The sequence below is a fragment of the Halomonas sp. C10-5 genome, assembly GCF_057169305.1.
Genome location: NZ_CP175665.1, coordinates 1,351,399 through 1,406,676, shown reverse-complemented (window position 1 = coordinate 1,406,676; position 55,278 = coordinate 1,351,399). Strand labels below are relative to the sequence as shown.

The following is a 55,278-nucleotide window of genomic DNA, read 5'->3' as shown; positions in this document are numbered from 1 at the left end:
GTCGGCGACACCGTCATCTTCAAGGATGGCTTCGGCGTCGAGAAGCAGAAGATCGACGGCGAAGAAGTCCTGATCATGAGCGAGTCCGACATCCTGGCCGTAGTCGAAGGTTGAGCTGAAGGCTGAGCGAAACCGCTCACGCCTCGCACGCAGCGAATTCTGACGTTCACGAATTGAAAGGAAGATAGCGAACATGGCAGCGAAACAAGTCAAGTTTTCCGATGATGCCCGTAACCGCATGGCGCGCGGCGTTGACCTCCTGGCCAACGCGGTCAAGGTTACCCTGGGTCCGAAGGGCCGCAACGTGGTGATCGAGAAGTCCTTCGGTGCCCCCACCGTCACCAAGGACGGCGTCTCCGTGGCCAAGGAGATCGAACTGAAGGACAAGTTCGAGAACATGGGCGCCCAGATGGTCAAGGAAGTCGCTTCCAAGACCTCCGACGTCGCCGGTGACGGCACCACCACCGCCACCGTGCTGGCCCAGTCCATCGTGACCGAAGGCCTCAAGGGCGTCATCGCCGGCATGAACCCGATGGACCTCAAGCGCGGCATCGACCAGGCCGTGGTCGCTGCGGTCAAGGAGATCGAGGCCCTGTCCGTGCCCTGCACCGACTCCAAGTCCATCGCCCAGGTCGGCACCATCTCCGCCAACGGCGACAAGCGCATCGGTGAGATCATCGCCGAGGCCATGGAGAAGGTCGGCAAGGAAGGCGTCATTACCGTCGACGAGGGTCGTGGCTTCGAGGACGAGCTCGATGTCGTCGAGGGCATGCAGTTCGATCGCGGCTACCTGTCGCCCTACTTCGTCACCAACCAGGACACCATGGCGGTCGAGCTGGAAGACCCCTACATCCTGATGGTCGACAAGAAGATCTCCAACATTCGCGAGCTGCTGCCGACCCTCGAGGCCGTGGCCAAGGCCGGCAAGCCGCTGGTGATCATCGCCGAAGACATCGAGGGCGAGGCGCTGGCCACCCTGGTGGTCAACACCATGCGCGGCATCGTCAAGGTCGCCGCCGCCAAGGCGCCGGGCTTCGGTGACCGCCGCAAGGCAATGCTCCAGGATATCGCCATCCTGACCAATGGCACCGTGATCTCCGAGGAAGTGGGTCTGGACCTCGAGCAGGCCACCCTGGACCACCTGGGTACCGCCAAGCGCGTGACCATGTCCAAGGAGAACACCACCATCATCGATGGCGCCGGCAACGACGCCGACATCGAGGCCCGCGTCAACCAGATCCGCGCCCAGATCGAGGAGACCTCCTCCGACTACGATCGTGAGAAGCTCCAGGAGCGCGTCGCCAAGCTGGCCGGCGGTGTCGCCGTGATCCGCGTCGGTGCCGCCACCGAGGTGGAGATGAAGGAGAAGAAGGCGCGCGTCGAGGACGCCCTGCACTCCACCCGTGCCGCGGTCGAGGAAGGCGTGGTGCCTGGCGGTGGTACCGCCCTGGTGCGCGTGCTGACCAAGGTTGCCGGCCTCAAGGGTGACAACGAGGACCAGACCCACGGCATCGCCATCGCCGTGCGCGCCATGGAAGCCCCGCTGCGCCAGATCGTCACCAACGCCGGTCAGGAAGCCTCCGTCATCCTGAACCAGGTCAAGGCTGGCGAAGGCAACTACGGCTACAACGCCCAGACCGGCGATTACGGCGACCTGTTCGAGATGGGCGTGCTGGACCCGGCCAAGGTGACCCGCTCTGCGCTGCAGTCCGCCGGCTCCGTGGCAGGCCTGATGATCACCACCGAGGCCATGATCGCCGACGATCCGGACGAGAAGGACGCCGCCCCGGACATGGGTGGCATGGGCGGCATGGGTGGCATGGGCGGCATGATGTAAGCCCCCACCCTGCCCCAGGCACTGCCCTTCCAGGCAAACCCTGAGACAGACCCCGCCGGTGAAAGCCGGCGGGGTTTTTTCTTGCCAGCGCCAAGCGCCGAGCTACAAGCGCCAAGCAACCCTGACCTGGCCGCTTGGCCGCTTGGCCGCTTGGCCGCTTGGCCGCTTGGCGATGTAAGATACCCACCCTCCGCTCATCACCTGACGCCAGCCGCCTGCCCATGCTCTCGAATATCCGCATCGTCCTCGTCCAGACTTTCCATCCCGGCAATATCGGCGCCGCCGCGCGGGCCATGAAGACCATGGGCCTGACCGACCTGGTGCTGGTCAATCCCCGGCAGTTTCCCGACCCCGAAGCCGCGCGGCTCGCCGCAGGAGCCGAGGATCTGGTGGAAGGCGCCCGGGTGGTCGGCTCGCTGGCGGAGGCCGTGAGCGACTGTGTGCAGGTGGTAGGCGCCAGCGCACGGCTGCGGAGCATGCCGCTGCCGCACTTCGACGAGCCCGACGAGATGGCCCGTGACCTGGTGGAGCATGCCGCCCACGATCCGGTGGCGCTGGTATTCGGTCGTGAACGCTTCGGCCTTACCAATGACGAGATCGGCCTGTGCAGTCACCAGGTGAGCATTCCCGCCAACCCCGACTACGGCATCCTCAACCTCTCGCAGGCGGTGCAGGTGCTCGCCTACGAGACGTTCAAGGCCTGGCGCCGGCGACCCGAGAGCGGCTACCGGCCGGCGCTGCCCGCCGAGGAGCGCCAGCCCAGCCGCGAACAGGTCGGCCATTTCCACGACCACCTGGGCCGGGTGATGCAGCGCAGCGGCTTCATCACCCAGCCCCATGCGCGTACCGAGGCACACCTGCATGCGCTGTTCGCCCGCGCCCAGCCCTCCCGCCGCGAACTCTCGCTGCTGCGCGGGCTGCTCGCCTCACTGGAGGCCCACCTGCCCGAGGAGTAGATCCCCATACAACGACGGCGGCCCGCAGGCCGCCGTCGAAGGTCCCTGGGTAGCTGCTGCCTACAGGGTCATGGCGGCCAGCCAGCCGAAGGCGATCAGCGGGATGTTGTAGTGGACGAAGGTCGGCACCACGCTGTCCCAGATATGATCATGCTGGCGGTCGACGTTGAGGCCGGAGGTCGGCCCCAGGGTGGAGTCGGAGGCCGGCGAACCGGCATCGCCCAGCGCCGCGGCCGTACCGACCAGGGCCACGGTGGCCAGCGGCGAGAAGCCGAACTGCACCGCCAGCGGCACGAAGATGGCGGCGATGATCGGGATGGTGGAGAACGACGAGCCGATGCCCAGGGTGATGAACAGGCCCACCAGCAGCATCAGCAGCGCGGCCAGGCCGCGGTTGTCACCGATCACCTCGACGCTGGACTCCACCAGGGTCTCGATCTGGCCGGTGGCGGTCATCACCGCGGCAAACCCCGATGCCGAGATCATGATGAAGCCGATCAGCGCCATCATGCGCATGCCGCTGGTGAAGAGGTCGTCGGCCTCGCGCCACTTGAAGATGCCCCCCACCGACAGCAGAGCGAAACCCACCAGCCCGCCGAGGATCATGGACCCGGTCCACAGCTGGATGCCCAGGGCAGCCACGATGGCGACCACCGACATCACCAGGCCAAGGGCATGCGGCTCATGGGTTTCCGGGTGGTGGTGCGGCACGTTGCTGGTGGCCACGTCCAGCGCCTCGTAGTCACGCGGCTTGCGATAGCTGATGAACACCGCCACCAGCAGGCCCAGCGCCATGCCGCCCACCGGTACGCCCATGGCCAGGGGCACCATGCCGCGAGTGATCTCGAGGCCCAGCGCCTCGCCGGCCTGGTTGATGTTGGCGAGCAGGATATCGTTGAGGAAGATCGCCCCGAAGCCCACCGGCAACAGCATGTACGGAGCGGTAAGGCCGAAGGTCAGCGCACACGCCACCGCGCGACGATCGAGGCGCAGCTGGTTCATCACCTTGAGCAGCGGCGGAATCAGGATCGGAATGAAGGCGATGTGCACCGGAATCAGGTTCTGGGAGGAGATGGCCACCAGCAGCACCGCGCCGAGCAGCAGATACTTGACCACCGCCTGGCGGTTTGCCGTGGCCTCCTGGCCCAGCAGGCCGATCAGCCGCCGGGCCAGCAGGTCCGGCAACCCGGAGCGCGAGATCGCTACCGCAAAGGCGCCCAGGGTGGCATAGGCCAGGGCCACCTTGGCCCCGCCACCCACGCCGTCGTTGAAGGCGCCGAGGGTCTCCTCGACGGAGAGTCCCCCGACCAGGCCGCCCACCAGTGCCCCGACCACCAGGGCGAAGACGACAGAGACCCGTGCCAGTGACAGTCCGACCATCACCAGCACCGCAATGATTACCGCATTCATGGTAGGTTTCCCCGAACAAGGAATTGGATTGAGACGAAACGGCGCAGGATTCTACCAGAAGCGCCTTCTTCGCGCCCGGGGCGCCGGAGCGGGATGTCATGGAATCGACACGCGACGGTCACCGCGCTGTTACCTGCATCGGCGATAAAGGGAGGCGTCCAGCAGGACGCGGCAAGGGACACTGCCACTTCTCCGCCACGGATGCGCCAGGGCTGGACGCCCTGCAGGGAGCTTGGCAGCAGGATGCTGCCCATGGAGGCCCTATCGCCACGGCACCCGCCGTGGCGTTCTTCGTCATGGCGACTCGCTGACCTCTTCAGGCTGGAGCACGCTCGACGCCCACCCGGGCACGCCCTCGCGAATCCTTCGGGAGAAGTCGGGATCATCGTGAGCCGCGACGGCGCGTCGGGTGATATCACCGCAGCGCTTGAGCTGGTCCAGGGAGACGCCTGGCACCAGGCCGCCGTGATCATGGACATAGCCGGGCAGGAGCCCGCTGAGCAGCAGCCGATGGTCCAGCGGCAGCCCCTCGATGATGCGGCGCATCAGGGCGTAGATCAGGGTGGTGCAGTTGGCGGTAATGGTGTGGTAGAAGCGCGGCGCACGCTCCAGCCGGTTGGCCTGCTCCACCAGTGCCAGCAGCAGCTCGCGACGCTCGTGCTGGCCGAGCAACACCCGATAGAGGGTCACCGATTCGCCGCGCACGTTGCTGCGCAGGCGTACCGCGTCACGCTCATCGGCGGCGATGATCGCCAGCTCGAAGCGCTTGAAGAACCCGCCGATCTCCGAGAAGGGCTCATGGCCCTCGCGCCGTACCTCCACCGAGAAGGCCACGAAGTCATCGATGCGGCCCTGCTCATCGGCGAAGCCGAAGGAGAGCAGCACGTGGGCAATACCCGGGCGCCCCCAGCCGGAGACGAACAGATCCAGGGAGGCCAGTCGCCGGAGGTCATACTCGCGCCGCTCCCAGGCCACCTCCGCCTCGTCACGGGTGAGCCAGTCGAAGCAGCGCACATGGTCGAGCACCAGCCACTCGCCCTGGCGGCGACCGGTCGCCAGGTGGGCCACATCGTCGGCCCACGCCAGATCGCTTGCCGGCGTCAGCCGCCGCCACCAGCCCAGCAGCAGCAGCATGCTCACCGCCATCACCAGGGCCGGCCCCAGCCTGGCCCCCTGCCAGTGCCACACCAGGCAGAGGCCACCCAGCAGCAGCCAGGCGAGGGCGGAGAGACGGCGCCGGGAAACGCCGGCGGGAAAGCGATGCAGCAGCGCCAGGCCGCCCCATAGCGAACACACCAGCAGCACCAGGCGCAGGGCGAGATCGAGCAACAGCGACATGGGCGAACTCCCTTCGGCCTGTCGCCAGGCTACCACGCCCCACCACCACTGACCTCAACGCATCACGCCGGTGTCAGCCAATCGCCGAAGGCCTCCGTGGCCGGCCCCGACTGGCCGCGGGTGACATCATGGTAGAGACGCTGCAGGCGCGCGGTCAGCGAGCCCTTGGCGATGGGCTCACCCGCCGCCGGCACCCCGGCACGCCCGCCGATATGGCGGCCATCCAGTTCGCGCAACGGCAGGATCTCCGCGGCGGTGCCGGTGACGAAGGCCTCGTCGGCGATATAGAGCTCGTCGCGGGTGATTCGCCGCTCCTGAACTTCTATGCCCAGCACCTCGCGGGCCAGGTGGATCACGCTGTCGCGGGTGATGCCCTGCAGGCAGGAGGTCACCTCAGGGGTATGCAGTACGCCGTCGCGCAGCAGGAAGACGTTGGCCGCCGAGGCCTCGGCGACATAACCCTCCAGGTCGAGCATGATCGTCTCGTCGAAGCCCGCCTTCACCGCGGTGTTGAGCGCCAGCATCGAGTTGACGTAGTGGCCGTTGGTCTTGGCCCGGCACAGGCTGATGTTGACGTGGTGGCGCGCCCAGGAGGAGGTCAGCGCACGCAGCCCGATGGCAGCGGCCTCGGGCGAGATGTAGTCGCCCAGGTCCCAGGCAGGAATCATCACATGGGTGGTGAGCCCCTTCGCCCTGAGCCCCAGCCCCTCGGCGCCGAGATACACCGTCGGCTTGAGGTAGGCATTGGTCAGGCCGTTCCGCGCCAGGCACTGGCGCTGGGCCTGGATCAACGTCTCGTCATCGAAAGATAACGGTATATCAAGGGCGTGGGCGCTATCCAGCAGCCGGCGGGTGTGCTCCGCCACCCGGAACAGGTGCGTGCCCCGCGGGCCATCATAGGCGCGCACGCCCTCGAAGCAACCCATGCCGTAGTGCAGGCTATGGGTCAGCATATGGGTGCGGGCATCGCGCCACGCCAGCCACTCGCCGTCATGCCAGATCCAGCCGTCGCGATCGAAGAGCGGTGTCATGGGTCCGGGTTCCTGTATTGAGAGAATCGGTGATCTAAGGCGAGGGTCAGAGCCGACCGGCTGCTGCCCAGTCCGTGCGCCAGCCGTCGATCAGCTCGCGCTGGTAGGGCTGCAGGGCCTGGTAGGCCCAGGCAGCGATCTCGTCGTTCTGAGGATCGGGCACGGAGATGTCGCTGTCGGCCAGGGTCTGGATCACCGCGTGGCCGCACAGTGGCACGTAGCCCTCGGAGTAGCCGCCCTCGTGGACCATCACCAGGCGCCCATCGCAGACGCGTTCGGCCAGGTCCCTGACCTGGGCGGTCATGCGCGCGAAGGCGGCGCTGTTGAGCAGCATCTTGCCCAGCGGATCCTTGGCGCAGGCATCATAGCCGCAGGCCACCACGATCAGCTCGGGGCCGAAGGCCTCGATCGCCGGCAGCACCAGCTCGGTCATGGCGTGATCAAAGGCGCCGAGGCCGCAGCCGGGCGGCAGCGGCAGGTTGAGACAGGCACCCTCGCCGCCCCCCTCTCCCTGCTCCTCGAAGGTGCCGGTATCCAGCGGATAGTTGCCCGCCTGATGGATCGACACCGTGAACACCTCGGGCTCGGCGTAGAACGCCGCCTGCTGGCCGTTGCCGTGGTGCACATCCCAGTCGAGGATCGCCACGCGTCCTGCCTGGCCCAGGGCACGCGCCCGCATCACGGCCACCGGGATATTGCCCAGCAGGCAGAAGCCGCGACCGCGGTCGGCCTCGGCGTGGTGGCCGGGAGGACGGCAGAGCGCATAGGCGCGCCGCTGCTCCCCGCTGGCCACGGCCTCCACAGCGGCGATGGCCAGCCCCGCCGACTGGCAGGCGGCGGCCAGGCTGCCCGGCGTATAGGGGGCGCAGTCGCCACCATCGCCACCGCGTCCCCTGTCTCCCGCCGCCAGCGCTTCAAGGTAGCGGGGGGTATGGAACCGCTCGAGATCCTCGCGGCGCGCCGGCGGCGGCTTGCGAACCGCCAGTTGGTCGATCAGGCCCGAGACTTCCAGCAGATTCTTCAGCCGCCGCTTGCTCTCCGGGCTCTCCGAGGCGGGCTGCGGCTGCAGGAACTCGCCGGGGGCCGAGAAGACCCCGATGGCCCCCGGGTCGTGCCAGAAGCAGCGCTCATGCCAGAAGAAGCCGGTGGTAGCGCGCCTCATCATGCGCTCGGCAATGCCGCGGTGACCATGATCTCCACCTTGAACTCGGGAAGCGCCAGCCTGGCCTCGGTGGCGGCCCGCGCCGGCGGGCGCCCCGGCACCACCCAGGCATCCCAGGCGGCGTTCATCTCGGCGAACTCGCCCATGTCGGTCACCCACACCAGGGCGCTGAGCAGATGCTCCTTGCTGGTCCCGGCAGCGGCCAGCTGGCGGTCGATCTTGGCCAGCACCTGCTCGGTCTGGCCGCGCATGTCGGCGCTGGTGTCATCGGGCACCTGGCCGGCCAGGTAGACGGTGCCGTTGTGCACCGTGGCCTGGCTCATGCGGGAATTGCTGTCGTGATAGGTAATGCGCATGGGAGTCTCCTTGCAGGAAGCCGGTCGGGAACATCGCATTCCTGGCCGGGGTGGTAGAGGGATTTCATTCGCTGCCTGCCTAACCCAGCAGCGAGGGAATCCAGGTGGAGAGCGACGGGAAGGTGACCAGCAGCAGGATCACCACGATGAAGGCCACGTAGAACGGCAGCGAGGCGATGATCGCCCGTTCGAAGGGCACGTTGGCGATCCGCGCCGCCGTCATCAGCGTCATCCCCACCGGCGGCGTGACGTTGGAGATATTGAGCACCACGATCATCAGGATGGCGAAATGCAGCGGGTCGACGCCGAGCTGGATCATCGCCGGCACCAGCACCGGGGCCACCACCACCAGCGCCGGCAGCACGTCCATGACCGTGCCGATCAGGATCAGCAGGCCGCAGACCAGCAGCAGCTGCAGGAAAGTCGAGTCGCTGAAGGTGGTGATCAGGCCCGCCGCGTCCCGGGCGATGCCGGAACGGGTGACGAACCAGCCGAGCACCGCCGAGGTCGCCAGCAGGAAGAACACCACCCCCGAGAAGCGCACGGTCACCACCAGGGCATGCCAGATCTTCTGCCAGGAGAGGTTGCGGTAGAAGACCACGCCGATGGCGATGGCATAGACGGCGGCGAAGCCCGAGGCCTCGGTGATGGTGGTCAGCCCCGAGAGGATGCCGCCGAGGATGATCAACGGCACGATCATCGCCGGCAGCGCCACCAGGAAGGACACGGCCGCCACCTTGAGCGGCGTGGGGGCCTGCTTGGGGTAGCCCCGTTTCCAGGCCAGGAAGAAGCTTACCGCGAGCAGCGCCAGGGCCATCAGCAGGCCGGGGATGATCCCTCCCGCGAAGAGGTCGATCACCGAGATATCCCGCAGCAGGGTCGCGTAGACCACCATCACCACGCTGGGCGGGATGATCGGCCCGATGATCGACGAGCAGGCGGTGATCGCCGCGGCGTACTCGGCGTCATAGCCCTGCCGCTTCATCTCCGGGATCATGATCTTGCCGATGGCCACGGTGTCGGTGATCGCCGCCCCGGTCAGGCCGGCGAAGAACACCGACACCGAGATATTGACGTGGGACAGCGCCCCACGCACCCGCCCGAACAGGGCGTTGTTGAAGGCGATCAGCTTCTGGGTCAGGCCGCCCTGGTTCATCAGCTCGGCGGTGAAGATGAAATAGGGCACGGCGATCAGCAGGAAACCCGAGACACCGGCGAACATGCGGTCGGCGACGATGCCGAGCATGCGTTCGCCGCCCATGGCGAAGCCGCCGGCCAGCCCCGACATGGCCATCACCACGGCGACCGGGGCCCCGATCAGCAGCAGCACGACGAAGGCAATGATCGCGGGCATCATGGGCGGCGCTCCCCGTCGGCGGTCTCGATCAGCTCATCGATCGCGGTCTCGTCATCGATGAAGTGTTCCAGCAGGTCGAAGCCCTGCACCAGGTGCAGCAGGATGATGACCCCGCTGATGGGAATCACGATGGCGGTGAACTTGGCGGATATCTGGATCTGGTCGGAGACCATGTAAACCTGGGAGGCCCCCTGGAAATAGTCCCAGCCGTACCAGACCAGCATCAGCGCGAACAGCGCGATAACGCCGAGGCAGAGCCCCGCCGCCACCTGGAGCAGCACGCGCGGCAGGCTGCGCACCAGCAGGGTCATGGCCACGTGCTCGCCGTAGCGCAGCGAGATGGTCATGGAGAGAAAGCCGATCCAGGGCAGGAAGAGCCGGGCCAGGGAGTAGGTCCAGCTCAGGGTGCTGCCGGTGGCCAGCTTGTAGAGGAAGGCCGTGAAGGAGATGCCCAGCATGATCAGCACGCAGGCCACACACGTCACGATCGCCGCCTGGTTCACCGCATCACTCAGGCGGCGCAAGGGCTGGAGGAGGGGCATCGGAGTACCTCGGAGACATCGACGACCGACCCGCAGGTCGGCCGCATCAAGAGGCAGGCGCACGCACGCCTGCCGGCTCACTGACCCCGGCGATCAGCGGGGCCGATCACTCGGCGTCGAGGCTCACTGGCCATAGTTGGCCATGTCGTTCTCGACCACCGCCTCGCCGACCCGGGCGACCTCGGCGAGGAAGGCGTCGACCTTCTCCTCCTCGATGCCGAAGTCGTTGACGATCCACTCCTTCCAGGCCGGGGTGGCAATCTCCGCCATGCGCGCCCGCTCCTCGGGGGGCATGATGTAGCACTCCTCGAAGCGTTCGCAGGACTCCACCCAGCTGGCGGTGGCCAGCGCCCCGGACATGCCGTGGCCGATGGCGATGGCCTCGCGGGCCGAGGTGACGATGGCCTGCTGCTGATCCTCGGTCAGGCTCTGGAACCACTCCTCGCTGACCAGCCAGGCGGCGCTGTTGTAGACGTGTCCGGTCAGGGTGGTGTAGTCCGTCACCTCGTCGAAGTTGAAGGTGGTGTTGAGCACCGGCGCGTTGAACTGGCCGTCGGCGAGGCCGGTCTCCAGGGCGGTGATCACCTCACCCCAGGGCAGCGGCGTGGCCGAGGCGCCCAGCGATTTCATGATCGCCACGTGTCCCGGGTTCTCCTCGGTGCGGATATTGAGTCCCTCGAGGTCCTCCACGGTCTTGATCGGTCGCTCGTTGTTGGTGAAGGCCACGAAGCCACCGCCGTCATCGAAGGTGCCCAGGTAGCGCATGTTGGTCTCCTCGATGGTCCCCGACATGAAATCGGCGAACCACTCCCCATCGAAGAAGGCCCAGGCCTGACGCCAGTTGTCGAAGATGAAGGGCGCGGTCATCAGCTGATAGTCGTCATAGAAGGACGACATGGCACCGGTGGTGATGATGGTGGACTGTAGGGTCCGGCCGCCCTGGACCTCCGATGCGGTCTCCACCTCGGAGCCCAGCTGGCTGTTGCCGAAGATCGACACGGTGATCTCGCCATCGGTGCGGGTCTCCACCAGGTTCTTGAACTGGATCAGGGCCGGGTAGACCTCGTTGTTGCTCATGTCCTCGGGAAGGATGGTGGCGATGGCCATCTCCTCGGCCTGGGCCTGCACGGCCGCCATGGCCAGCGGCAGGGCCGCCAGGGCGGTCAGGCGGGGGAACATCGTGGTACGCATGGGCTTGCCTCTCGGTGTTGTCGTTATCGGATGCGGCAATGGCAGCGCCTGTGACGCTGGCCTGCTACCCAGCCTAGAACGTCGCTGCCGATAGCGCCTGCCCGCGGGGTCGCAACCCTTCAACGCCCGCGACAGATGACGCGGCCCTGATGCCACGCCAGCGTTGAAGCCACAGCCTGCCCACGCCGCAGTGGCCTCTATAGTGTGGTGAGGAACCCATGCCGGACAGGGAGGCGAGTCCCACATGCCGCTTGTACTGATCGTCCTGTTGCCGCTGACCGGCGCCTGTCTGCCCGCCCTGCTGCAGGGACGATCATCGCGACTGCTGGCCGCGGTCTCCGCCCTCCCCGCCCTCTTCTGTCTGCTGCTTCTGCTCAGCTGGCTGCCGCATGTCATGGGCGGCGGCGAGGCCGTGGTCCAGCGGCTCTCCTGGCTGCCGGCACTGGGCCTCGACGTCGCCTTCCGCCTCGACGGCCTGGGCCTGCTGTTCGCCCTGCTGATCACCGGTATCGGCTGCCTGATCCTGCTCTATGCGCGCTACTACTTCGTGGGCAGCGACAGCTCGGCGCGCTTCTTCACCCTGATCCTGCTGTTCATGGCGGCGATGCTGGGCATCGTGCTCTCCGAGAACCTGCTGTTCCTGCTGGTGTTCTGGGAGCTGACCAGCCTGGTCTCCTTCCTGCTGATCGGCTACCACAGCCACGACCATGCGGCCCGCCTCGGCGCCCGCATGTCGCTGGTGATCACCGCTGGCGGCGGGTTGGCGCTGCTCGGCGGCGTGGTGCTGCTGGGCCAGGCCGCCGGCAGCCATGAGCTCTCGGTGGTACTCGAGGCCGGCGATCGCATCCGCGCCCACGAGCACTATGGCCTGATGCTCAACCTGATCCTGCTCGGCGCCTTCACCAAGTCGGCCCAGTTCCCCTTCCACCTGTGGCTGCCCCACGCCATGACGGCGCCCACCCCGGTCTCCGCCTACCTGCACAGCGCCACCATGGTCAAGGCGGGGCTGTTCCTGCTCGCACGTCTGCATCCGGCGCTGGCCGACACCTCGCTGTGGTTCCACCTGGTGACCCTGACCGGGATGCTGACGCTGATGGTGGGCGCCTTCGTGGCCATGTTCATGCACGACATGAAGGGACTGCTCGCCTACTCCACGGTCTCCCACCTGGGGCTGATCATGCTGCTGCTGGGGCTGGGCACGCCCATGGCTCTGGCCGCGGCACTCTTTCATCTGGTATGCCATGCGCTGTTCAAGGCGCCGCTGTTCATGATGGCGGGCTACGTGGAGCACGCCACCGGCACCCGTGACATGCGACGGATCAACGGCATGTGGCGCTTCATGCCCGCGCTGATGGTGCTCTCGGGCATCTCCGCTGCCGCCATGGCCGGCCTGCCACTGATGAGCGGCTACCTGAGCAAGAAGATGCTGTTCAACGAGAGCCTGCTGCTCTCCACCCCGGACTGGGCGGCCGTGGTGATTCCCGCCTGGGTGGCCCTGGCCGCCCTCTTCTCGGTGGCCTACGCGATACGCATCTTCCACAACGTCTTCTTCAACGGCCGGCCGGTCGACCTGCCTGTCTGGCCACCGGTCTCACCGCGGGCGGCGGCGCTGTCGCCCATCGTGCTGCTGGCCTTCGCCACGCTGCTGGTGGGGCTGGCACCGGAGCCCCTCTACTCGGTGCTGGTCCACCCCGCCTTCGCCGCCGCCCGTCAGGCGGTCGTCGCACCCTACGACTTCACCACGCTGGGCGGCAGTGTGCCCATGCTCATGAGCCTGTTCGCCCTGGCCGGCGGCGCGCTCTTCTACCACCTGCGCGACCCGCTGTTCCGGCTGCACGCGCGGCTGCCCCAGGTCGACGCCAAGGAGATCTTCGACTGGATCATGCGCCGCACCATCGCCCTCTCCCAGCAGCGGGTCTTCCAGCTGGAGAACGGCTCCCTGCAGCGCTACCTGACCTTCATCATGGCCACCCTGGTAGTGCTGGTGGGCCTTGAACTGCTCGCCGTGACCCACTGGGACGGCGGCGTGGCACTCGCCCCGCTCGACCCGCTGACCCTGCTGGCGGCGATCCTGCTCTGCCTGGCGGCGATCGGCGTGGTGGTCTATCACCATCACCGCCTCCCCGCGCTGCTACTGCTCGGCGTCACCGGGTTGTTCGTCACCGTCACCTTCGCCCGCTTCTCGGCACCGGACCTCGCCCTGACCCAGCTGATGGTGGAGGTCATGGCAGTGGTGATCATGATGCTGGCGCTCTCCTTCCTGCCCCAAACCTCCCCCCGCGGCTCGACGCGCTTGCGCATGGGGCGCGACCTGGCCATCGCCGGCCTGATGGGCGTCGGCGTGGCGGCCTTCAGCTTCGCCATCCTGACCCGCCCCCAGCAGACGATCTCCGACTTCTTCCTCGCCAACAGCGTGCCCGGCGGCGGCGGCACCAACGTGGTCAACGTCATCCTGGTCGACTTCCGCGGCTTCGACACCCTGGGCGAGATCACCGTGCTGGGCATCGCCGCCGTGGCGGTGTTCGCCTTCACCCGCGACCTGCACCTCAAGGAGCGCGTGGTCGAGACCAACCCCGCCCACTGGGTCGCCGAGCCGCACCCGATCATGCTCAGCACGGTGGCTCGGCTGGTGCTGCCCATCGCCCTGCTGGTCTCGGCCTACATCTTCCTGCGCGGCCACAACCTGCCCGGCGGCGGCTTCATCGCCGGGCTGATCACCGCGGTGGCGCTGACCCTTCAGTACATGGCAGGCGGGCTGGTCTGGGCCCAGGCGCGCATGCTGACCGCCTTCCGGCCGCTGATCGGCGCCGGCCTGCTGATCGCCACCGCCACCGGCCTTGGCAGCTGGCTGTTCGGCTTCCCCTTCCTCACCTCGGCCCACGGCCACCTCTCCCTGCCGCTGATCGGCGAATTCGAACTGGCCACCGCCATGCTCTTCGACCTCGGCGTCTATGCCACCGTGGTCGGGGCCACGCTGCTGATACTCGCCAACCTCGGCAAGCTGATGACCGTGGCCGGCCCCGGCAAGGAGCTCGGCTGATGGAACTGCTCTACGCGATTACCCTGGGCGTGCTCACCACCTGCGGCGTCTACCTGCTGCTGCGGGCGCGCACCTTCACGGTCATCCTCGGGCTGACGCTGCTCTCGCATGCCGTCAACCTCTACCTGTTCGCCTCGGGACGCCTGGTGGCCGGCGCCCCGGCCATCATCGGCCTGGCGGAACGCTCCGCCGACCCGCTGCCCCAGGCCCTGGTGCTCACCGCCATCGTCATCGGCTTCGCCATGACCGCCTTCGTGGTAGTGCTGGCGCTCAAGGCCGCGGTGGAGCTGCGCAACGACCACGTCGACGGCGAGAATCCGGACGAGGACCGCGCATGAACCACGCCCTGATCCTCCCCATCCTGCTGCCGCTGCTCACCGGTGCCGGCCAGCTGCTCTGCTACCGGGCGCCCTTCGCCGTGCAGCGCCTGCTGGGCTTCGCGAGTACCGGCTGGCTGGTGCTGCTGGGCATCTGGGCACTGGCCACGGCCGGCTCGGGCGACTACCTGCTCTACCAGGCGGGAAACTGGCCGGCACCGTTCGGCATCGTGCTGGTGCTCGACCGCCTCGCCGCCATCATGCTGGCCCTGACCGCAGTGCTGGGACTGTGTTGCCTGGTCTATGCCAGCGGCGGCACCGACCAGCGTGGCGCCCACTTCCACGCCCTCTTCCAGTTTCAGCTGGCCGGCCTCAACGGCGCCTTCCTGACCGGCGACCTGTTCAACCTCTTCGTGTTCTTCGAGATCCTGCTGATCGCCTCCTACGCCCTGCTGCTTCACGGCGGCGGTCGCGCCCGCAGCCGCGCCGGGCTGCACTACGTGATCATCAACCTGGCGGGCTCGGCGCTGTTCCTGATCGCGCTGGGCACCCTCTACGGCCTCACCGGCACGCTCAACATGGCCGACCTGGCGCTGCGCGTGGCCGAGGCGCCAGCGGAGGACGGGCCGCTGCTCGCCGCCGCCAGCCTGATCCTGCTGGTGGTGTTCGGCATCAAGGCGGCGATCCTGCCGCTGCTGTTCTGGCTGCCGCGGGCCTACTCGGCGGCCAGCGCGCCGGTGGCCGCACTCTTCGCCATCATGACCAAGGTGGGCATCTACGCCATCCTGCGAGTCTTCCTGCTGGTCTTCGCGCTGGGCGAGGCACCGATCAACGCCACCGCCTGGGCCTGGCTGTGGCCGCTGGCGCTGCTGACCCTGGCGCTAGGCGGTGTCGGCGTGCTGGGTTCGGACAGCCTGCGCACCCTGACCGCCTACCTGGTGATCCTCTCGGTAGGCACCCTGCTCGCGACCATCAGCCTGGTGACCCCGGCCGCCCTGGGCGCCGCCCTGTTCTACCTGATCCACAGCACCGGCATGGCCGCGGTGTTCTTCCTGCTCGCCGACCTGCTGGGCCAGCAGCGCGCGGAGGGCTACGACCGCTTCTCGGCGACCGGCCCCATCGGGCATCGCCGGGTGCTGGGCACGCTGTTCTTCATCGCCGGCATCGCCATGGCGGGGCTGCCGCCATTCGGGGGCTTCGTCAGCAAGGCCTGGATCCTCCAGGCCAGCGCCAGCGAACCCCGGGGCCTGTGGCTGTGGGGCGTGCTGCTGGCCTCGGCCCTGCTGGTGATCATCGCCATCAGCCGTACCGGCAGCAGCTGGTTCTGGCGCCCGGGGGAGATGGCCAGCCCCTATCCGCTCAGGCGCGGCCTGCTGACACTGGTGTGCGGCATGGTCGGCCTCAATGCGCTGCTGGCGGCCTTCGGCCACCCGGTGATGGGCTATCTCGAGCTGACCGCCGAGCAGCTGCTCACACCGCGCGGCTATATCGCCGCCGTGCTACCCGAGGCCCTCGCCGCCGCCACGGAGATCACCCTATGACGCCATCGATGCGCAAGTGGCAGTTCTGGCTGCCGCACCCGCTGTTCTCGCTGTTCCTGGCGCTGCTCTGGCTGCTGATGGTCAACGATTTCAGCATGGCCCACGCCCTGCTGGGGCTGGTGCTGGGCGTAGCGATCCCCCTGGTGACCCACGCCTTCTGGCCCGAGGAGGCGAGGATCCGCCGCCCCCTGCCGTTGCTGCGCTACCTGCTGGTGCTGCTGGTGGATATCCTGCGCTCCAACCTGGTGGTGGCCCTGCGCATCCTGCGCCCCGCCCGGCACCTGCGGCCCGGCTTCTTCACCTATCCATTGACGCTGAACGATGACTTCGCGATCACCATCCTGGCCAGCACCATCTCGCTGACCCCCGGCACCGTCTCAATCCACTACGACGCCGAGGCCAACACCCTGCTGGTGCACGCCCTGCACCTAGAGGATGAGGCCGAGGCCATCGCCGGCATTCATGAACGTTACGAGCAGCCGCTCGAGGAGATCTTCCGATGATCGCTGTGGTGATACCCATCGCGATGACGCTCTTTGCCATCGCCGCCCTGCTCAACCTCTACCGCCTGGCCATCGGCCCGGACATCGTCGACCGGATCCTGGCGCTGGACACCCTGATGATCAACAGCATCGCGCTGATCGTGCTGGCCGATATCTGGATGGGCCTGGGCATACTGTTCGAGCTGGCCCTGCTGATCGCCCTGATGGGCTTCGTCAGCACCGTGGCCATGAGCAAGTACCTGCTGCGGGGGGATGTCATCGAATGATCGCTATCGACATGGCCTGGCCCCTGCAGCTGGTGATCGCGGCCTTCCTGCTGGTCGGTGCGGTCGTGGCACTGATCGGTTCCTGGGGGCTGGCCAAGCTGCCCGACTTCTATACGCGCCTGCACGGCCCCACCAAGGCCAGCACCCTGGGCGTCGGCTGCACCCTGATCGGCTCGCTACTCTACTTCAGCCTCCAGCAGGACGGCGTCTCGGTCCAGGAGGCGCTGGTGACCATCTTCCTGTTTGCCACCGCCCCGGTCAGCGCCCACATGCTGGGCAAGGCCGCCCTGCGCCGGCGCCTGCCGGGTGTGGCGGGCACGCGCAACATGCCCGAGAGGTAACCCACCCGCTGCTTGCCCCGAGGAGACCGCCGAGGTCCATCTCCTCGTCAAAGCCTGATAGGGTAAACAGCCAGCTGGCATAAACGACTGGAGGCCGACATGCCCCGCTTCCCCGACCATCTGACCGGCGACGGTCCCCACAATCCCTTCCCCGGCGTGCGCGTGCTGGAGCGACGCCTGGGGCGTGAGATCCCCCATCAGCTGGGCTCCAACGAGGGCCTCGACATGCCCCACCGCGCCCTGCGCGAGCGCTTCGGGGATGCCTTGGCCGAGCATGTCTACAGCTACGGCGATGCCGAGGCAGTGGGGATCCGTCAGCGCCTGGCAGATCAGAAGGGCATCCCGCTGGAGGCGATGCTGGTGGACGCCGGCGCCGACAGCCTGATCGCCCTGACGCTGCGGGCCGTCACCTCCGGCGGAGAAACGGTGATCGCCACCCGGGGCACCTACCCCACCTTCGGCTACTTCGCCCGTGGCCACGGCTGCCGGGTGATCGAGGTCCCCTACGCCGAGGCGCCCGGTCGGCTGGCACCGGACCTCGAGGCTCTGGCCCGCTTCGCCAGGGAGGAGAACGCGCGGCTGGTCTACCTGGCCAATCCCGACAATCCCGGCGGTCACCTGCACCGCGACGAGGACGTGCTGGCGCTGCGGCGAGCACTCCCGGCTGACTGCTGGCTGCTGCTCGACGAGGCCTACCACGACTTCCGCGAGGACGCCGACGCCGAATTCGGCCACCGGGTACTCCCCGGCGTGGTGCGCCTGCGCACTCTCTCCAAGGCCCACGGCCTCGCCGGGCTGCGCATCGGCTACGCCATCGCCGAGCCGGAGACCCTGGCGGTGATGATGAAGGTACGCATTCACTATGCGGTGTCGACGCTGAGCCAGGCCGCCGCGGAGACGGTGCTGGACCACCCGGCCGAGGTCGCTGCCCATGTGGCCGCGGTGCGCGAGCGTCGCGAGCGGCTGGCGGCCCACCTGCGCGGGCTGGGCGCCGACGTGCTGCCCAGCGCCACCAATTTCGTCGGCATCCGCCTGCCCAGCGCCGAGCTGGCCGGCAGGGTACACCAGTCGCTTCTCGACGAGGGCAAGCTGATCGCCCGCCCCGCCGACCCGGCGCTGGGCCATGTGCTGCGCATCACCGCGGTGGAGGATGCCCTGGCACCCGGCCGGCTGGTCACCCTGGAGAAGGCGCTGGCAGCCCCCTGATAACCTGGCAACTGCTTCCCGCTAGCTCAGCAGCGGCCCTTCTTGGCCTGCCCCGGCGGGCAGAAGTAGCCGCCACGCGAGCGGGAGTGGTAGCCACCGCGATCATCGTCGATGACAATCAGCGGCTCGGGGTTGATCCGCGCGGGGGTATAGCTGCAGCCGGCCAGCATGGCCGTCGAGAGCATCAGGGCAACAGGGAACAGCAGGCGCCGGAACATGAATCCTCCTTGAGTGTGATCAGCGTACGCAGCGCATTCTAGCCAAGCCGGCGCAGGCAACACATGTGGAGCAGCGGCGACACGGATGTCGCCGCATGGAGACAGTAGCCAGCCCATCGGCATCGAGCGATAGTGGCGGCTATTAGCCTGCAAACCGCACCCACGCCTGCCCACCAAATCCACAATAACGGAACGACCATGGATGCCCTGCGCCGCCACTCCCTATTGATCATCCTCCTCGGCAGCCTGGTGGTGACCCTGGCCATGGGCCTGCGTCACGGCTTCGGACTGTTTCTGGAGCCCATGAGCAGCGAACTGGGCTGGGGTCGCGGCGTCTTCGCCTTCGCCCTGGCCATCCAGAACCTGCTGTGGGGACTCGCCCAGCCCTTCTCCGGCGCCCTGGCCGACCGCTTCGGCGCCGCACGCGTGGTGGTGGTGGGTGGTGCCCTCTATACGCTGGGCCTCGTGTGCATGGGACTCTCCGACTCGGCGCTGGGCATGACGCTCTCCGCCGGGGTATTGATCGGACTGGGCCTCTCCGGCACCACCTTCTCGGTGGTACTGGGCGCGGTGGGGCGTGCCGTGGCGCCAGAGAAGCGCAGCATGGCCATGGGCATCGTCAGCGCCGCAGGCTCCTTCGGCCAGTTCGCCATGCTCCCCGGCACCCTGGGGCTGCTGGGCTGGCTGGGCTGGTCCGCGGCACTGCTGGCCATGGGCGCCATCGCCGCACTGATGCTGCCGCTGGGCGCCCTGCTACGCGACCGCCCGGCCGCTGCCGCCGCCGGTGACCTGCCGCTGCGCGAGGCGCTCGACGAGGCCGCGGGCCAGCGTGGCTTCTGGCTGCTCTGCCTGGGCTTCTTCGTGTGTGGCTTCCAGGTGGTGTTCATCGGCGTGCACCTGCCCGGCTACCTCTACGACAACGGCATCGCGGTCCAGGTCGGCAGTACCACCCTGGCGCTGATCGGGCTGTTCAATATCTTCGGCACCTACGTCGCCGGCTGGCTGGGGGGGCGGTTCTCGAAACCGCGCCTGCTGAGCGGGATCTACCTGACCCGGGCGGTGATCATCACCCTCTTCCTGATGGCCCCCCTGAGCCCCACGACCACCTACCTGTTCGGCATCGCCATGGGCCTGCTGTGGCTCTCCACGGTGCCGCTTACCAACGGCATCGTCGCCTCGGTATTTGGCGTCCAGCACCTCTCCATGCTCGGCGGGATCGTCTTCCTGTTCCACCAGCTCGGCTCCTTCATGGGTGTCTGGCTGGGCGGCTTCCTCTATGACCTGCAGGGTGACTACGACGTGGTCTGGAAGCTGGCCATCCTGCTCGGCGTGGCGGCGGCCATGCTGCACTGGTGGATCAGCGAAGCACCGGTGCAGCGCGACGCCCGCCAGGAGGTCGAGGCATGAGTCGCCGCCTGGTCTGGCGAGTGGCGGCAGCGGCCCTCACCGCCGCCGCCCTGGCGCTGGTATGGTGGGGCTGGCATCAGCTGGACGCCGCCCTGCTGCTGCTTGGCAGCCGACTCTGCTGAGGCCGTTGCCGGAGCGAGTAACAGGGCGAAGGGGCTGACAGCGACGCCCGTGCGACAGGCCGGCCGTGGAGGGGAATCATGCGCTTGCCCGAGGACGACACACCGCACCGCCGCCGGCGCCCGCCATGGGTGCTGCCAGGCCTGCTGCTCGGCCTGCTGCTCTCGGGCTGCACTACCCTGGAGCGCCAGCATGAGGCCCTGCTGGTGCTCGGTGACCTGGCTGCCGGCCAGGCGCCGAGCCGGCTGAAGCAGCGCACCCCACCTCCCGAACGTGAGCAACTCGCCTACGCCGTGGCGGGACGCGACTACCTGGCGGACCTCTACCGGCCGGCAAGGTCACGCCGCGGGACCCTGATCCTGGTGCATGGCCTCACCGAGGCGGGCCGGCACGATCCCCGCCTGATGGCCCTGGCTCGCACCCTGGCGCGGGCCGGCTTCACCGTGCTGGTGCCGGGGCTGGAGGGCCTGCGTGAATTCTCGGTCGGCCCTCGCGAGGTGCAGGGTATCGCCGACGCCATTCGCTACGCCAGCGACGCGCTTCCCTTAACCGTAGGGGGGACCGGCACTGGCCGCCATCAGCTTCGCCAGCGGACCGGCGCTGCTGGCGGCCATGCAGCCGGATACCGCCCATCGGGTAGGCTTCGTGATCGCCGTTGGTGGTTATTACGACCTCACCGACCTGCTGCGCTACGCCACCACCGGGGAGGATCGGGGTGGCGCCGGACGCCACGCGCCTCCGCCCCAGCGTGATGTGCGCTGGGCCGTGCTGCGCAGCCAGCTCCACGCCGTGGAGGATGCCCGGGACCGGGAGCGCCTGGCGGCCATCGCCCGAGCTCGGCTGGCGGATGAGGAGGCAGCGGATCCCGACACGACCGGGCTGGGTCCCGAGGCAATGGCACTGTACGCGCTGGTGACCAACCGCGACCCGGCGCGAGTCACGTCGCTGCTCGCCGAATTGCCGCCGCCACTGCTCGACCGGTTCACGGCACTGGATCTCGCCACTCAGGATCTCGATGCCCTGGAGGCGAGGCTGGTACTGATCCACGGCCCGGAAGACCGGGTGATCCCGGTCAGCCACTCGCGGCGGCTGCGCGCCGCCCTCCCCGCCGGCCAGGCGCGACTCTTCGAAGCCGAGGGGCTCGGCCACGTGGAGGTCTCGGCCAACTGGCGCGACGCCTGGACGCTATGGCGGGCGATCCACCATGTGCTCAGGCTGGGGGAGAGCGGGGAAACGGGCAGCAGATTCATGTCCCATCCGCGCGGACAACGCCAGTCTCACCATCTACGCTAACCAAACCACGCGAGGCACATGGCCTCACTCAGCGAACATTCGGCCGCTATTGAGGAGACCTCCCGGCATGCCCCACGCATCTCAAAAGATCAATTTCCCCGTCGAGAAGTCTCGTCGCTACCTGGAACCCGGCCCCATCGTTCTGGTCTCGTCCGCTCATGACGACCAGTGCAATATCATGACGATGGGATGGCACAGCATCATGGCATTTTCCCCGTCACTGGTCGGTTGCCTGATCTCGGCCGGCAGCCACAGCTTCGAGCTGGTACGACAAAGCGGCGAGTGCGTGATCAACCTGCCGACGACCGCTCTGATCGATGGAGTGATCGGTATCGGTAACACCTGCGGTGCCGTGACCGACAAGTTCGAGCACTTCGGCCTCACCGCCGACCCGGCAAGGTTGGTAGGAGCACCGCTGATCCGTGAATGTCACGCCCACTTCGAATGCCGACTGTTCGATGACAGCCTCGTCGACCGCTACAACTTCTTCATCTGGGAAGTGACATCGGCGCAGGTGGCAGAGACACCGACACATCCGCAAACCCTGCACTACACGGGTGACGGCGTGTTCATGGTGTCTGGCGAAGTGATCGACCGGCGTACTCAGTTCCTGCCGGAAATGTTGTGATAGCGATCCTGTTCGGCAGATGTGAACGACAAGGAAACGGCCCTGGCAGAACCCAGCCCGGGCATAACTCTCAAGCGTTGTAGACCACCCTGCCCAGCTCGCCGAGATCATAGCCGCCCAGTGCCTCGGCGCGCTCGGCGAAGCGTGGCTCCTGGACGAAGGCCAGCAGTCGCTGGACCGGCGGCTCGAAGTAGCTGCGCCGACGCAGTGCCAGGTCGAAATGCTCCCGGTGCAGGGGAAGGAAGGTCAGCCCCTGGCGCCGCGCAGCCGCCTCCACTCCGAGCCCCGCATCCGCTTCCCCCTGGCGTATCGCCAGCGCCAGGTCATCCTCCGAGAGTGAGGGGTGGGCCGTGAAATGCAGCCGTGAAGCCTCCACGCCCGCCTGTTGCAGCAACCAGCTCAGCAGCCGCCCGGCCCCGGCGTCCGGCTGGCGATGGGCGATGCGCACCTCGGGCCGCGTTAGATCGGCCAGGCGTTGGATCCCCAGCGGATTGTCCGGCGCCAGCAGCAACCCCTGGCGACGGATCGCCCAGCGCACCATCACCAGGTCGCGCATCCCGCCCATCCCCAGCGCCTGGGGTCGGTTGTAGCCACCGCTCTCCGCATCCAGCAGGTGCAGCCCGGCGAGCATTGCCTGGCCCTCCAGCAGCCGCCGCACGCCGTCGCCGCTGCCCTGGCAGAGCAGCGCCAGCTGGGAGCCGCTCTCGCGTACCGCCCACTCCAGCAGCGGGTCCTGGCTGCCGGCCAGGACCACCGGCACCGGGCGCGCCGTCGCCTGGTCGCCCTCCAGATGATTCATCAGCCACAGGTCGATGCTGTGGCGCGGAAACAGCAACTTGCCGGTGACCCGCACGCAGGGAATCGCCCCCTGTCGCACCAGGTCGTAGACCTTGCGGTCCTTGAGGCGAAGGTAGTCGGCCACCTCGGCGGTGGTCAGATAAGTGGCTCTCGCTTCCATCGGCGTCTCCTCCCTGGTTCGCAGGGGATATCACCCCGGCCACCTCTGAGGTGCTCGGGCGGGGATACAAGGCAATGCTCTTCTCACTTGCTGCATATGACTGTTTCTGGATGTTCTGATTACCACACCGCATGCATATTGGAAGCTGAACGCACAAGATGCCAGCTAACCAGAGGAGAATTGCATGCCCAGCGACTCCGGTGCCTTCGTCACCGCCCTCAATCTCATCCTCGGACTCGATCCCGACCTGCTGAATATCGTGGCCTTGTCACTGCAGGTATCACTGACCGCCGTGGCGCTCGCCACCCTGATCGGTCTGCCGCTGGGCGCGGCGCTGGCGCTTTGGCGCTTCCCCGGCCATGGCGTCCTGGTGGTGGCGCTCAATGCCCTGATGGGGCTGCCACCGGTGGTGGCGGGCCTGTGCGTCTACCTGCTGCTCTCCCGCGCCGGCCCGCTGGGGGAACTGGGGCTGCTCTTCACCCCCACCGCCATGGTGGTGGCCCAATTGGTACTGGTGCTGCCGATCATCGCCGCCCTGGCGCGCCAGCAGGTGGAAGAGCTGCACCAGGAGTATCGCGAACAGCTCACCTCCCTGGGGCTGTCACGGCTGCGCATGATCCCTACCCTGCTGTGGGATGCCCGGCTGGGGCTGGTCACGGTGGTGCTCGCCGGCTTCGGGCGCGCCAGTGCCGAGGTGGGCGCGGTGATGATCGTGGGTGGCAACATCGACGGCGTCACCCGGGTGATGACCACCGCCATCGTGCTGGAAACCAGCAAGGGCGACCTGCCCCTGGCGCTGGGGCTGGGCATCGTGCTGCTGGGGCTGGTGGCGCTGGTCAACGCCGGCGCCTATCTGGTGGGCGAGACGTCGCGGAGAAAGCTGGGATGAACGACATGACCACGCTCTCCATCACCGAAACACCGGCGCTCGAGCTGCATGGCGTCAGCTTCACTCACCGTGGTCAGCGCCTGCTGGGGCCGCTGGACCTGCGCCTCACCGGCTGCCAGCGCACGCTGGTGATGGGCCCCAACGGCGCCGGCAAGAGCCTGCTGATGCGCCTGGCCCACGGCCTGCTGGCCCCCTCTGCGGGCCGGGTGGACTGGCAGGGGCGCACCCCGCGCCAGGCGATGGTGTTCCAGCGCCCGGTGCTGCTCAAGCGCTCTGCGCTTGCCAACCTTACCTACGCCCTGGCGGTGAATGGTACGCCACGCCCCGAGCGCCGCGCACGCGCCCGAGAGGCACTGGAGCGTTTCGGCCTGGCCGCCCTGGAGAAGCGCCCGGCGCGGGTACTCTCCGGCGGAGAACAGCAGCGCCTGGCCCTGGCCCGTGCCTGGCTGCTCGACCCCGAGGTGCTGTTTCTCGACGAACCCACCTCGGCCCTGGACCCCGCCGCCATCAAGGCGGTGGAAGATGCGGTGCAGGAGTTCCACTGTCGCGGCACCCGCATCCTGATGAGCAGCCACGACCTGCACCAGGCGCGTCGCCTGGCGGACGAGGTGCTGTTTCTCAACGCCGGTCGGCTGATCGAGCACAGCGACGCCGCCACCTTCTTCACGGCCCCTGCCTCGAAAGAGGCGCGGGCCTTCATCCGCGGAGAGCTGGTGCTCTAGCCCGGCTCTCTGAACTCACCCGGCAACTCTCCCCCCGACACAACAAGGAAGCGACCAATGCAACACAAGGCACACATCGCACTCACCGCCATCGGCATCCTGGCCCTCTCGATGGCTGCTAACGCCCACGCCCAGGGCAGCGAGAATGAGAATGGCGAGCAGTACATCACCCTGGCCTCTACCACCTCCACCGAGGCCTCTGGCCTGTTCGACTCCATCATTCCGAAGTTCACCGACAAGACCGGGATCGAGGTGCGCGTGGTGGCCGTGGGCACCGGCCAGGCCTTCGAGATCGCCCGCCGCGGCGACGCCGACAGCCTGCTGGTTCACGACACCGTCGGCGAAGAGGCCTTCGTCGCGGAGGGTTACGGCACCGAACGCGCCGACGTGATGTACAACGACTTTGTGATTATCGGACCCGACGGCGACCCGGCCGGCATCGCGGATGCCGATACCATCGCCGAGGCGCTGCAGCTGATCGCCGAGGCCCAGGCGCCCTTCGCCTCCCGGGGTGACGACAGCGGCACCAACCGCGCCGAGCTGCGCCTGTGGGAAGCCGCCGGCGTCGAGGCTGACGGCGAGTGGTACCGCGAGCTCGGCAGCGGCATGGGGCCGACCCTGAACACCGCCGCCGGCATGGACGCCTACGTGATGAGCGACCGCGCCACCTGGGTCGCCTTCGAGAATCCCCAGAACCTCGAACTGCTGTTCGAGGGCGACGAGGCGCTCTTCAACCAGTACGGCAGCCTCGTGATCTCCGAGGAGCGCCACCCCCACCTCAAGCATGATCTCGCCGGGCAGTGGCACCAGTGGCTGCTCTCCGAGGAGGGCCAGCAGGCCATCGCCGACTTCACCGTCAACGGCCAGCAGCTGTTCTTCCCCAACGCCGCCGAGTAACCCAGCGGGGTCAGACCCTTCAGGAAACTTGAGGGTCTGACCCCAGCCCTGCCCCCAGCCCCGGAGGCGCCGCCTGGACCTCATCCAGACGCCTCAGCAACCCCGGCAGCTCATTGCTCAGAAAGCGTGACTCCACGCACTCCGCGAGTCGCTGGGCGCCGAAGCCCAGGAAGCCCAGCGCCGCATGGGAGAGGCGGCGGTCGCGGCGCACGATGAACTGCCAATGACTCTCGATGGGCAGCCCCTCCACCGGCAGGATCACCAGTTCCGGGTGCTGAGGCGGCAGCACGTGCTCGGAGAGCACCGCCAGCCCCATGCCGGAAGCCACACCGACGCGAATTGCCTCGTTGCTGGCCATCTGCAGGGTCGGCCCCAGGGTCAGCCCCTGCTCCTGCAGCCAGCTCTCGAACAGCATCCGCGTGGCCGAACCCGGCTCGCGCAGCAGCCAGCGCTCCTCGAGCAGCTCGCCCATGGCGATACGTTCGCGCCCCGCCAGGGGGTGGCCCCGGGGAGCTACCGCCACCAGCGGATTGCGCAGGAAGCGTCCGGCCAGGGCGTGGGCCAGCGACGGGGGATGGCTGAAGACGTAGAGGTCATCCTCCTGGCGCTCGAAACGGGTCAGCATCTGGCGGCGATTGCCGATATGCACCGTGACCTCCACCTCGGGGTAGGCCTGGCTGTAGGGACCGAGCAGCCGCGGCAGCACGTACTGGGCGGTATTGACCAGGGCGATGGAGAAACGCCCCCGCTCGCCGCCGCGCAGGGCGGCCAGGTAGTCATCCAGGTCGTCGAAGCGTCCCAGCACCTCGCGACTGGCGCGATAGAGCTCGGCGCCCGCCTCGGTGGGCACCAGCCGGCCCTGCCGGCTCTCCAGCAGCGGCTTCCCCAGCGTCTCTGCCAGGCGCTTGAGCTGCTGTGAGACGGTGGGCTGGCTCAGGTGCAGGCGCCGCGCCGCTTCGCTGATCGAGCCGGCGCGTACCACCGCCACATAGACCTGCAGCAGGCGAAACGTCAGGTGTCGGATGTTCATTCCGGGGGATTCCAGGATGCATAGATGATTATCTATAGTGCATTGCGAAAGAGTTTATTTGAATCAATGGCTGCGGGTCAGCAGAATGCGTGGCGTTTCAACCCGCCACCAGAGACCCTCCGATGCCCGATATCGTGGTGATGTTCTTCCTGCTCGGCCTGCTGGCCGGGCTCGTCAAGTCCGACCTGGCCATTCCCAAGGCTGCCTACGACACCCTCAGCCTGCTGCTGATGCTGACCATCGGCCTGAAGGGCGGCATGGCGCTGTACGGCAACCTGGGCTGGTCGCTGCTGCCGGAGCTGGCCGCCGTGGCCGCACTCGGCGCCCTGATCCCGCTGGTCATGATGCCGCTACTGCGCCGCCTGGTGCGGCTCTCCGCCGCCGACAGTGCCAGCCTGGCCGCCCACTACGGCTCGGTGAGCGCCGGCACCTTCGCGGTGGCGCTGGCCTTCGCCGAGGCGCGTGACCTCTCCATCGGCGCCGAGGTCACCCTCTATCTGGTGATGATGGAGCTGCCGGCGATCATGGTGGCCATCGCCCTCTACCGCCGCTATCGGGGCAGCAATGCCGGCGAGGCGATGCAGGGAATCTGGCACGAGACCCTGACCAACCGCGGAGTGATCCTGCTCGCCGGCGGCGCGGTGATCGGTGCCATGTACGGCCCCCTGGAGGGCGCCAACGTCACCGAGCTCTTTACCGGTGCCTTCCATGCCGTGCTCGCCCTCTTCCTGCTGCAGATGGGCCTGACCGCCGCCGAGACCCTGCGTCCCATTCCCTGGTTCCACTGGCGGCTGCTGGCCTTCGCCCTCATTGCCCCGCCGCTGCTGTCGCTGGCCGGCCTGGCCGTGGGCCTGGCCCTGGGGCTGCCCGCCGGCTCGCTCTTGATCCTGACCGCACTTGCCGCCAGCGCCTCCTATATTGCCGCCCCGGCCGCCATGCGCACCGCCATCCCCGAGGCCAATATCGGCCTGGCGATGCTGGCCTCGCTGGGGTTCACCTTCCCCTTCAACGTGATGGTGGGCATTCCCCTCTATCACCGTCTGATCACATGGCTGGTCGGCTGACACGCAGCGCCCGCCACGGCGGGCGGCTCCGACATTCGTCTAAGGCATGAGTGGCTGCACTTTACGTTAACGTCAACCTGGCCTAGTCTTGGTCCATCACGGTTCACCACCTGACCCGGACCGCTGTGCGCGCCTGCTTCACCCCTTGGCGGCAGGCGCCACCGCCCTGACCAGTAGACAAGAACGGGAGTCCCGCCCATGCACACGCCCTTCAAGCCCCTCGACTTCGGCCTCGACGACGAGCTCAACATGCTGCGCGAGCAGGTCAATGCCTTCGCCCGCGACGAGATCGCCCCGCGCGCCGCCGAGATCGACGAGAAGAACGAGTTCCCCAACGACCTGTGGCAGAAGTTCGGCGACATGGGCCTGCTCGGCATCACCGTGTCCGAGGAGGATGGCGGCACCGGCATGGGCTACCTCGCCCACTGCATCGCACTGGAGGAGATCTCCCGGGCCAGTGCCTCGGTAGGCCTCTCCTACGGCGCCCACTCCAACCTCTGCGTCAACCAGCTCAAGATCAACGCCAGCCCGGAGCAGAAGGCCAAGTACCTGCCCAGGCTGATGAGCGGCGAGCACGTCGGCGCGCTTGCCATGTCCGAGCCGGGCGCCGGTTCCGACGTTGTCTCCATGAAGCTGCGCGCCCGCAAGGATGGCGACAAGTACATCCTCAACGGCAACAAGATGTGGATCACCAACGGCCCCGACGCCGACGTGCTGGTGGTCTACGCCAAGACCGACCCCGAGGCGGGATCGAAAGGGATTACGGCCTTTATCATCGAGAAGGGCATGCCCGGCTTCTCCACCGCCCAGAAGCTCGACAAGCTCGGCATGCGTGGCTCCAACACCTGCGAGCTGGTGTTCCAGGACTGCGAGGTGCCGGAAGAGAACGTGCTGGGCGAGGTGGGCAAAGGCGTGCGCGTGCTGATGAGCGGCCTCGACTACGAGCGCACCGTGCTGGCTGCCGGCCCCATCGGCATCATGCAGGCCGCCCTGGATATCGTGGTGCCCTATATCCACGAGCGTAAGCAGTTCGGTCAGTCCATTGGCGAGTTCCAGCTGGTGCAGGGCAAGGTGGCCGACATGTACACCACCCTCAACGCCTGCCGCGCCTACCTCTACGCCGTGGCGGCCGGCTGCGACCGCGGCCAGACCTCGCGCAAGGATGCCGCCGGCGTGATCCTCTACTGCGCCGAGAAGGCCACCCAGGTCGCCCTGGACGCCATCCAGCTGCTGGGCGGCAACGGCTACATCAACGAGTACCCCACCGGCCGCCTGCTGCGCGACGCCAAGCTCTACGAGATCGGCGCCGGCACCAGCGAGATCCGCCGCATGCTGATCGGCCGCGAGCTGTTCAACGAATCCGCCTAACCCCAGCTCGTCTCGGAGAGATGTATGGCAATCCTGAATACCCAGATCAATCCGCGCAGCGACGGCTTCCAGGCCAACGAGGCGGCGATGCGCGCCGAGGTGATGAAGCTGCGCGAGCTGACCGCCGCCATCGCCCAGGGCGGCGGCGAGAAGGCCCGCGCCCGCCACGAGAGCCGCGACAAGCTGTTCGTGCGTGACCGCATCGACCACCTGATCGACGAGGGCTCCCCCTTCCTGGAGTTCTCGGCGCTGGCCGCCCATGAGGTCTACGACTCCGCGGTGCCCGCCGCCGGCGTGGTCACCGGCATCGGCCGCGTCTCCGGCGTGGAGTGCGTGATCGTCGCCAACGACGCCACCGTCAAGGGCGGCACCTACTTCCCGCTCACCGTGAAGAAGCACATCCGCGCCCAGGAGATCGCCCGCAAGCACCGCCTGCCCTGCATCTACCTGGTCGACTCCGGCGGCGCCTTCCTGCCCCGCCAGGACGAGGTCTTCCCGGACCGCGACCACTTCGGCCGCATCTTCTACAACCAGGCCACCCTCTCCGCCGAGGGCATCCCGCAGATCGCCGTGGTGATGGGCTCCTGCACCGCTGGCGGCGCCTATGTGCCGGCCATGGCCGACGAGTCGATCATCGTCCGCGAGCAGGGCACCATCTTCCTGGGCGGCCCGCCTCTGGTGAAGGCCGCCACCGGCGAGAGCATCAGCGCCGAGGACCTGGGCGGCGCCGATGTCCACGCCAAGAAGAGTGGCGTGGCCGACCACTACGCCGAGAACGACGCCCATGCCCTGCAACTCTGCCGCGCCAGCGTCTCGCGTCTCAACTGGCAGAAGCGCGGCCAGCTCAAGATGCAGGAGCCCAAGGCCCCGCGCCTGGATCCCAGCGAGCTCTACGGCATCGTCGGCACCGACCTCAAGAAGCCCTATGACGTGCGTGAGGTGATCGCGCGCATCGTCGACGACTCCGACTTCGACGAGTTCAAGCGCTACTACGGCGACACCCTGGTCACCGGCTTTGCGCATATCCACGGCTACCCGGTGGGCATCGTCGCCAACAACGGCGTGCTGTTCTCCGAGTCCGCGGTCAAGGGCGCCCACTTCATCGAGCTCTGCGCCCAGCGCAAGATCCCTCTGATCTTCCTGCAGAACATCACCGGCTTTATGGTGGGCTCCAAGTACGAGCACGAGGGCATCGCCAAGCACGGCGCCAAGCTGGTCACCGCGGTGGCCTGCGCCAAGGTACCCAAGTTCACCGTGCTGATCGGCGGCAGCTTCGGCGCCGGCAACTACGGCATGTGCGGCCGCGCCTACGACCCCAACCTGCTGTTTATGTGGCCGAATGCCAGAATTTCCGTCATGGGGGGTGAACAAGCCGCCGGCGTGCTGGCCCAGGTCAAGCGCGAGCAGATCGAGCGCGAGGGCCGCGAGTGGACGCCGGAGGAAGAGGAAGCCTTCAAGGCGCCCACCCGCGAGCAGTACGAGCACCAGGGCCACCCCTACTACGCCAGCGCGCGGCTGTGGGACGACGGGGTCATCGACCCGGCCCAGACCCGCGACGTGCTGGGCCTGTCGCTCGCCGCAGCCATGAACGCCGAGGTCGAAGAGACGAAATTCGGCGTGTTCCGGATGTAAGGGGAAGCAGACATGTCAGATAGCACATTCTCACGCCTGGAACTCGATGAGCGCGGCGTGGCCTGGCTGACCCTGGTCCGCCCCGAGATCCACAACGCCTTCGACGACAGCCTGATCGCCGAGCTCAACGCCCATCTGGAGCGACTGCACGACGCCGCCCATCACGGCGAGATCCGCGCCGTGGTGCTGGGCTCCGAGGGCAAGAGCTTCTCCGCCGGGGCCGACCTGGGCTGGATGAAGCGCATGGTCGAGTACGATTTCGACGGTAACCTGGCCGATTCGCGCAAGCTCTCGGCGCTGATGCACGGCCTGGACACCCTGCCCTGCCCCACCGTCTGCCGCGTGCAGGGGGCCGCCTTCGGCGGCGCCGTGGGCCTGGCCGCCTGCTGCGACATCGTCGTCGCCTCCGAGAAGGCGAAGTTCTGCCTCTCCGAGGTGAAGATCGGCCTGTCGCCGGCAGTGATCAGCCCCTATGTGCAGCGCGCCATCGGGCCACGCCAGATGCGCCGCTACGCGCTCTCCGCCGAGGTGATGGACGCCTCCACCGCCCTGGCCCTGGGCCTGGCTCACCAGGTGGTCGACGCTGATGCGCTCGACGATGCCGTCGCCGCCATGCTCGAGACGCTGCTGGCCGGCTCGCCCCAGGCCCAGCGCGCCACCAAGGCGCTGCTCGCCGAGGTGGCTCGGGAGCCCGACAGCAAGGCCACCCGCGAGCATACCTGCCGGGTGATCAGCGAGCTGCGCGTCAGCGCCGAGGGCCAGGAGGGCCTGGCCAGCTTCTTCGAGAAGCGTCGCCCCGCCTGGACAAACGAAAGCGACAACAGTGCCGCCGACAACAAGGCCGCGGAGCCCCGCTCATGACTACCGATCTGAACAAGTTCGACACCCTGCTGGTCGCCAACCGCGGCGAGATCGCCTGCCGGGTGATGCGCACGGCGCGCGCCATGGGCCTGCGCACCGTGGCCGTCTACTCCGACGCCGATGCCAACGCCCGCCATGTGCGCGAGGCCGACGAGGCCGTGCGCCTGGGCCCCGCCGCCGCCCGCGACAGCTACCTCAAGGTGGAGGCGGTGATCGAGGCCGCCAAGCGCACCGGCGCCGGCGCCATCCACCCCGGCTACGGCTTCCTCTCCGAGAACGGCCCCTTCGTGGACGCTCTGGAGAAGGCCGGTATCACCTTCGTCGGCCCGCCCGCCTCGGCCATCGCCGCCATGGGCGACAAGTCCGCCGCCAAGGCGCGCATGCATGACGCCGGCGTGCCGCTGGTGCCGGGCTACCACGGCGACGACCAGGACGACGCCCTGCTCAAGGCCGAGGCCGACAAGATCGGCTACCCGGTGCTGCTCAAGGCCAGCGCGGGTGGCGGCGGCAAGGGCATGCGCGTGGTGGAGTCCGCCGCGGGCTTCCAGGCCGCCCTGGACGGCTGCCGCCGCGAGTCCCAGGCCGCCTTCGGCGACCAGCGCATGCTGATCGAGAAGTACCTGACCCAGCCGCGCCACGTGGAGGTCCAGGTGTTCTGCGACAGCCACGGCAACGGCGTCTACCTCTTCGAGCGCGACTGCTCCGTGCAGCGCCGCCACCAGAAGGTACTGGAGGAGGCCCCGGCCCCGGGCATGAGCGCCGAGCTGCGTCGCGAGATGGGCGAGGCCGCGGTGCGCGCCGCCCGCGAGATTGGCTACGTGGGCGCCGGCACCGTGGAGTTCCTGCTCGACGTGGATGGATCGTTCTTCTTCATGGAGATGAACACCCGCCTGCAGGTGGAGCACCCGGTCACCGAGATGATCACCGGCCAGGACCTGGTGGAGTGGCAGCTGCGCGTGGCCATGGGTGAGCGCCTGCCGCTGGCCCAGGACGAGCTGACCATCACCGGCCACAGCTTCGAGGCGCGCCTCTACGCCGAGGACCCGGAGCAGGACTTCCTGCCCGCCACTGGTACCCTCACCCGCTTCGCCCTGGACCTGGAAGGCGCCGGCCTGGATGCCGACAAGGTACGCCTGGACAGCGGCGTGGAGAGCGGCGACGCCGTCTCCATGCACTACGACCCCATGCTCGCCAAGCTGATCGTCCACGGCGGCGACCGCGACCAGGCGCTGGCAACGTTGAACCGGGCACTGGCGGCGCTCGACGTGCAGGGCGTGGTCACCAACCGTGCCTTCCTGCAGCGCCTGGCCACCCACCCCGCCTTCAAGGACTGCGAGCTCGATACCCGCTTCATCGAGAAGCACGAGGAGAGCCTCTTCGCCCCGCGCGAGATCACCACCGAGGCCTACGCCGCCGCGGCGCTGATCGGCCTCAAGCAGCTCTCCCGGGAGTGCGAGAGCGACTCCCCCTGGGATCGCCACGACGGCTTCCGCCTCAACGCGCCCCACACCATCCGCCTCGCTCTGTGCGTCACCGGCCACGACCTGACCCGCGCCCAGGCGCCGGACGCCGAGGACGTGGTGATCGTGGAGGGCCGCCGCGAGACCGACGCCGATCCCTGGCAGCTGGTGATCGGCGACGAGACCCTCACCGCACGCATCCAGCACCTGGAAGGCGACGCCGTGGCGGTCACCCTCAACGGCCACCGCCGTCGCCTGCAGGCGCGCCTCGCCGCCAACGGCGTGGTGGTGATGGCCGACGCCGCCGGCGAGACCCGCCTGTTCTGGCGCCGCATCGACGCCATCGACCACGGCCAGCACGAGGCGGAATCCACCCTCACCGCGCCCATGCACGGCACCGTGGTGGCGCTGCTGGTGGAGCCGGGCCAGAAGGTGGAGAAAGGCATGCCGCTGATGGTGATGGAAGCCATGAAGATGGAGCACACCATGGCCGCCCCCGCCGATGGCCACGTGGAGAGCTTCCACTTCGCCGCCGGCGACACCGTGGGCCAGGGCGACGTGCTGCTCGAATTCGCCGCGGAGGAGTAAGACGATGGCATTCCCGACACACGTGCGCCTGGTCGAGGTCGGCCCCCGCGACGGCTTGCAGAACGAGCCCGAGCCGATCGGCACCGCCACCAAGCTGGAACTGATCGACCGCCTGGGCGCGGCCGGCCTCTCCTATATCGAGGCGGCCAGCTTCGTCTCGCCCAAGTGGGTGCCGCAGATGGCCGACCACCGCGAGGTGATGACCGGGCTCACACGACGTAACGGCGTCACCTATGCGGCGCTGACCCCCAATCTCAAGGGACTGGAAGCGGCCCTCGAGTGCGGCGTCGAGGAAGTGGCGGTGTTCGGCGCCGCCTCCGAGGCCTTCTCGCAGAAGAACATCAACTGCTCCGTGGCCGAGTCGCTGGCGCGCTTCGAGCCGGTGCTGGAGCGAGCTCAGGCCGCCGGCGTGCGGGTGCGCGGCTACGTCTCCACTGTGCTGGGCTGCCCCTACGAGGGCGAGATCGCTCCCGCCAAGGTGGCCGCGGTGTCCAAGGCGCTTTTTGATATGGGCTGCTACGAGATCTCGCTCGGCGATACCATCGGCACCGGTACCCCGCTCAAGGCCAAGCGCATGATCGAGGCAGTGAGCCGCGACATCCCCATGGACAAGCTCGCCGCCCACTTCCACGACACCTACGGCCAGGCGCTGGCCAACCTCTACGCGGTGCTGGAGGAAGGTATCGCGGTAGTCGACAGCTCCGTCGCCGGCCTAGGCGGCTGCCCCTATGCCAAGGGCGCCTCGGGCAACGTGGCAAGCGAGGACGTGGTCTACTTGCTCGACGGCCTCGGCATCGAGACCGGTATCGACCTCGACAAGCTCGCCGATACCGGCACCTGGATCACCCAGACCATCGGCCGACCCAACCGCTCCAAGGTGGGGGTGGCGCTGGCGGCCAGATAATCGCAAAGGCAACACGCAAAAGCCCCGAGCCAGGTGATTGACTCGGGGCTTATTGTGTAGGTGTCGGGTCCCGTGTGATTGACCACTCGTTTGGTAAATAACTCAGGTCGCTTGGCCTGCCACCCCTTCATCGCCGTGATCGGCGATTGATGATGCAGCGCCTTCTGAGGGATGTGGTGATTGTACAGCCAAGCGTAGCGTTTGAGCGTCTGCTCCAGGTCCTCACCTGAGGTATAGCGCCGAGTCGCCAGCACGTCGCTGATGCGGCCGTTGAACCGCTCGACCATACCGTTCGTCTGTGGCCTTCCCGGCTTGATCAGGCGATGGTCGATCCCATGGGCCTGGCATTCCTGGTCGAAGGGGTGGCGTCCGCTGGGCTTGCGCTCACCTGCCCGCGTGAAGCGATCAGTGAACGACTTGCCGTTATCAGTGAGCACCGTCTGGATCGTGAAGGGAGCCTTCTCCTCCACGCGCTTCATGAACGCCTTGGCATCCTTGGCAGACTGGCTGCGCCTGACCTCCAGATAGACCCAGCGTGTGGCACGGTCGATGGCGACATACAGGTAGCGCTTCTGCTCCTCATCAGGCATCTGAGGCAGGTGCTTGATGTCGATATGCACGTACCCAGGCTCGTAGTCCTTGAAGGGCTTGTGCCGGGGCTTGCCATCATCGCCAGCGTCCTGCCGAGCCAGTTCTGCCAGTGTCGGCACCTCGCGGCGCTGGAGCATGCGGTGCAGGCCTGAGCGAGACAGTCGAGGGTTCAGGAACTCACGTGCCACGACGAGCAGATCATCCAGACCGAGGCGCAGGAATTCGCGAGCGGCGATCAGCACCTCCTCCTGCTCGGACGTGAGGGTGGCCAGTAGGTTGTGAAGCGTGTGCGGTCGGTCATAGACATCATCGCGGTACCGCCAGCGCCGGATGGTCGCGGGGGAGACGCCATACTGGCGGGCCAGCTCGCTATCCGTGATGCTGGAAGGCGCTGCCTGGATCTCAGCACGGATCTTCGGTGTCGTGGCCGCCTGCTTTTGCAGCTTGATGTCCATGAACCTGCTCCCAAATGAATTTGTAGAAGCTCTCTGGCTGCCAGCAGAGGATAACTCCTATAGCTCATTTGATCATCCGGGACCCTACAATAGATAAAGCCCGCATTTGCGACTGGTTTCGAGCCCAGCGGAAAACCAGTCCGTCAACATTCGTTTGTTAGAACCGAATGGTTTAGAATCATTACACAGGTCGCCATCACATCCGGTGCCTTCGGAAGTACTCTTGTAGTCGCTGGTATTGGGCATCCTGTGCAAGCTGTGGCGCAGTTTGAACAATCTCATCTAAGCATTGTCCCAATTCCCGGGGTGCCCACTGTTGGTCAGCAATCACGGCATTTATTAGCAGTAACCCCTCGGCAGGGAAACTTCTGCACAAACCCGACTCGTGTAGCAGGTGTATGACGTAGTCCGGGTGTTCAATCGGTTGCAGCCAATCCTGCACTGCGGTCAAGGCAGCTGGGAATTCACCTCGGGCGGCAATCACCAGACGAGCCAAATACTCGGCTATGCGCGGCGTGGCCAGGTCACGGGACTTTGGCCATATCTGTTGCCAGAACGGCTGAACACGGTTTTTCCAATAGTCCTCAGCTTGATCTGCTGCGCCTGCAAGTGCCTGGGAGAGCGCCTGCGCGGATTCCTCCAGACCTTCTTGAGGGAGAGCTCCTATCGCAGACCGGAACTCCTCCACGGTGTATGCCTCGGTCGGGCCTAATGCTGCGAAGGTCAAGAAAGTCGCGAACTGCTGGCGGTGCTCGCCTAGATCAGCATAGTGGTTCACGCTATCTAGGAACTGTGACTTGAAGGCGGTCAGCAACGGCTGGTACAAGCGCGGCGACCAGAGAAAGCCCTCCCACGCGGCCTTTGCTTCGATGGGATTGCTCCAACTAAACAGCGGCAAAAGGTGCTGCACAGTCCAGGGGCGGTCCACACGGAAAAATGTGATCAGACGCGAACCCAGCAACACCCGACCGTGGCGGAAGCGATCCAATTGCGTATCGCACAGTGCAGTGAAGATCGGCTTGAGATCAGCTGGAAGCAGATCGTTGTCGTTAGGGGTCTGCTTGAACCAAAGGTTGATTAGAGCCTGGGTGACATGCCCAATGGGATGGTTGATCGCAGAGCCGACAGGGTCATAGGTCTGGAGGCCATTACGGATGATGTGGGTACCTGAGCCAGCTTCCAGTGGCAGTGCCAGCACGCGGTGACAAAGCTCCAGCAAGATATCCTCATGGCGGTTGATGGACTTGGATGCGGCTTCCATCCACCAGGTCACTGCGTGATCAATCTCCTGCAGCAAGGTGTCTGGAATGGTCTGTACCAGCGGCCCAGCGTATCGCCAAGAGCACAACACCATACCTTCTTCCGACCACGCCTGCAGTGCCTCACGCCATCGGTCGGCTGGCCACACGCCATCTCGCGACAAATCGCATAGCGCAAACAGACTGTGAAAGAAGCGCGTGCGGCAAACGTCACGCCACGTATCTTCGTAGAACGGCCGACGTTCGGGAGGCGGCTTTGTTAGCCATTCCACCAGTTCCCGCCTCGTACGAGGCGCAAGGTCGACGTCACGGCTGTCCTCGTAATCTGGATCGCCAGTGCCACTCATCCAGTGCGAGAACTCGTCACGTTCGTTGAGTGCTAATTGCCATTGCGGATAGGCATTGGAGATCTCCACTAAGCGGGCCGCCGCAGATGCACCTAGAGCTAAGCCTGAACTGTTCAGCTTGGCCAGATGCAGCCAAACGGAACGAGCCACCAAGTCTTGCCAGCGATCTGTTTCCAGGTCAGCCCGGAACATCTCGCGGGGCGGTCCCACCAAGATGGCTGCCTCCAAGCGTGCCTGAGCGGCCCCTGCCAAATGTTGACCCTGCAGAACGAAGAGCCTTAATACCTCACGTCGCAAACCAGTGGTCCAAAGCCACCACGCGTCGTCGGCCAAGAGCCAATCCGCCCACTGCTCCGGCGGGATGCAATCGTCGTAGCTTGCGGCAAAGAGGGCCAGGCGTTTGAAGGTGGGATACGGTAAGTCAAACCAAGCTTGGCAGATTCGCGTGGCGCGTGCGCAGTCGGTCGCGAGAACTTCCAGCCATGCATCGCGCAGCAATTCGATTAGGCTCACCCAGTCGCGGAAACCCCGGTTCTGCCAGTGCGGCGTAATGGAAGGTAGATCCCAGTGTGAACGGTCGCTACGGTCATCCGCCTCGCCTAATTCACGCAGCAGGTCCAGTGCATCGCGCAGCAATTGCTGGAGATCTTCGAGCAATCGTGGCAATGCAGGTTTCCAAGGCTCGTCGGCAAGGTTTCGCAGGGTCGTATGCACGTGATCGGAAGCAAGCTCGAGCTCCCAATCCACCAACTGATTGATTTGCAGAGGCTCATCAGCGATATCCGAATCGTCGTCGGTCCAGCAAAACGGCTTTTTTAACCTCACCTTGGGCGCGAGCAACTCGCGCAACTCTAGGCGCAGTGTGGCAGTCATTCCCTCACGTTTCAGACGGCCTTGCCAGCGATACAGTTCCAAATCGTGCCAAGGCGATTTCACTCGGCCACTGAGCAGTAGCCGCCACAAGGTACGCATTAACGGGCTGGGAATGGCCTTGGGGGCGTGCAAGCGAATTTCATCGAGCTCAGAAGTCTTGCCATCCCGCTCCAGCGTGGCAAAGCGATCCAATTCGTGCTCGATCAACCACGGCCAACGGTCGTGCAACTGTCCACCACGCTCCGCAATCCAGATAATCAGTCTCGGGTCATCCAGATGGCGCACCAACCAGCGGGCGAGGTGGAACATACAATCATCCCATTGGCTGCCAACGATGCCTCCTGAGGCGAGCAGCATCGTCGGAGCGCGGTCATAGGGCGCAGGCCGCCGAACAAGGCTGAAGCGCAGCTTGGTGTCCACCTCATCTTGGGGCGGCACGCCAAAGCGTGCCAGATCGCTGTGCCCAAAGCGCTCATGCACGAAGGGCTCCAGCAGCCAGTCCAATGAAGGAGCGGGATTGAAGTCGGCGAATCGCTTGGCCGGCAACCCTGTTTTGTCCGACAAGGCCCACACCATTCGTCCGACGAAATCGTCCTGCTGCGTGCTGTCTTGTGGCTGAGCCATTGCGTGTTTGACTACGATGGCCTCTTTGCCCTGTACCCCGTCGCGGTAGGTGTCTGCCCAAGCGTGGAGGGTTTGGTGCAGCGCTGAATGGTCATGGCTGTCAGCCGGTACGGTGTAGAGGATAGGTGTGACGCCCTTGGCCTCCCACTCAATGGTCTTCCGGTACTCTTGCCCCGGCTCGCAATCACCCAGAGCCCAGGCCTGCGGTGTCACCTCGCCTAGCATCCGGTCAGCTGCCAGCGCATCCATCATGTAGCGGAGCACTGGGTCGTTGATGCTGTAACCCACGAAGCAGACCACGTAGTTGCGGAACAACTCGCTCACGAAGCGGGCTGCCCAGCGTTCCGCTAGGTACGCTAAGCCGAAATCACCGCTGGTGACGACCAGCCGGTTCAGTGCGGTGTCGTCCGCCCTTTCGGGCAGCAGGCCATGCAGATAGACCAGCCCATTCCAACGGCTATTCTTCGGAATCGGGAGCATCGGGGCGGAATAGGCCTGAAACGCTTGGCCCGTACGTTTGGCCGCCACATGAAAGATTCGGTCAAAGTTAGTGGTCACCAAGCGCAGGGCACCCTCGCGGCTGCGCGCCAGTCGCAACAGCGCTGCCTGCGTATCGGTGGCACCCTTGCGGCGGAGTTTCGGTTTCAGCACCTCTGCCAGCATACTTCGGACAGCCAGGCGCTGGCCCGGAAGGCGTCGCTCCAGTAAATCTAGTGTTGCGTCGAACTGGCCACGTTCGAAGGCATCTTTCTCAATATCTGAAAATACCGTCCCATTCAGCCGATAGATTTCCTCCACCAAACCCTTGAATCCTGGCAGGCCAGCGGGATAGGAAATGCCCGCACCACAAAAAAACACCACACACCCTTCCTCATGAGCCTGCAAGAGCTCATCCGGTATATCGGGACCACTGCTTATGAACTGCATTCCTTCTATTTCCTAATCAATACCCAGATACACGGGCATAATCACGATTACTGGGAGTCTAGCGCTTGGTTTTACGGCGTCCGGAGCGCACCGAAGGCACGTCTGACAACAGCTACTTGTTAGGCTGACGGTCCCGACGGCATTCGTTTTCCCAGACCAGAATCCCTAAAAAAGCCACCTTTCTCTCTTATAACACCGTGATTATTTAAAGAAATGCAAAATTCTCTTCCCTCTGCACTCACAGGAGAATACTGGTCTCTTTTAAAAAATTTGGGTTTGTTGGAAATAAATTTAAACCCTTGATCCGGCAGAGAAAATGGATTTAGCAACGCTCTTATATACAGATTTAACCAGCTCAAAACAATTACTCATTTTTCATACAAGAACCACAAAGCAGTGAAATCACCCACAAGCGTAGCTATATTCAAAGCAGTTTGCATGGTCACCGCTGCTGTCGAGCCTTACGTTCATCAGCGCGCTTAATTAATATAATCCTACTGGCCATTTCTAAATCTTTCTCTCGAATAGCCTGCCGAGCAACCCTTTCATCAATGGGCCCGTTAATGCCGCGTCGCATAATTTGGTAGAAACGATCAGATTCTTTCTTGCACCAGTCAGAAATAATAGGCGATAGAGAATTAACTCCGGAAACACCATCATCAAGTTCAATAACAGCCTTATACATACAGACCATTATATCTTCGTTCGCTTTTTTTGCCTCCAGATCCTGCGCAAAAACCTGGCTTGACGCTATTATCACGAAGATAAGTGCAGCCGGATATTTCAAAATCATATTATTTCCTTTAATTATCTCAGCATTCCTGATTGGAAGAATAACGCCTCATCAAGAGGCTTAAAAAAGTTGGTTAAAATAATCGACAAAGGCGGGAAACCATTTTTTCAATTTTGAATGGCTTTTTTATGGCTCTTCGTCGTTGGGTGTGGAATTCGCCCCCTGAGCTGGGCCAGGATATGGCCTCCACGACGACAGGAGGCATGGCATGGACGGCACCCAGATTCTGACCCTCGGCCTGGGCCTGGAAGCGCCCTGGATCCTCAAGGACCAGCACCTGGATACCGCCGTGTCACCCCACCGGCTGGACCTCTACGTCGAGGCCGAGCGGGGCAGCCTCTACCCCTGTCCTGACTGCGGCAAGGCCTGCCCGGCTCACGACTTCGCCGACAAGGCCTGGCGGCATCTGAACTTCTTCCAGCACCACTGCTACCTGCATGCTCGCGTGCCGCGTACCAAGTGCCCGGTGCATGGCGTCAAGCGTATCGAGGTCCCTTGGGCGCGGCCGGGCAGCGACTTCACCCTGCTGTTCGAGCAAGCCGCCATGTCGTTGGTCAAGGAGATGCCGGTGCTGGCCGTCTCCCGGCAGCTGGAGATCTCCGACAAGCGGCTGTGGCGCATCGTGCATCACTACGTCGGTCGGATGCTGGGGGAGCTGGACCTGTCCAAGGTGGCCACCGTCGGTGTTGATGAAACCGCCTCCCGGCGCGGCCAGCGCTATGTGACGGTGTTCCTCGATATGCAGCGCAAGCAGGAGCCGGTGATCTTCGCCGTCCCCGGCCACGGCAAGGACACCATCAAGGCCTTCAGCGCCTTCCTGGCGGCTCATGGCGGCGATCCGGACAACGTGGCCGAGGTCGTCTGTGACATGTCACAGGCCTTCCTGAGCGGCGTGGCCGAGCATCTTCCCAGGGCCGAGGTCACGGTCGACTGGTTTCATATCGTGCAGACCTTCACCAAGCGGCTGGACGAGGTACGCAAGAAGGAGCGCCGGGAGCAGGGACACCCCAAGTCGCTGCGCTGGGCCCTGCTGAAGAGCCTGGAAAACGAGAACCTGACGCCCAAGCAGCTGGCGGCGCTCCAGGAACTGGTGGCTGACCAGAGCGCCACGTCCGACGCCTGGGTGATCAAGGAGAAGCTGCGCTGGATCCAGAAGGCCCCGACACCGCGAGCGGCCCGGTGGCGTATCACGAACTACCTCAAGGTCATGAAGGCGGCGGTCTCGGAGAAGCCACTGCTGAAGCCCATGGGAAAAGCTCTGGAGACGCTGGAGCGGCACACCGACGCGGTGGTCAGGCGCTGGATCTCGGGGCTGACGAACGCGCGACTGGAAGGGATGAACGGCTTGTTCCAGGCGGCTCGTTCACGCGCACGCGGCTACCGGAACGAGGCCAACTTCATCGCCATGATCTACCTGATTGGTAGCCCAGTGGGCCGCCTGTTCGATCAGGCCAAATCCACGTGAAGTGACGAAGAACCTTTTTTATAAAGTTTATTTTCGTAACCACGCAACAGCTTGATCATATATATCATAATAATTTGGATCCTCTTTTTTTATTATTTCACGTTGCTTCAGAGTGGAATACCAAGTCATACCCCAAATAAGAGTCAACAAGAAAATAGCCGAATAAGGGTATTGCGCTTTCCAAGGAAGTATACCCATCCATTTTTCAGCATTTAAAAATGAAAAATCCAATAGCAGTTTTGATAGAGTGACTACCATTAAGTTTATCATGTACAATGTTGTCACGGATTTTAGTGCGATTGATACAAATAGAGCTTTAACATTCGCTCTTTTAAAATAAAAAACAAATAAAAAAGAGAAAGAAATATAAAAATACCAACCTCTTTATATATTTTCAAATTACCCCACAAATCTAACCATATGAACTCCGCAAACTCTGAGTTGACGACTATTTTTGATAAAACCCAGATGAAAGAAAGCAATGCACATATTGCTAGATTAAATAATAAATACTTAATACTACTTTTTAATGGGCTTTTGAATCCACAAATAACACTTAAAGCAAATTTCCTAAAGTTGAACAACACGACTCTCCAAAACTATATAGCAGGTATTAGACAGGGCGCTCGTTTATTGACTTGAACGAGCAACAGCGTTCAACAATCTTATCAGCACATTTTTTTAGCTAACCCTTTGATTTCATGGCACCCAAAGAAAACCTTGGCAAACTAAAAAGAATTCACGTGCTTGCACGCTTTGCCAACACCAATAATACTGCATGTACATCCATTAATCTGGCGAGTAGGAGTATGGATACGCACAGCAAACCGCCAAAGCTGATGGACCGGATAGGTCCACCCTGCGGATGAAACGCTACACCCGCGCACCGAGAAGACCTACTGCTACTGGATTCGCTACTTCATTCGTTTCTATAGCGTATAACATCCCGCCAGCATGGGAGGCCATGCGGTGAAATCGCTGATAACTCGGACCATTACTGTAGCTTTTCGATAGCAGGGAGAAACTTCCGGCACGCTACCGCCACTACCCGGCAAGCCGTGATGGCTCTCTGCCATCCCTGCGGTAGTCCCTGCGCTGCGTGTGGTGGCATATCGCCTGGTCGTCTAAGCAACCTTAACGGCTTAGCGTATGCGAAGAAGCCGATGTATGCCACACCCGATTGGTCGCAGGCGTCGCTCAAGGGTTGCCGGCATCAACGCCAGCCGCCTAAGCATCACGCCGCCCAAACGCAAGGCCCCCGAGCCAGGTGAGTGACTCGGGGGCCTTGCTTGGGCGGTCAACACTAAGCATCAGCGGCGGCAAGCGGCGCCGTCCGCTGCATGCTGCTGTCATGTCGACGGCTTCTCGCCACGAATCGCCGCTTCGATCACGGCGATGTCGATCTTCTTCATCGTCATCATGGCATCGAACGCCCGCTTGGCGGCGGCGCGGTCGGGGCTGGTGTAGGCCCTGGTCAACGCGATGGGGGTAATCTGCCAGGAGACGCCCCACTTGTCCTTGCACCAGCCGCACTCGAGCTCCTGGCCGCCGTTGCCGACGATCGCCTTCCAGTAACGGTCGGTCTCGGCCTGGTCCTGGGTGGCCACCTGGAACGAGAACGCCTCGTTGTGCTGGATGCCTGGCCCACCGTTAAGCCCCAGGCAGGGTATGCCCATCACGGTGAACTCGACGGTCAAGACATCACCCTGCTTGCCCGCCGGGTAGTCTCCCGGTGCGCGGTGAACCGCACCGACGGAGGAATCGGGAAAGGTGCTGGCATAGAAGTTCGCCGCCTCTTCGGCATCGCGTTCGTACCAGAGGCAAATCGTGTTCTTGGCAATCGTCGTCATAGGCGCCTCCATCATGGCTACAGGTCGGGTACCGCCCGGTCGCTTCCCTCCAGGCACAGGGGCACGGCCAAGTGGCCGATGCCGATTCAACCTTGAGTTCTACCGGGACCTCTCACCCAGTAGTCGCGCGACGACGGCCCAGATCGACAACCGGCGAGAGTATTTCCATGGTGGCCGATCCGAAGGGGCTTCGCCGGCAGGCGCTATGACGCCGGAGCCACAAGGGCGGCCTCCACCGCCTGTTCGGCGTGGATGGCGGTGGTGTCGAAGAGGGGCACGTCTGTATCGCCGGGCTGGATCAGCAGCCCGATCTCCGTGCAGCCAAGGATGACGCCCTGGGCGCCCTGCCCGGCCAGCGAGGCCACGATCTCCAGGTAGTCGGCTTTCGAGTCCGCGCGGATCTCGCCGCGGCACAGCTCGTCGTAGATGACGGCGTGCACCCGTTCGCGCTGGGCGGCGTCGGGAATCAGCACTTGGATGCCCTGCGCCTCCAGGCGCTCGCGGTAGAAGGCCTGCTCCATGGTGAAGTGGGTGCCGAGCAGCCCCACCCGGTCCACGCCCTGCCGGTGCAACTCGTTGGCGGTGGCATCGGCAATGTGCAGCAGGGGGATATCCACGGCCTGCTCGAGCTGCGGGGCGACCTTGTGCATGGTGTTGGTGCACAGCACCAGGAAGTCGGCGCCGGCCGCCGCCAGGGAGCGGGCCGCCGCGCCGAGGATCTGCGCCGTGGCCGCCCAGTCGCCGCGGTGCTGCAGCGCCTCGATCTCGGCGAAGTCCACGCTGTAGAGCACCAGCCGGGCGGAGTGCAGCCCGCCCAGCCGCGCCTTCACCCCCTGATTGATGAGGCGGTAGTAGGTCTGGGTCGATTCCCAACTCATGCCGCCGATCAGCCCTATGGTCTTCATCGTCTGCCCTCCTCTACCCGGAACCCAGAGCGTCATGCAGGACAGGACCACAACGCAAGGCCCCCGAGCCATGGAGTGACTCGGGGGCCTGGTGGGGCTACTCGGGCTTGCGCGCCAGCAGGGTGGCGAACTGCAACCGCGCGCCATTGTGCATGGTGCCGACATCCTCGTTGTACTTGACCAGCTCCCACCCCGCATAGACCTCGCGCAGTTGCCCCTCGCCGAAGGTGAAGGGGAAGCCCACCGGGCATGGGTAGGCCTGCGTATCCATGGCACAGACGATGGTGTTGTATCCCCCGGGCAGGGTGTGCGCCTGCATGTCGGCGATCACCGCTTCGACACGCGCCGGGTCGAGGAACATCAGGGTGACGGTGCAGACGATCAGCCCGTAATCCCTGTCCAGGGCGGCACGATTGAGGTCGTAGACCTGGGCATCGAGATTCTCGATTCCCTCGCGATTCACGATCTGCTGCAGCATGTCGATGGCGCCGGGGTTGTTGTCCACCGCGGTCACATCGAAGCCAAGCTGGCTCAGGTAGAGGGCGTTACGCCCGTTGGAGCAGCCCATGTCCAGGGCGCGGCACGGCGCCACCTGCTGGCATGTCTCGACTACTTCGCTATGCGCGGGATTCAGGCCATAGCGGCTGTTCAGATCTGACGACATCGTATGTTCCCCTGCCTTTCTATAAAGAGCATTGATTTTACTCTTTTCAGGACGCAGCGAAACAGCAACCGACCACACGGTGAAGGCTCGGGTCATCGGCTCTCGCTAGAACCTGGGATTGATCGTCAAGGAGAGCATCGCCGAGAGCTGGCAGAGCGGCCTACCGGAAGCCTGCTGCAGCGCGTTGAAGGCGTCCTGCACCCGCTGTTTGTCGCGCTGGCTGGTGGGGGCCTGGTCGACGATGCCGGCGGCGACCAGACGGGCCACCACGTCACTGGTCAGCAAGAAGGTGTCCTTTCCCACCAGGCGCAGGAAGCCGGCCGCCGAGCGCCCGCCCAGGCGCGCGCCTCGCCTGGCCAGCAGTCGCCACAGGCCGACGATGTCGCTGCTCGGCCAGTCGGCGATGAATTCGGCGAAGGTTCCACCGTGCTCCTGTCGAATATCCAGGATGAACTGGGCGTTGCGGGGGATGGTCTGCATCTTGGTTCGATGGCGGATGAGACGCTCATCCTGCATGAAGCCCTCGAGCTGCTCCGGGGTGAGCAGCACCAGGATCTCGGGCGCGAAGCCCCAGAAGGCCTCCTCGAAGGCGGGCCAGCGGGCATCCACCACCGAATGCTGCATCCCGGCCCGGAACACCCGCCGGCTCATGGCGGAGAGGTAGCGGTCATCCCCCAGCCGCTTCAGCTCGTCGGGCGTCAGCGCCCGAGGCAGGAAGGCCTCCATGGCGGCATCGGAGTCGAACCGCTGGCGGACCGTGTCGTGGAGCCATCGGTAATCCAGAGTCATGCCTGCCTCGCCGTGTCGGTGCCATTCCCTTCCTCCACATCCACCCCGATGAAGCCGCCGGACTGGCGGCGCCACAGGGCGGCGTAGAGGCCGTCTCGTGCCAGCAGCTCGCGGTGGCTGCCGCTCTCCACGATACGCCCCTCGTCGATCACAACCAGGCGGTCGAGCATGGCGATGGTGGAGAGGCGGTGGGCGATGGCGATCACCGTCTTGCCCTCCATCAGGGTGTAGAGCTGCTCCTGGATCGCCGCTTCCACCTCGGAGTCCAGCGCCGAGGTGGCCTCGTCCAGGACCAGGATGGGGGCGTTCTTGAGCAGCACCCGGGCGATGGCGATGCGCTGGCGCTGGCCACCGGAGAGCTTCACGCCCCGTTCGCCGACGTGGGCATCCAGGCCGCGGCGCCCCTGCAGGTCCACCAGCTCGTCGATGAAGGTATCGGCATGGGCGCGGCGCACCGCCTCCTGGATCGCTTCCTCGCTCGCCTCCGGGCTGCCGTAGCGGATGTTGTCGCGCACCGAACGGTGCAGAAGCGAGGTGTCCTGGGTGACCATGCCGATGTTGCGTCGCAACGACTCCTGGGTCACCTCGGCGATGTCCTGGCCGTCGATCAGGATGCGCCCGCCCTCCAGGTCGTAGAAGCGCAGCAGCAGGTTGGCTAGGGTCGACTTGCCGGCGCCGGAGCGGCCGATCAGCCCAACCTTCTCGCCCGGGGCGATGGTCAGGTCCAAGCCGTCGAACACCCTCCGGCCCTCCCCGTCCGGCCGTTCGTAGCCGAAGCGCAGCGCCTCGAAGCGGATCTCGCCGCGGGGCACCGTGAGCGCGCCGGCGTCGGGGGCGTCGGTCACCGCCGGCTCCCGGGCGATGGTGTTGATGCCGTCCTGCACGGTGCCGATGTTCTCGAACAGGCTCGCCACCTCCCAGAGGATCCAGTTGGACATGAAGCGGATGCGCATCACCAGGGCGATGGCCACGGCGATGACGCCGAGCGACACCGCCTCTAGGTACCAGGCGCCGATGGCCATGGCCGCCACCCCGGCCAGCAGCAGCGAGTTGAGCAGGGTCAGGCTGACGGTGAGACCGGTGGCCAGGCGCATCTGGCGGTACACCGTGGTCATGAAGCCCTCCATGGCATCGCGAGCGTAGTCCTGCTCGCGGCGGGTGTCGGCGAACAGCTTGATGGTCTGGATGTTGCTGTAGCTGTCGACGATGCGTCCGGTCATCACCGCCCGGGCGTCGGCCTGCTCCATGGAGACCCGGCGCAGGCGCGGCACGAAGACCCGCATGATGACGAGATAGCCGACGAGCCACAGCACCAGCGGCAGCATCAGCCAGGGCTCGGCACCGCCCATCAGCAGCATGGCGCCGGCGAAGTAGACGATCACGTAGACCATCAGGTCCATCAGCTTCATCACCGTCTCGCGGATCGCCAGCGCCGTCTGCATCACCTTCTGTGAGACCCGCCCGGCGAACTCGTCCTGGTAGAAAGCCAGGCTCTGGCCCAGCATGTGGCGGTGCGCCAGCCAGCGGCCGATCATCGGGTAATTGCCGAAGATGCTCTGGTGGGTCACCAGCGCCTGGAGCAGGGTGATCAGCGGCAGGCCAACCACCACAAGCGCCGCCATGCCGACCAGGCGCCAGCCGTATTCGGCGAAGAAGCCCTCCCGCTCGGCGCCGGCCAGCCAGTCCACCAGGTCGCCCATGTAACCGAAGAAGACCACCTCCGCCGCCGAAACCAGAGCGGTGAGCAGCGACATCACGATCAACAGCGGCTGCACCGGCCGGGAGAAGTGCAGGATGAAGGGGAAGAGACCCCGCGGCGGCGTGCCGGGTTCGCCGGAGGGATACGGGTCTACCAGTTGCTCGAAGTAGCGAAACAGCATGGCAGCGGTCCCGTTGCAAAGCGTGGATTCAGACTCGGTCAAACGGCCAGCGTCTCACAGATGGGCCAAGTCCAACAGCCGCACACCGAGACGGCGGGCGAGCCCCTCGGCACCGTTTCGCATCACCGCATGGTGGCTCCAGACGAACAACGGACGAGCCAGCGGAGCCACCAGATTCATCCACGGCCGGGTGGTGCGCACCTGCCACTCGTGGCACACCCGAGTCACCCCGGCCTGCTCACTGACCCGCCAGCGACCAACACCGCACACATCACCGCTGGCCGCGCCCTCGATGAGCCATGGCCTGACGACACGGATCACCCGCATATCGAAGCACAGGCGATAGCCCAGGCGGCTTTGCCAGGTGTAGTGGTAGACCCGCCCCGTACCGTCATCCGCCCCCGTGTCACGCTCCTCCACGGCGAGCAGGCCCGGCCACCAGTCGGGCCACAGGGGCACCTCACCGAGGGTGTCGAACACCTGGCTGATGGGCGCTTCCAGGTACCAGAGAGTGGTCAGGGAGTAGGTCGCCATGCCCACGTCGCTGTCAGACAGCGCGCCCGGCTGACCACCCTCACAATGACACTTCGATGGGATTCACGAGCCGCTGGAAGTCCCCGTAGGAGAGCTGCATGACGTCCGTGTGGTTGCCGGCATTGAAGGCGATGCGATCGGCGGCGGTCAGGTGCGGGGACACGAATACCTCCATCCCGAAAAGATTACCGAAGGGCGGCATCGCGCCGACTTCGCAATCCGGGAAACTCTCCAGGAACTCATCCTCTCTGGCCAGTTCCACGGATGTTGCGCCGACGGATTGTGCCATGCGCTTGAGGTCCACCTGATCGGATGCCGGCAGCACCACCTGCGCCAGCCGTCCGTCGATCTTTACCATCACGCACTTGGCGAAATGCCTGCCGGTCACATGGACGGACTCGGCGACCTCCTGAGCGGTATAGGCGGGAGAGTGCTGCAGAATGGAATACTTGATGTTCTGCTCATCGAGATGCTGTCTCACTCGCTCCATGGACATGGCGTTCACCTTTCTCGTTGCCGCGACAGAGCACTGCTATCTCTACAAGAGTAGTCAGCATCGCAGCAGCGGGCCTCACGGATCGCCTGGCCCACACCCGCCTGCGACACGGACCGCTCATCGATGGCTCAGGCTGGGCGGCACGCGCCTGCAGCGACTCACGCCCTGTGCTAGCGTGGAGACTCCGCCATAGGCATTGACCAACGCAACGGAGGCGCATGTGCTGACATGGCTACAGCGTCGGCTCGGGCTCCAGACCATACCCGGAGTCTTCTTCACCTCGGCCGGCATCGCGGCGCTGTTCGTCGGGATAGCCATTCCCTTTGACGAGGCCGTTGCCAGCAGTTTTGGCCTGCTGACCGGCTGGGTCGCCGCCAACCTGGGCTGGTTCTATATTCTCGTGGTCAGTGCACTGCTGATCTTCCTGCTCGGCCTGGCCGTCAGCCGCTATGGCAATATCCGGCTGGGCGCCGACGACAGTCGTCCCGACTACTCCAACCTGACCTGGTTCACCATGCTGTTCGCCGCCGGCATCGGGACCATCCTGATGTTCTGGGGCGTGGCGGAGCCGATTTCCCACTTCGCCCGCCCACCCTTCGATGGCGTCACGCCACGCTCGGAGCAGGCGGCCAGCGATGCAATGACCCTCGCGCTGTACCACTTCGGCCTGCACACCTGGACCATCTTTGCCCTGCCGGGCCTGGCGATCGGTTACTTTGCCTATCGCCATGACCTACCCATGCGCATCAGCAGCCTGTTCTACCCCATTCTCGGCGAGCGGGCCTTCGGGCCCTGGGGGTGGACCATCGATGTGATCGCGGTGCTGGGCACCCTGTTCGGGGTGGCCACGTCGCTGGGGCTCGGCACGCTGCAGCTGAACAGCGGCCTGAACTATCTGGTCGGTGCTCCTTCCAGCCCACTGGTCCAGGTCGGCCTGATCGCCGTCATCACCGGCATCGCCGCGACCTCTGTCGCACTCGGGCTGGACAAGGGTGTTCGCCGGCTCTCCCAGGTCAATATCCTGCTGGCCGTGGTACTGCTGGCCTTTGTGCTTCTCGCTGGCCCCAGCGTATTCATCGCCGAGGGCATGGTGCAGAGCGTGGGCGACTACCTCAGCGCCCTGCCCTGGCTGGCCTTCTGGACCGAGACCTACAAGGAGACCGACTGGCAGCGGCAGTGGACCCTCTTCTACTGGGCCTGGACCATCTCCTGGGCGCCCTACGTCGGCATCTTCATTGCCCGCATTTCACGGGGACGCACCATTCGCGAGTTCGTGGCCGGCGTGCTGTTTGCCCCCACGGCCTTCACGCTGGTCTGGTTCGGCATCTTCGGGCTCTCGGCCATCCAGGCGGAAATGAGCGGTCAGCTGACGCTCGCCGGGCAGGTGCAGCAGGATCCCTCGGTGGCCATCTTCGCCTTCCTCGAGGGGCTGCCGCTGACCAGCGTGGTATCGGCCTTGAGCGTGGCCATTATCGTAATCTTCTTTACCACCTCGTCGGATTCCGCCTCGCTGGTGATCGACATGCTGACCCGTCGCGATGACCAGCCTTCGCTGGTTCGCCAGCGGATCTTCTGGGCCGTCGCCCAGGGGGTGATTGCCGCGACGCTTCTGCTGGCCGGCGGCCTGGACGCCCTGCAGAACGTGATTACCGCGCTGGGCCTGCCCTTCTGCATTCTGCTGGTGTTCATGGCGATAGCGCTTTTCAGGGCACTGCGAGCGGACTATCGCGGCTTCGGCGTCGATGCGCTGGTCCAGGGGAGAGTATTTCCCGAGGTCGAGGCCACTTCCGCGGTGAAACAGGAGACCACCGATGTACCAGAAACTATTGCTCGCCATTGATCCGGAAGACGATGGCGAAGGCAAGTGCGCGATCGAGGCGGCCATGGAGCTGCTGGCCGATGACGGCGAGCTTCACCTGGCCAGCGTCTATCATCCCGGCGGCGGCGGCTTCTTCCCCCATGTGACGGAAGAAGCCCCGGAGCAGAAGGAAGCCGAGGTTCACAAGACCCTGGACCTGCTCGTGCGCAAGTACCTGCCGCTGGATCACAACGCGACGCTGCACGTGGTGGCAGGCAACGCCGGGGAGAAGCTGGTGGGCCTGGCGGGTCAGCTCGGTGCCGACCTGATGATCCTGGTGTCCCGTGGGAGCAGTGGCCGCTGGCCACTGCGCCGTGCCACCGTGGAGTACGTGGCGGTGAACGCCCCGTGTCGGGTGCTGGTGCTGCCGGCACTGGAGAAAGGTGACACTGCCGCTGGTGGCAGGGCGAGCAAGGACGCGGAGCCGTAGCAAGCCACCTCACTGCGCGGCACCATGCAACCACAAGGCCCGCCCGGCAAATGTCGGGCGGGCGTCGTTCTTGCCACTACCATGCCACTACAGCCATCAGGCCAGGCGAGTCGCCGGGATCGTCAGACCGCCCTGGCCGCCCGCGCCGCATGCAGCTTCCTGTAGCTCTCGATCAGGCGCTGGTGTTTCTCCAGCCCCTCGAGCGCCATGCTGGTGGGCGTCAGGCCCGGGAAGCGCTGCGTGCCCTGTACCGAGCCGATCACCGATTCGATGGTCGCCTCGCCGAACATCCGGCCCAGGTTATGGCGGAAGTCGTCGAGCTCGAGCTCGTCGTCCAGCACGATCTCCAGCACCGCCTGCACCGCCTGGTAGAAGAGATTGCGCTCCACGGTGTTGTCGTTGAACTGCAGGAACATCTCGACCCGCTCCAGCGCCTCCTCGTGCTGGCCCAGCGCCAGGTGGATCAACAGCTTCAGCTCGAGGATGGTCAGCTGGCCCCACTCGGTGTTCTCGTCGAACTCGATACCGATCAGGGTGATGATCGTCATGTGCTCGTCGAGCTGGCTCTCCTCCAGGCGCTCGAGCAGCGCGGCCAGGGCCGCGTCATCCAGGCGGTGCAGGTTGAGGATATCCTCGCGGTAGTCCAGCGCCATGTTGGTGTTGTCCCACACCAGGTCCTCCAGCGGATAGACCTCGGAGAAGCCCGGCACCAGGATGCGACACACCGGTGCACCGAGCTCGTCGCGCACGGCCGCATACGCCTCGAGCCCCAGCTCCTCGAGGATACCGAACAGGGTCTCGGCCTCCTGTTCGTTGCTGCGAGAACCACTACCCGAGAAGTCCCAGTCGCAGAACTCGATGTCCGAACGGCTGCTGAAGAAGCGCCAGGAGATCACCCCGGAGGAGTCGATGAAGTGCTCCACGTAGTTGTTGGGCTCGGTGACCGCCATTGAGTTGAAGGTGGGCGCCGGGAAGTCGTTGAAGCCCTCCAGGCTGCGCCCCTGGAGCAGCTCGGTGAAGGTGCGCTCCAGGGCCACGTGGAAGCTCGGATGGGCGCCGAAGGAGGCGAACACGCCGCCGGTCTTCGGGTTCATCAGGGTGACGCACATCACCGGGAACTGGCCGCCCAGCGAGGCATCCTTGACCAGCACCGGGTAGCCCTGGGCCTCCAGCGCCTCGATGCCCTCGACGATCTCGGGGTAGCGCTTAAGCACCTCGGCCGGCACGTCGGGCAGTGCCAGCTCCTGTTCGATGATCTGCTTCTTCACCGCCCGCTCGAAGATCTCCGAGAGACACTGCACCTGGGCCTCGGCCAGGGTGTTCCCCGCGCTCATGCCGTTGCTCAGGTAGAGATTCTCGATCAGGTTCGAGGGGAAGTAGACCGTCTCGCCGTCGGAGTGGCGCACGAAGGGCAGCGAGACGATGCCGCGATCGGCCCGGCCGGAGTTGGTATCGATCAGATGGGAGGCGCAGAGCTCCCCCTCCGGGTCGTAGATCTCGCGGGTGGTATCGTCGAGGATCCCCTCGGGCAGGGCATCATCGGGCCCCGGCAGGAACCACTTCTCGTTGGGGTAGTGGACGAACTCGGCGTTGGCGATCTCCTCGCCGAAGAACTGGTCGTTGTAGAAGAAGTTGAAGTTGGTGCGCTCGATGAACTCGCCCAGTGCCGAACAGAGCGCGCTCTCCTTGGTGGCGCCCTTGCCGTTGGTGAAGCACATCGGCGAGGCGGCATCGCGGATATGCAGCGACCAGACGTGGGGCACGATATTGCGCCAGGAGGCGATCTCGATCTTCATGCCGAGCTCGGCCAGGATCCCGGTCATGTTGGCGATGGTCTGCTCCAGCGGCAGATCCTTGCCCTCGATCCAGGTGCCCTCGCCGCGCTCGGCGCCCTTGGGCACACCCGTCAGCATGGCCTGGGCGTCCTCGTCGATATTCTCGACCACCTCGACGTCGAACTCGGGACCTTCCTGCACCACCCGCTTCACCGTGCAGCGGTCGATGGAGCGCAGGATGCCCTGGCGATCCTTGTCGGAGATATCCTCCGGCAGCTCCACCTGGATCTTGAAGATCTGCTTGTAGCGGTTCTCCGGGTCGACGATGTTGTTCTGCGACAGCCGGATGTTCTCGGTGGGGATATCCCGGGCGTTGCAGTAGACCTTGACGAAGTAGGCCGCGCACATCGCCGAGGAGGCCAGGAAGTAGTCGAAGGGCCCCGGCGCCGAGCCGTCGCCCTTGTAGCGGATGGGCTGGTCGGAGATGACCGTGAAGTCGTCGAACTTGGCCTCCAGGCGGAGGTTGTCGAGATAGTTGACCTTGATTTCCATGGGGCACCGGGGGAGTTGGCGTGGGCCGCGGGGGCAGAAAACACGCCATTATCCAGTTTTTTCCGTCGGGCGTCATGGTGAAGTGGCGGATTGGTACCGCGCAGCCCCCGAGGAGACATCGCGGGCCCAGGCAGGCATGCTGGAATCCTGGTACAGCAGACCCCGGAGGCTTCCCCATGACAGCACGCCTGATCGACTTCCAGGACGCCTGCGAGGCAAGCCGCTGGTACTCCATCAACGACGCCGTGATGGGCGGCGTCTCCCGGGGCGGGCTGCACGCGGAGGACGGCGTCGGGGTGTTCGACGGCGAGACGTCACTGGAGAACAACGGCGGCTTCGCCTCGGTGCGCCGCGACCCCGAGGCCATGGACCTGGGCCAGGCCGCGGGCATCGTGCTGCGCGTGCGCGGCGACGGCAGGGCCTACCAGCTGCGCCTCTACACCAACCAGCTGCCGCAGGGGGCGGCCTACCGCGCCAGCTTCCGGCCCGAGGGGGACGAGTGGCAGGGCGTCGAGCTGCCCTGGCACGCCTTCGAGGCCATGTTCCGGGGGCGACGACTCCCGGAGGTGCCGGCGCTGCATCCTTCGCGGATCACCCAGGTGGGGCTGATGATCGTCGACCGTCAGGCGGGGCCGTTTCGGCTCGAAGTGGCGTGGCTCGGTGCCTGCTGAATGAACCGCCCTATCCCAGCGAGTGACCTTGGGCCTCTACACGGCGCCTGAGCCAGGCGCCGGCGAGCAGCAGCAGGGTCAGCGCGACCAGCGGGAAAATCACATTGGGGCTCACGGCCTCCTCGCTCTCCATGGCCTCAAGGGCACCGAAAATCGCACTAGCGTAGACCGCCCATTTCAGGACCAGGCCAATGATGGCCGCCATCACGAAGGTGGAAAGCGGCAGGCGCAGCAGGCCGGCGGCGAAGTTGACCACAGAGTGGGGGAAGCCCGGCAGTACGCGCAGGGCACACTGGGTCAGAAAGTCACCGCGTCTCTCCAGCTTGTCCATGACCTTGCGAGTGAGCCCCCTGGGTGTCCAGCGGTAGCTGAAGCGGGAAGAGAGATAGTAGGCACCCAGGGCGCCCGCCACGCTGCCGACCGTCAACATCAGGGTGGCAACCAGCGGCGTATAGAAGGGTGCGATCAGCCACAGCCCGATTCTCCCGGGCAGGCCGATCGCCAGGGTCACCGCCATGATCACGATCACCGAGATGATCACCACGGGGTGGTGAGAGGCCTCGTCGGCCCAGCGCTGCACACGTGAAGGGCCAGCCGCTGCAGCCACGCACCCTGCTCTACCCGGTGCTGGGCGAGCGCGTCATGAAGGGAGCGCTGGGCAGCGTGGTGGATGCCTGCTGCGTGATTGCCGTGGTCGCGGGCACCGTCGGCCCCATCGGTTTCCTCGCCACCCAGGTGAGCTTCGGCCTGCACGAGCTGTTCGGCGTCAGCGAGGGCTACGCCACCCAGCTCGGCATCCTGGTGCTGCTGGCGGGGATCTACGTGACCTCGGCGATGACCGGCATCCACAAGGGCATCCAGATCCTGTCGCGCTTCAATGTCTTCCTGGCACTGGCCATCGCCGCGGTGATCCTCGTGGCCGGCCCCACCCTGTTCCTGGTCAACGCCTTCAGCCAGGGCTTCGGCGAGTACCTGTCATCGTTCTTCACCATGGCCACCATGAGCGCCGAGACCGCCCCGGCCTGGTGGATGCAGTGGTGGACGGTATTCTTCTTCGCCTGGTTCATCGGCTATGCGCCGCTGATGGCGATCTTCGTGGCACGCATC

The 55,278-nt window shown here is 65.4% G+C and carries 51 protein-coding genes and 3 pseudogenes (2 of these 54 cut by a window edge); 30 read left to right on the top strand and 24 right to left on the bottom strand.

Annotated features, from left to right (window positions below):
- The 3 genes from ACJ7IV_RS06585 to ACJ7IV_RS06575 all read left to right on the top strand — a co-directional run.
- Window positions 1-114, top strand: the 3' end of a protein-coding gene (locus ACJ7IV_RS06585; RefSeq protein WP_161432894.1) for a co-chaperone GroES. The gene continues 180 nt to the left of window position 1, outside the view; only the last 114 of its 294 coding nucleotides appear in the window; its start codon lies off the left edge, out of view; its stop codon occupies window positions 112-114.
- A 79-nt stretch (window positions 115-193) separates the two neighbouring features.
- Complete coding sequence (gene groL, locus ACJ7IV_RS06580; protein ID WP_483866299.1) at window positions 194-1,837, top strand: chaperonin GroEL; 1,644 nt, start codon at window positions 194-196, stop codon at window positions 1,835-1,837.
- A 221-nt stretch (window positions 1,838-2,058) separates the two neighbouring features.
- On the top strand, window positions 2,059-2,793 hold the full coding sequence (locus tag ACJ7IV_RS06575; protein WP_483866298.1) for an RNA methyltransferase: 735 nt from the start codon (window positions 2,059-2,061) through the stop codon (window positions 2,791-2,793).
- A 60-nt stretch (window positions 2,794-2,853) separates the two neighbouring features.
- On the opposite strand, the gene ACJ7IV_RS06570 is transcribed toward ACJ7IV_RS06575, so the two are convergent.
- On the bottom strand, window positions 2,854-4,203 hold the full coding sequence (locus ACJ7IV_RS06570; protein WP_483866297.1) for a Na+/H+ antiporter family protein: 1,350 nt from the start codon (window positions 4,201-4,203) through the stop codon (window positions 2,854-2,856).
- Window positions 4,204-4,301: 98 nt separating this feature from the next.
- Between ACJ7IV_RS06570 and ACJ7IV_RS06565 the strand changes: the two genes are divergently transcribed.
- Window positions 4,302-4,514, top strand: a complete 213-nt coding sequence (locus tag ACJ7IV_RS06565) for a hypothetical protein (protein WP_483866296.1) — start codon at window positions 4,302-4,304, stop codon at window positions 4,512-4,514.
- Here the strand turns inward: ACJ7IV_RS06565 and ACJ7IV_RS06560 are convergent.
- From ACJ7IV_RS06560 to dctP, 7 genes are all read right to left on the bottom strand, one after another.
- Entirely contained in the window at window positions 4,498-5,541 is a 1,044-nt protein-coding gene (locus tag ACJ7IV_RS06560) for an Lnb N-terminal periplasmic domain-containing protein (protein ID WP_483866295.1), read from the bottom strand. The genes ACJ7IV_RS06565 and ACJ7IV_RS06560 overlap by 17 nt on opposite strands.
- A 62-nt stretch (window positions 5,542-5,603) precedes the next feature.
- Window positions 5,604-6,572, bottom strand: a complete 969-nt coding sequence (locus tag ACJ7IV_RS06555) for a branched-chain amino acid transaminase (RefSeq protein ID WP_483866294.1) — start codon at window positions 6,570-6,572, stop codon at window positions 5,604-5,606.
- A gap of 46 nt (window positions 6,573-6,618) precedes the next feature.
- Complete coding sequence (locus ACJ7IV_RS06550) at window positions 6,619-7,737, bottom strand: class II histone deacetylase (protein WP_483866293.1); 1,119 nt, start codon at window positions 7,735-7,737, stop codon at window positions 6,619-6,621.
- On the bottom strand, window positions 7,734-8,090 hold the full coding sequence (locus ACJ7IV_RS06545) for a RidA family protein (RefSeq protein WP_483866292.1): 357 nt from the start codon (window positions 8,088-8,090) through the stop codon (window positions 7,734-7,736). Before ACJ7IV_RS06545 ends, ACJ7IV_RS06550 begins: the two co-directional genes overlap by 4 nt.
- A 79-nt stretch (window positions 8,091-8,169) precedes the next feature.
- Window positions 8,170-9,447: a TRAP transporter large permease gene (locus ACJ7IV_RS06540; protein WP_483866291.1), complete on the bottom strand. Its 1,278-nt coding sequence runs from the start codon at window positions 9,445-9,447 to the stop codon at window positions 8,170-8,172.
- Window positions 9,444-9,989: a TRAP transporter small permease gene (locus ACJ7IV_RS06535; RefSeq protein ID WP_483866290.1), complete on the bottom strand. Its 546-nt coding sequence runs from the start codon at window positions 9,987-9,989 to the stop codon at window positions 9,444-9,446. Before ACJ7IV_RS06535 ends, ACJ7IV_RS06540 begins: the two co-directional genes overlap by 4 nt.
- 123 nt (window positions 9,990-10,112) lie before the next feature.
- The gene (gene dctP / locus ACJ7IV_RS06530) at window positions 10,113-11,180 is read right to left on the bottom strand and encodes a TRAP transporter substrate-binding protein DctP (protein ID WP_483866289.1); all 1,068 of its coding nucleotides are present in this window, start codon (window positions 11,178-11,180) and stop codon (window positions 10,113-10,115) included.
- 244 nt (window positions 11,181-11,424) lie between these two features.
- Between dctP and ACJ7IV_RS06525 the strand changes: the two genes are divergently transcribed.
- The 7 genes from ACJ7IV_RS06525 to ACJ7IV_RS06495 all read left to right on the top strand — a co-directional run bounded on the left by ACJ7IV_RS06525 (window position 11,425) and on the right by ACJ7IV_RS06495 (window position 18,394).
- Window positions 11,425-14,220 carry a monovalent cation/H+ antiporter subunit A gene (locus ACJ7IV_RS06525; RefSeq protein ID WP_483866288.1) on the top strand — a complete coding sequence of 932 codons (2,796 nt, stop codon included), beginning with the start codon at window positions 11,425-11,427 and terminating at the stop codon, window positions 14,218-14,220.
- On the top strand, window positions 14,220-14,558 hold the full coding sequence (locus tag ACJ7IV_RS06520; protein ID WP_213312691.1) for a Na+/H+ antiporter subunit C: 339 nt from the start codon (window positions 14,220-14,222) through the stop codon (window positions 14,556-14,558). The genes ACJ7IV_RS06525 and ACJ7IV_RS06520 overlap by 1 nt, the downstream gene beginning before the upstream one ends.
- On the top strand, window positions 14,555-16,078 hold the full coding sequence (locus ACJ7IV_RS06515; RefSeq protein ID WP_483866287.1) for a monovalent cation/H+ antiporter subunit D: 1,524 nt from the start codon (window positions 14,555-14,557) through the stop codon (window positions 16,076-16,078). The genes ACJ7IV_RS06520 and ACJ7IV_RS06515 overlap by 4 nt, the downstream gene beginning before the upstream one ends.
- A complete protein-coding gene (locus tag ACJ7IV_RS06510; RefSeq protein ID WP_483866286.1) occupies window positions 16,075-16,581 on the top strand; it encodes a Na+/H+ antiporter subunit E in 507 nt (168 codons plus the stop codon). The genes ACJ7IV_RS06515 and ACJ7IV_RS06510 overlap by 4 nt, the downstream gene beginning before the upstream one ends.
- Window positions 16,578-16,847 (top strand): K+/H+ antiporter subunit F, encoded by a 270-nt coding sequence (locus tag ACJ7IV_RS06505; RefSeq protein ID WP_161432871.1) that lies wholly within the window; start codon window positions 16,578-16,580, stop codon window positions 16,845-16,847. The genes ACJ7IV_RS06510 and ACJ7IV_RS06505 overlap by 4 nt, the downstream gene beginning before the upstream one ends.
- Entirely contained in the window at window positions 16,844-17,188 is a 345-nt protein-coding gene (locus ACJ7IV_RS06500) for a Na+/H+ antiporter subunit G (protein WP_483866285.1), read from the top strand. Before ACJ7IV_RS06505 ends, ACJ7IV_RS06500 begins: the two co-directional genes overlap by 4 nt.
- A gap of 99 nt (window positions 17,189-17,287) precedes the next feature.
- Window positions 17,288-18,394, top strand: coding sequence for a pyridoxal phosphate-dependent aminotransferase (locus ACJ7IV_RS06495; RefSeq protein WP_483866284.1), 1,107 nt, complete (start codon window positions 17,288-17,290; stop codon window positions 18,392-18,394).
- Between the two features lie 26 nt (window positions 18,395-18,420).
- Here the strand turns inward: ACJ7IV_RS06495 and ACJ7IV_RS06490 are convergent, their stop codons facing one another.
- The gene (locus tag ACJ7IV_RS06490) at window positions 18,421-18,612 is read right to left on the bottom strand and encodes a hypothetical protein (RefSeq protein WP_282042201.1); all 192 of its coding nucleotides are present in this window, start codon (window positions 18,610-18,612) and stop codon (window positions 18,421-18,423) included.
- 198 nt (window positions 18,613-18,810) lie between these two features.
- Between ACJ7IV_RS06490 and ACJ7IV_RS06485 the strand changes: the two genes are divergently transcribed.
- From ACJ7IV_RS06485 to ACJ7IV_RS06470, 4 genes are all read left to right on the top strand, one after another.
- Window positions 18,811-20,019, top strand: coding sequence for an MFS transporter (locus ACJ7IV_RS06485; RefSeq protein WP_483866283.1), 1,209 nt, complete (start codon window positions 18,811-18,813; stop codon window positions 20,017-20,019).
- Window positions 20,016-20,141 (top strand): hypothetical protein, encoded by a 126-nt coding sequence (locus ACJ7IV_RS06480; RefSeq protein ID WP_023006741.1) that lies wholly within the window; start codon window positions 20,016-20,018, stop codon window positions 20,139-20,141. The genes ACJ7IV_RS06485 and ACJ7IV_RS06480 overlap by 4 nt, the downstream gene beginning before the upstream one ends.
- A 610-nt stretch (window positions 20,142-20,751) precedes the next feature.
- The gene (locus ACJ7IV_RS06475) at window positions 20,752-21,432 is read left to right on the top strand and encodes a hypothetical protein (protein WP_483866282.1); all 681 of its coding nucleotides are present in this window, start codon (window positions 20,752-20,754) and stop codon (window positions 21,430-21,432) included.
- Window positions 21,433-21,499: 67 nt separating this feature from the next.
- Complete coding sequence (locus ACJ7IV_RS06470; protein ID WP_483866281.1) at window positions 21,500-22,060, top strand: flavin reductase family protein; 561 nt, start codon at window positions 21,500-21,502, stop codon at window positions 22,058-22,060.
- A 70-nt stretch (window positions 22,061-22,130) separates the two neighbouring features.
- Here ACJ7IV_RS06470 and ACJ7IV_RS06465 read toward each other — a convergent pair whose 3' ends face one another.
- Window positions 22,131-23,018 carry a substrate-binding domain-containing protein gene (locus ACJ7IV_RS06465; protein ID WP_483866280.1) on the bottom strand — a complete coding sequence of 296 codons (888 nt, stop codon included), beginning with the start codon at window positions 23,016-23,018 and terminating at the stop codon, window positions 22,131-22,133.
- A 184-nt stretch (window positions 23,019-23,202) separates the two neighbouring features.
- Here ACJ7IV_RS06465 and ACJ7IV_RS06460 point away from each other — a divergent pair, with 184 nt between their 5' ends.
- From ACJ7IV_RS06460 to ACJ7IV_RS06450, 3 genes are all read left to right on the top strand, one after another.
- On the top strand, window positions 23,203-23,907 hold the full coding sequence (locus tag ACJ7IV_RS06460) for an ABC transporter permease (protein ID WP_161432867.1): 705 nt from the start codon (window positions 23,203-23,205) through the stop codon (window positions 23,905-23,907).
- On the top strand, window positions 23,904-24,629 hold the full coding sequence (locus ACJ7IV_RS06455; RefSeq protein WP_483866279.1) for an ATP-binding cassette domain-containing protein: 726 nt from the start codon (window positions 23,904-23,906) through the stop codon (window positions 24,627-24,629). The genes ACJ7IV_RS06460 and ACJ7IV_RS06455 overlap by 4 nt, the downstream gene beginning before the upstream one ends.
- 111 nt (window positions 24,630-24,740) lie before the next feature.
- Window positions 24,741-25,526 (top strand): ABC transporter substrate-binding protein, encoded by a 786-nt coding sequence (locus ACJ7IV_RS06450; protein WP_483866554.1) that lies wholly within the window; start codon window positions 24,741-24,743, stop codon window positions 25,524-25,526.
- A gap of 19 nt (window positions 25,527-25,545) precedes the next feature.
- Here ACJ7IV_RS06450 and ACJ7IV_RS06445 read toward each other — a convergent pair whose 3' ends face one another.
- A complete protein-coding gene (locus tag ACJ7IV_RS06445) occupies window positions 25,546-26,556 on the bottom strand; it encodes a LysR family transcriptional regulator (RefSeq protein WP_483866278.1) in 1,011 nt (336 codons plus the stop codon).
- Between the two features lie 122 nt (window positions 26,557-26,678).
- Here ACJ7IV_RS06445 and ACJ7IV_RS06440 point away from each other — a divergent pair, with 122 nt between their 5' ends.
- From ACJ7IV_RS06440 to ACJ7IV_RS06415, 6 genes are all read left to right on the top strand, one after another.
- Complete coding sequence (locus tag ACJ7IV_RS06440; protein WP_282042217.1) at window positions 26,679-27,620, top strand: sodium-dependent bicarbonate transport family permease; 942 nt, start codon at window positions 26,679-26,681, stop codon at window positions 27,618-27,620.
- A gap of 198 nt (window positions 27,621-27,818) precedes the next feature.
- The gene (locus ACJ7IV_RS06435; RefSeq protein ID WP_282042218.1) at window positions 27,819-28,988 is read left to right on the top strand and encodes an isovaleryl-CoA dehydrogenase; all 1,170 of its coding nucleotides are present in this window, start codon (window positions 27,819-27,821) and stop codon (window positions 28,986-28,988) included.
- A gap of 24 nt (window positions 28,989-29,012) precedes the next feature.
- Complete coding sequence (locus tag ACJ7IV_RS06430; protein ID WP_483866277.1) at window positions 29,013-30,620, top strand: carboxyl transferase domain-containing protein; 1,608 nt, start codon at window positions 29,013-29,015, stop codon at window positions 30,618-30,620.
- Between the two features lie 12 nt (window positions 30,621-30,632).
- Window positions 30,633-31,481, top strand: coding sequence for an enoyl-CoA hydratase-related protein (locus ACJ7IV_RS06425; protein ID WP_483866276.1), 849 nt, complete (start codon window positions 30,633-30,635; stop codon window positions 31,479-31,481).
- A complete protein-coding gene (locus ACJ7IV_RS06420; RefSeq protein WP_483866275.1) occupies window positions 31,478-33,529 on the top strand; it encodes an acetyl/propionyl/methylcrotonyl-CoA carboxylase subunit alpha in 2,052 nt (683 codons plus the stop codon). Before ACJ7IV_RS06425 ends, ACJ7IV_RS06420 begins: the two co-directional genes overlap by 4 nt.
- 4 nt (window positions 33,530-33,533) lie before the next feature.
- On the top strand, window positions 33,534-34,433 hold the full coding sequence (locus ACJ7IV_RS06415; protein ID WP_483866274.1) for a hydroxymethylglutaryl-CoA lyase: 900 nt from the start codon (window positions 33,534-33,536) through the stop codon (window positions 34,431-34,433).
- A 62-nt stretch (window positions 34,434-34,495) separates the two neighbouring features.
- Here the strand turns inward: ACJ7IV_RS06415 and ACJ7IV_RS06410 are convergent.
- The 3 genes and pseudogenes from ACJ7IV_RS06410 to ACJ7IV_RS06400 form a co-directional block, all read right to left on the bottom strand.
- Window positions 34,496-35,479, bottom strand: a pseudogene (locus tag ACJ7IV_RS06410) (IS481 family transposase); the annotation flags it as partial.
- A gap of 196 nt (window positions 35,480-35,675) precedes the next feature.
- The gene (gene dsr1, locus ACJ7IV_RS06405) at window positions 35,676-39,509 is read right to left on the bottom strand and encodes an anti-phage defense-associated sirtuin Dsr1 (RefSeq protein WP_483866273.1); all 3,834 of its coding nucleotides are present in this window, start codon (window positions 39,507-39,509) and stop codon (window positions 35,676-35,678) included.
- 442 nt (window positions 39,510-39,951) lie between these two features.
- Window positions 39,952-40,302, bottom strand: a complete 351-nt coding sequence (locus tag ACJ7IV_RS06400) for a hypothetical protein (protein ID WP_483866272.1) — start codon at window positions 40,300-40,302, stop codon at window positions 39,952-39,954.
- A 208-nt stretch (window positions 40,303-40,510) separates the two neighbouring features.
- On the opposite strand from ACJ7IV_RS06400, the gene ACJ7IV_RS06395 reads away from it, so the two are divergent.
- Window positions 40,511-41,767, top strand: coding sequence for an ISL3 family transposase (locus ACJ7IV_RS06395; protein ID WP_483866271.1), 1,257 nt, complete (start codon window positions 40,511-40,513; stop codon window positions 41,765-41,767).
- A 27-nt stretch (window positions 41,768-41,794) separates the two neighbouring features.
- Here the strand turns inward: ACJ7IV_RS06395 and ACJ7IV_RS06390 are convergent, their stop codons facing one another.
- Entirely contained in the window at window positions 41,795-42,025 is a 231-nt protein-coding gene (locus ACJ7IV_RS06390) for a hypothetical protein (protein ID WP_483866270.1), read from the bottom strand.
- A 618-nt stretch (window positions 42,026-42,643) separates the two neighbouring features.
- Between ACJ7IV_RS06390 and ACJ7IV_RS06385 the strand changes: the two are divergent.
- Window positions 42,644-42,709, top strand: a pseudogene (locus ACJ7IV_RS06385) (phage integrase N-terminal SAM-like domain-containing protein); the annotation flags it as partial.
- Between the two features lie 407 nt (window positions 42,710-43,116).
- Here the strand turns inward: ACJ7IV_RS06385 and ACJ7IV_RS06380 are convergent.
- The 7 genes from ACJ7IV_RS06380 to ACJ7IV_RS06350 all read right to left on the bottom strand — a co-directional run bounded on the left by ACJ7IV_RS06380 (window position 43,117) and on the right by ACJ7IV_RS06350 (window position 48,885).
- The gene (locus ACJ7IV_RS06380; protein ID WP_483866269.1) at window positions 43,117-43,617 is read right to left on the bottom strand and encodes a VOC family protein; all 501 of its coding nucleotides are present in this window, start codon (window positions 43,615-43,617) and stop codon (window positions 43,117-43,119) included.
- Window positions 43,618-43,820: 203 nt separating this feature from the next.
- The gene (locus ACJ7IV_RS06375) at window positions 43,821-44,522 is read right to left on the bottom strand and encodes an aspartate/glutamate racemase family protein (protein ID WP_483866268.1); all 702 of its coding nucleotides are present in this window, start codon (window positions 44,520-44,522) and stop codon (window positions 43,821-43,823) included.
- A gap of 97 nt (window positions 44,523-44,619) precedes the next feature.
- Complete coding sequence (gene tehB / locus ACJ7IV_RS06370) at window positions 44,620-45,186, bottom strand: tellurite resistance methyltransferase TehB (RefSeq protein WP_483866267.1); 567 nt, start codon at window positions 45,184-45,186, stop codon at window positions 44,620-44,622.
- Between the two features lie 105 nt (window positions 45,187-45,291).
- Entirely contained in the window at window positions 45,292-45,975 is a 684-nt protein-coding gene (locus tag ACJ7IV_RS06365) for a DNA-3-methyladenine glycosylase I (RefSeq protein WP_483866266.1), read from the bottom strand.
- Window positions 45,972-47,855: an ABC transporter ATP-binding protein gene (locus ACJ7IV_RS06360; protein ID WP_483866265.1), complete on the bottom strand. Its 1,884-nt coding sequence runs from the start codon at window positions 47,853-47,855 to the stop codon at window positions 45,972-45,974. Before ACJ7IV_RS06360 ends, ACJ7IV_RS06365 begins: the two co-directional genes overlap by 4 nt.
- Window positions 47,856-47,909: 54 nt before the next feature.
- Window positions 47,910-48,389 carry an SRPBCC family protein gene (locus ACJ7IV_RS06355; RefSeq protein WP_483866264.1) on the bottom strand — a complete coding sequence of 160 codons (480 nt, stop codon included), beginning with the start codon at window positions 48,387-48,389 and terminating at the stop codon, window positions 47,910-47,912.
- 40 nt (window positions 48,390-48,429) lie between these two features.
- Window positions 48,430-48,885: an aminoacyl-tRNA deacylase gene (locus tag ACJ7IV_RS06350; protein ID WP_483866263.1), complete on the bottom strand. Its 456-nt coding sequence runs from the start codon at window positions 48,883-48,885 to the stop codon at window positions 48,430-48,432.
- A gap of 220 nt (window positions 48,886-49,105) precedes the next feature.
- Here ACJ7IV_RS06350 and ACJ7IV_RS06345 point away from each other — a divergent pair, with 220 nt between their 5' ends.
- Entirely contained in the window at window positions 49,106-50,725 is a 1,620-nt protein-coding gene (locus ACJ7IV_RS06345; RefSeq protein ID WP_483866262.1) for a BCCT family transporter, read from the top strand.
- Window positions 50,697-51,173, top strand: a complete 477-nt coding sequence (locus tag ACJ7IV_RS06340; protein ID WP_483866261.1) for a universal stress protein — start codon at window positions 50,697-50,699, stop codon at window positions 51,171-51,173. The genes ACJ7IV_RS06345 and ACJ7IV_RS06340 overlap by 29 nt, the downstream gene beginning before the upstream one ends.
- A 122-nt stretch (window positions 51,174-51,295) precedes the next feature.
- Here the strand turns inward: ACJ7IV_RS06340 and ACJ7IV_RS06335 are convergent, their stop codons facing one another.
- Entirely contained in the window at window positions 51,296-53,500 is a 2,205-nt protein-coding gene (locus tag ACJ7IV_RS06335) for an OsmC domain/YcaO domain-containing protein (protein ID WP_483866260.1), read from the bottom strand.
- 176 nt (window positions 53,501-53,676) lie between these two features.
- On the opposite strand from ACJ7IV_RS06335, the gene ACJ7IV_RS06330 reads away from it, so the two are divergent.
- Complete coding sequence (locus ACJ7IV_RS06330; protein WP_483866259.1) at window positions 53,677-54,171, top strand: CIA30 family protein; 495 nt, start codon at window positions 53,677-53,679, stop codon at window positions 54,169-54,171.
- A 10-nt stretch (window positions 54,172-54,181) separates the two neighbouring features.
- Here the strand turns inward: ACJ7IV_RS06330 and ACJ7IV_RS06325 are convergent, their stop codons facing one another.
- Window positions 54,182-54,751, bottom strand: a complete 570-nt coding sequence (locus tag ACJ7IV_RS06325) for a TVP38/TMEM64 family protein (protein WP_483866258.1) — start codon at window positions 54,749-54,751, stop codon at window positions 54,182-54,184.
- On the opposite strand from ACJ7IV_RS06325, the pseudogene ACJ7IV_RS06320 reads away from it, so the two are divergent.
- Window positions 54,745-55,278: pseudogene (locus tag ACJ7IV_RS06320) on the top strand (BCCT family transporter); its annotated part runs 540 nt beyond the window's last position; the annotation flags it as partial. The gene ACJ7IV_RS06325 and the pseudogene ACJ7IV_RS06320 sit on opposite strands and share 7 nt — an antisense overlap.

Bases quoted from the DNA above. Each gene is read 5' to 3' on its own strand.
- ACJ7IV_RS06375 (WP_483866268.1), bottom strand. From the start codon at position 44,522: ATGAAGACCATAGGGCTGATCGGCGGCATGAGTTGGGAATCGACCCAG.
- groL (WP_483866299.1), top strand. From the start codon at position 194: ATGGCAGCGAAACAAGTCAAGTTTTCCGATGATGCCCGTAACCGCATG.
- ACJ7IV_RS06430 (WP_483866277.1), top strand. From the start codon at position 29,013: ATGGCAATCCTGAATACCCAGATCAATCCGCGCAGCGACGGCTTCCAG.
- dsr1 (WP_483866273.1), bottom strand. From the start codon at position 39,509: ATGCAGTTCATAAGCAGTGGTCCCGATATACCGGATGAGCTCTTGCAG.
- ACJ7IV_RS06540 (WP_483866291.1), bottom strand. From the start codon at position 9,447: ATGATGCCCGCGATCATTGCCTTCGTCGTGCTGCTGCTGATCGGGGCC.
- ACJ7IV_RS06350 (WP_483866263.1), bottom strand. From the start codon at position 48,885: ATGTCCATGGAGCGAGTGAGACAGCATCTCGATGAGCAGAACATCAAG.
- ACJ7IV_RS06515 (WP_483866287.1), top strand. From the start codon at position 14,555: ATGAACCACGCCCTGATCCTCCCCATCCTGCTGCCGCTGCTCACCGGT.
- ACJ7IV_RS06455 (WP_483866279.1), top strand. From the start codon at position 23,904: ATGAACGACATGACCACGCTCTCCATCACCGAAACACCGGCGCTCGAG.
- tehB (WP_483866267.1), bottom strand. From the start codon at position 45,186: ATGTCGTCAGATCTGAACAGCCGCTATGGCCTGAATCCCGCGCATAGC.
- ACJ7IV_RS06460 (WP_161432867.1), top strand. From the start codon at position 23,203: ATGCCCAGCGACTCCGGTGCCTTCGTCACCGCCCTCAATCTCATCCTC.
- ACJ7IV_RS06360 (WP_483866265.1), bottom strand. From the start codon at position 47,855: ATGCTGTTTCGCTACTTCGAGCAACTGGTAGACCCGTATCCCTCCGGC.
- ACJ7IV_RS06500 (WP_483866285.1), top strand. From the start codon at position 16,844: ATGATCGCTATCGACATGGCCTGGCCCCTGCAGCTGGTGATCGCGGCC.
- ACJ7IV_RS06570 (WP_483866297.1), bottom strand. From the start codon at position 4,203: ATGAATGCGGTAATCATTGCGGTGCTGGTGATGGTCGGACTGTCACTG.
- ACJ7IV_RS06330 (WP_483866259.1), top strand. From the start codon at position 53,677: ATGACAGCACGCCTGATCGACTTCCAGGACGCCTGCGAGGCAAGCCGC.
- ACJ7IV_RS06395 (WP_483866271.1), top strand. From the start codon at position 40,511: ATGGACGGCACCCAGATTCTGACCCTCGGCCTGGGCCTGGAAGCGCCC.
- ACJ7IV_RS06510 (WP_483866286.1), top strand. From the start codon at position 16,075: ATGACGCCATCGATGCGCAAGTGGCAGTTCTGGCTGCCGCACCCGCTG.
- ACJ7IV_RS06535 (WP_483866290.1), bottom strand. From the start codon at position 9,989: ATGCCCCTCCTCCAGCCCTTGCGCCGCCTGAGTGATGCGGTGAACCAG.
- ACJ7IV_RS06450 (WP_483866554.1), top strand. From the start codon at position 24,741: ATGGCTGCTAACGCCCACGCCCAGGGCAGCGAGAATGAGAATGGCGAG.
- ACJ7IV_RS06545 (WP_483866292.1), bottom strand. From the start codon at position 8,090: ATGCGCATTACCTATCACGACAGCAATTCCCGCATGAGCCAGGCCACG.
- ACJ7IV_RS06490 (WP_282042201.1), bottom strand. From the start codon at position 18,612: ATGTTCCGGCGCCTGCTGTTCCCTGTTGCCCTGATGCTCTCGACGGCC.
- ACJ7IV_RS06480 (WP_023006741.1), top strand. From the start codon at position 20,016: ATGAGTCGCCGCCTGGTCTGGCGAGTGGCGGCAGCGGCCCTCACCGCC.
- ACJ7IV_RS06555 (WP_483866294.1), bottom strand. From the start codon at position 6,572: ATGACACCGCTCTTCGATCGCGACGGCTGGATCTGGCATGACGGCGAG.
- ACJ7IV_RS06525 (WP_483866288.1), top strand. From the start codon at position 11,425: ATGCCGCTTGTACTGATCGTCCTGTTGCCGCTGACCGGCGCCTGTCTG.
- ACJ7IV_RS06475 (WP_483866282.1), top strand. From the start codon at position 20,752: ATGCAGCCGGATACCGCCCATCGGGTAGGCTTCGTGATCGCCGTTGGT.
- ACJ7IV_RS06420 (WP_483866275.1), top strand. From the start codon at position 31,478: ATGACTACCGATCTGAACAAGTTCGACACCCTGCTGGTCGCCAACCGC.
- ACJ7IV_RS06435 (WP_282042218.1), top strand. From the start codon at position 27,819: ATGCACACGCCCTTCAAGCCCCTCGACTTCGGCCTCGACGACGAGCTC.
- ACJ7IV_RS06400 (WP_483866272.1), bottom strand. From the start codon at position 40,302: ATGATTTTGAAATATCCGGCTGCACTTATCTTCGTGATAATAGCGTCA.
- ACJ7IV_RS06445 (WP_483866278.1), bottom strand. From the start codon at position 26,556: ATGAACATCCGACACCTGACGTTTCGCCTGCTGCAGGTCTATGTGGCG.
- ACJ7IV_RS06495 (WP_483866284.1), top strand. From the start codon at position 17,288: ATGCCCCGCTTCCCCGACCATCTGACCGGCGACGGTCCCCACAATCCC.
- ACJ7IV_RS06505 (WP_161432871.1), top strand. From the start codon at position 16,578: ATGATCGCTGTGGTGATACCCATCGCGATGACGCTCTTTGCCATCGCC.
- ACJ7IV_RS06340 (WP_483866261.1), top strand. From the start codon at position 50,697: ATGTACCAGAAACTATTGCTCGCCATTGATCCGGAAGACGATGGCGAA.
- ACJ7IV_RS06440 (WP_282042217.1), top strand. From the start codon at position 26,679: ATGCCCGATATCGTGGTGATGTTCTTCCTGCTCGGCCTGCTGGCCGGG.
- ACJ7IV_RS06425 (WP_483866276.1), top strand. From the start codon at position 30,633: ATGTCAGATAGCACATTCTCACGCCTGGAACTCGATGAGCGCGGCGTG.
- ACJ7IV_RS06485 (WP_483866283.1), top strand. From the start codon at position 18,811: ATGGATGCCCTGCGCCGCCACTCCCTATTGATCATCCTCCTCGGCAGC.
- ACJ7IV_RS06365 (WP_483866266.1), bottom strand. From the start codon at position 45,975: ATGACTCTGGATTACCGATGGCTCCACGACACGGTCCGCCAGCGGTTC.
- ACJ7IV_RS06390 (WP_483866270.1), bottom strand. From the start codon at position 42,025: ATGGTAGTCACTCTATCAAAACTGCTATTGGATTTTTCATTTTTAAAT.
- ACJ7IV_RS06565 (WP_483866296.1), top strand. From the start codon at position 4,302: ATGGAATCGACACGCGACGGTCACCGCGCTGTTACCTGCATCGGCGAT.
- ACJ7IV_RS06575 (WP_483866298.1), top strand. From the start codon at position 2,059: ATGCTCTCGAATATCCGCATCGTCCTCGTCCAGACTTTCCATCCCGGC.
- ACJ7IV_RS06415 (WP_483866274.1), top strand. From the start codon at position 33,534: ATGGCATTCCCGACACACGTGCGCCTGGTCGAGGTCGGCCCCCGCGAC.
- ACJ7IV_RS06470 (WP_483866281.1), top strand. From the start codon at position 21,500: ATGCCCCACGCATCTCAAAAGATCAATTTCCCCGTCGAGAAGTCTCGT.
- ACJ7IV_RS06335 (WP_483866260.1), bottom strand. From the start codon at position 53,500: ATGGAAATCAAGGTCAACTATCTCGACAACCTCCGCCTGGAGGCCAAG.
- ACJ7IV_RS06355 (WP_483866264.1), bottom strand. From the start codon at position 48,389: ATGGCGACCTACTCCCTGACCACTCTCTGGTACCTGGAAGCGCCCATC.
- ACJ7IV_RS06520 (WP_213312691.1), top strand. From the start codon at position 14,220: ATGGAACTGCTCTACGCGATTACCCTGGGCGTGCTCACCACCTGCGGC.
- ACJ7IV_RS06465 (WP_483866280.1), bottom strand. From the start codon at position 23,018: ATGGAAGCGAGAGCCACTTATCTGACCACCGCCGAGGTGGCCGACTAC.
- ACJ7IV_RS06380 (WP_483866269.1), bottom strand. From the start codon at position 43,617: ATGACGACGATTGCCAAGAACACGATTTGCCTCTGGTACGAACGCGAT.
- ACJ7IV_RS06550 (WP_483866293.1), bottom strand. From the start codon at position 7,737: ATGATGAGGCGCGCTACCACCGGCTTCTTCTGGCATGAGCGCTGCTTC.
- ACJ7IV_RS06560 (WP_483866295.1), bottom strand. From the start codon at position 5,541: ATGTCGCTGTTGCTCGATCTCGCCCTGCGCCTGGTGCTGCTGGTGTGT.
- dctP (WP_483866289.1), bottom strand. From the start codon at position 11,180: ATGCGTACCACGATGTTCCCCCGCCTGACCGCCCTGGCGGCCCTGCCG.